General features: G+C 50.8%; 42 protein-coding genes (1 of these 42 running past the window's edge). 17 read left to right on the top strand and 25 right to left on the bottom strand.

What is annotated here, in order from left to right:
• The 8 genes from H3001_RS04265 to H3001_RS04230 form a co-directional block, all read right to left on the bottom strand.
• On the bottom strand, positions 1-494 hold the 5' portion of the coding sequence (locus tag H3001_RS04265; RefSeq protein ID WP_178243762.1) for an acyltransferase family protein. It extends 649 nt beyond the left edge of the window; the window shows 494 of its 1,143 coding nt (coding positions 1-494); it begins with the start codon at positions 492-494; its stop codon lies beyond the left edge, outside the window.
• Between the two features lie 105 nt (positions 495-599).
• Complete coding sequence (locus H3001_RS04260) at positions 600-1,163, bottom strand: Crp/Fnr family transcriptional regulator (RefSeq protein WP_178243865.1); 564 nt, start codon at positions 1,161-1,163, stop codon at positions 600-602.
• Between the two features lie 104 nt (positions 1,164-1,267).
• Positions 1,268-2,440: an iron-containing alcohol dehydrogenase gene (locus H3001_RS04255; protein ID WP_178243765.1), complete on the bottom strand. Its 1,173-nt coding sequence runs from the start codon at positions 2,438-2,440 to the stop codon at positions 1,268-1,270.
• A gap of 98 nt (positions 2,441-2,538) precedes the next feature.
• Positions 2,539-3,597, bottom strand: coding sequence for an ABC transporter permease (locus H3001_RS04250; RefSeq protein ID WP_178243866.1), 1,059 nt, complete (start codon positions 3,595-3,597; stop codon positions 2,539-2,541).
• Between the two features lie 21 nt (positions 3,598-3,618).
• Positions 3,619-4,734, bottom strand: coding sequence for an ABC transporter permease (locus tag H3001_RS04245; protein ID WP_178243767.1), 1,116 nt, complete (start codon positions 4,732-4,734; stop codon positions 3,619-3,621).
• A gap of 133 nt (positions 4,735-4,867) precedes the next feature.
• The gene (locus H3001_RS04240; protein WP_181214164.1) at positions 4,868-6,325 is read right to left on the bottom strand and encodes an ATP-binding cassette domain-containing protein; all 1,458 of its coding nucleotides are present in this window, start codon (positions 6,323-6,325) and stop codon (positions 4,868-4,870) included.
• A 27-nt stretch (positions 6,326-6,352) separates the two neighbouring features.
• Positions 6,353-7,240: an HlyD family secretion protein gene (locus H3001_RS04235; RefSeq protein WP_181214163.1), complete on the bottom strand. Its 888-nt coding sequence runs from the start codon at positions 7,238-7,240 to the stop codon at positions 6,353-6,355.
• A gap of 11 nt (positions 7,241-7,251) precedes the next feature.
• The gene (locus H3001_RS04230) at positions 7,252-8,505 is read right to left on the bottom strand and encodes a TolC family protein (RefSeq protein ID WP_181214162.1); all 1,254 of its coding nucleotides are present in this window, start codon (positions 8,503-8,505) and stop codon (positions 7,252-7,254) included.
• 411 nt (positions 8,506-8,916) lie between these two features.
• Between H3001_RS04230 and H3001_RS04225 the strand changes: the two genes are divergently transcribed.
• The 5 genes from H3001_RS04225 to H3001_RS04205 all read left to right on the top strand — a co-directional run bounded on the left by H3001_RS04225 (position 8,917) and on the right by H3001_RS04205 (position 14,768).
• Positions 8,917-10,563 carry a fimbrillin family protein gene (locus H3001_RS04225; RefSeq protein WP_181214161.1) on the top strand — a complete coding sequence of 549 codons (1,647 nt, stop codon included), beginning with the start codon at positions 8,917-8,919 and terminating at the stop codon, positions 10,561-10,563.
• A 117-nt stretch (positions 10,564-10,680) separates the two neighbouring features.
• Positions 10,681-11,763 (top strand): linear amide C-N hydrolase, encoded by a 1,083-nt coding sequence (locus tag H3001_RS04220; protein WP_181214160.1) that lies wholly within the window; start codon positions 10,681-10,683, stop codon positions 11,761-11,763.
• Positions 11,764-11,871: 108 nt separating this feature from the next.
• Positions 11,872-12,342 carry a thioredoxin gene (gene trxA / locus H3001_RS04215; protein WP_181214159.1) on the top strand — a complete coding sequence of 157 codons (471 nt, stop codon included), beginning with the start codon at positions 11,872-11,874 and terminating at the stop codon, positions 12,340-12,342.
• A gap of 154 nt (positions 12,343-12,496) precedes the next feature.
• Positions 12,497-13,696, top strand: coding sequence for a THUMP-like domain-containing protein (locus H3001_RS04210; RefSeq protein WP_181214158.1), 1,200 nt, complete (start codon positions 12,497-12,499; stop codon positions 13,694-13,696).
• Between the two features lie 277 nt (positions 13,697-13,973).
• On the top strand, positions 13,974-14,768 hold the full coding sequence (locus H3001_RS04205) for a hypothetical protein (RefSeq protein WP_178243785.1): 795 nt from the start codon (positions 13,974-13,976) through the stop codon (positions 14,766-14,768).
• An 86-nt stretch (positions 14,769-14,854) separates the two neighbouring features.
• Here the strand turns inward: H3001_RS04205 and H3001_RS04200 are convergent, their stop codons facing one another.
• From H3001_RS04200 to H3001_RS04175, 6 genes are all read right to left on the bottom strand, one after another.
• On the bottom strand, positions 14,855-16,432 hold the full coding sequence (locus H3001_RS04200) for a sulfatase family protein (RefSeq protein WP_178243787.1): 1,578 nt from the start codon (positions 16,430-16,432) through the stop codon (positions 14,855-14,857).
• A gap of 181 nt (positions 16,433-16,613) precedes the next feature.
• On the bottom strand, positions 16,614-17,660 hold the full coding sequence (locus tag H3001_RS04195) for an alpha-L-fucosidase (protein ID WP_181214157.1): 1,047 nt from the start codon (positions 17,658-17,660) through the stop codon (positions 16,614-16,616).
• A gap of 189 nt (positions 17,661-17,849) precedes the next feature.
• Positions 17,850-20,192 (bottom strand): FtsX-like permease family protein, encoded by a 2,343-nt coding sequence (locus H3001_RS04190; protein ID WP_246368467.1) that lies wholly within the window; start codon positions 20,190-20,192, stop codon positions 17,850-17,852.
• A 35-nt stretch (positions 20,193-20,227) separates the two neighbouring features.
• On the bottom strand, positions 20,228-20,842 hold the full coding sequence (locus tag H3001_RS04185; RefSeq protein WP_181214156.1) for a GIN domain-containing protein: 615 nt from the start codon (positions 20,840-20,842) through the stop codon (positions 20,228-20,230).
• A gap of 42 nt (positions 20,843-20,884) precedes the next feature.
• Entirely contained in the window at positions 20,885-22,135 is a 1,251-nt protein-coding gene (locus H3001_RS04180; RefSeq protein WP_181214155.1) for an efflux RND transporter periplasmic adaptor subunit, read from the bottom strand.
• Between the two features lie 19 nt (positions 22,136-22,154).
• Positions 22,155-23,522, bottom strand: a complete 1,368-nt coding sequence (locus tag H3001_RS04175) for a TolC family protein (protein WP_181214154.1) — start codon at positions 23,520-23,522, stop codon at positions 22,155-22,157.
• A gap of 200 nt (positions 23,523-23,722) precedes the next feature.
• Here H3001_RS04175 and H3001_RS04170 point away from each other — a divergent pair, with 200 nt between their 5' ends.
• Both H3001_RS04170 and H3001_RS04165 read left to right on the top strand, forming a co-directional pair.
• The gene (locus tag H3001_RS04170; RefSeq protein ID WP_178243797.1) at positions 23,723-25,093 is read left to right on the top strand and encodes a sigma-54-dependent transcriptional regulator; all 1,371 of its coding nucleotides are present in this window, start codon (positions 23,723-23,725) and stop codon (positions 25,091-25,093) included.
• Positions 25,083-26,387, top strand: a complete 1,305-nt coding sequence (locus H3001_RS04165; RefSeq protein ID WP_181214153.1) for a sensor histidine kinase — start codon at positions 25,083-25,085, stop codon at positions 26,385-26,387. The genes H3001_RS04170 and H3001_RS04165 overlap by 11 nt, the downstream gene beginning before the upstream one ends.
• 124 nt (positions 26,388-26,511) lie before the next feature.
• On the opposite strand, the gene H3001_RS04160 is transcribed toward H3001_RS04165, so the two are convergent.
• The 3 genes from H3001_RS04160 to H3001_RS04150 all read right to left on the bottom strand — a co-directional run bounded on the left by H3001_RS04160 (position 26,512) and on the right by H3001_RS04150 (position 32,053).
• Positions 26,512-28,893: an FtsX-like permease family protein gene (locus H3001_RS04160; protein WP_181214152.1), complete on the bottom strand. Its 2,382-nt coding sequence runs from the start codon at positions 28,891-28,893 to the stop codon at positions 26,512-26,514.
• An 81-nt stretch (positions 28,894-28,974) separates the two neighbouring features.
• Positions 28,975-29,652 carry an ABC transporter ATP-binding protein gene (locus tag H3001_RS04155; RefSeq protein ID WP_181214151.1) on the bottom strand — a complete coding sequence of 226 codons (678 nt, stop codon included), beginning with the start codon at positions 29,650-29,652 and terminating at the stop codon, positions 28,975-28,977.
• A gap of 43 nt (positions 29,653-29,695) precedes the next feature.
• Complete coding sequence (locus tag H3001_RS04150) at positions 29,696-32,053, bottom strand: ABC transporter permease (protein ID WP_181214150.1); 2,358 nt, start codon at positions 32,051-32,053, stop codon at positions 29,696-29,698.
• 622 nt (positions 32,054-32,675) lie between these two features.
• Here H3001_RS04150 and H3001_RS04145 point away from each other — a divergent pair.
• Both H3001_RS04145 and H3001_RS04140 read left to right on the top strand, forming a co-directional pair.
• Positions 32,676-34,949 (top strand): alpha-N-acetylglucosaminidase, encoded by a 2,274-nt coding sequence (locus H3001_RS04145; protein ID WP_181214149.1) that lies wholly within the window; start codon positions 32,676-32,678, stop codon positions 34,947-34,949.
• 239 nt (positions 34,950-35,188) lie between these two features.
• Entirely contained in the window at positions 35,189-38,008 is a 2,820-nt protein-coding gene (locus H3001_RS04140; RefSeq protein WP_181214148.1) for a M16 family metallopeptidase, read from the top strand.
• A 109-nt stretch (positions 38,009-38,117) separates the two neighbouring features.
• On the opposite strand, the gene H3001_RS04135 is transcribed toward H3001_RS04140, so the two are convergent.
• The 3 genes from H3001_RS04135 to H3001_RS04125 all read right to left on the bottom strand — a co-directional run bounded on the left by H3001_RS04135 (position 38,118) and on the right by H3001_RS04125 (position 42,618).
• Positions 38,118-38,534, bottom strand: a complete 417-nt coding sequence (locus H3001_RS04135) for a hypothetical protein (protein WP_181214147.1) — start codon at positions 38,532-38,534, stop codon at positions 38,118-38,120.
• Between the two features lie 148 nt (positions 38,535-38,682).
• On the bottom strand, positions 38,683-39,909 hold the full coding sequence (locus tag H3001_RS04130) for a hypothetical protein (RefSeq protein ID WP_394367790.1): 1,227 nt from the start codon (positions 39,907-39,909) through the stop codon (positions 38,683-38,685).
• Positions 39,910-39,945: 36 nt separating this feature from the next.
• A complete protein-coding gene (locus tag H3001_RS04125; protein WP_181214145.1) occupies positions 39,946-42,618 on the bottom strand; it encodes a TonB-dependent receptor in 2,673 nt (890 codons plus the stop codon).
• A 358-nt stretch (positions 42,619-42,976) separates the two neighbouring features.
• On the opposite strand from H3001_RS04125, the gene rimP reads away from it, so the two are divergent.
• The 8 genes from rimP to H3001_RS04085 all read left to right on the top strand — a co-directional run bounded on the left by rimP (position 42,977) and on the right by H3001_RS04085 (position 53,241).
• Positions 42,977-43,444, top strand: a complete 468-nt coding sequence (gene rimP, locus H3001_RS04120; protein WP_178243818.1) for a ribosome assembly cofactor RimP — start codon at positions 42,977-42,979, stop codon at positions 43,442-43,444.
• Position 43,445: 1 nt separating this feature from the next.
• Positions 43,446-44,705, top strand: coding sequence for a transcription termination factor NusA (gene nusA, locus H3001_RS04115; protein ID WP_178243820.1), 1,260 nt, complete (start codon positions 43,446-43,448; stop codon positions 44,703-44,705).
• A 160-nt stretch (positions 44,706-44,865) separates the two neighbouring features.
• Positions 44,866-47,808, top strand: coding sequence for a translation initiation factor IF-2 (infB, locus tag H3001_RS04110; RefSeq protein ID WP_178243822.1), 2,943 nt, complete (start codon positions 44,866-44,868; stop codon positions 47,806-47,808).
• Between the two features lie 125 nt (positions 47,809-47,933).
• Positions 47,934-48,467, top strand: a complete 534-nt coding sequence (locus H3001_RS04105; RefSeq protein WP_178243824.1) for a CvpA family protein — start codon at positions 47,934-47,936, stop codon at positions 48,465-48,467.
• Entirely contained in the window at positions 48,440-49,891 is a 1,452-nt protein-coding gene (sufB, locus tag H3001_RS04100; protein WP_181214144.1) for a Fe-S cluster assembly protein SufB, read from the top strand. The genes H3001_RS04105 and sufB overlap by 28 nt, the downstream gene beginning before the upstream one ends.
• Before the next feature lie 21 nt (positions 49,892-49,912).
• Positions 49,913-50,665: a Fe-S cluster assembly ATPase SufC gene (sufC, locus tag H3001_RS04095; protein ID WP_178243828.1), complete on the top strand. Its 753-nt coding sequence runs from the start codon at positions 49,913-49,915 to the stop codon at positions 50,663-50,665.
• A 2-nt stretch (positions 50,666-50,667) separates the two neighbouring features.
• A complete protein-coding gene (sufD, locus tag H3001_RS04090) occupies positions 50,668-52,011 on the top strand; it encodes a Fe-S cluster assembly protein SufD (RefSeq protein WP_178243829.1) in 1,344 nt (447 codons plus the stop codon).
• 15 nt (positions 52,012-52,026) lie between these two features.
• Complete coding sequence (locus H3001_RS04085) at positions 52,027-53,241, top strand: aminotransferase class V-fold PLP-dependent enzyme (RefSeq protein WP_181214143.1); 1,215 nt, start codon at positions 52,027-52,029, stop codon at positions 53,239-53,241.
• A 136-nt stretch (positions 53,242-53,377) separates the two neighbouring features.
• Here H3001_RS04085 and H3001_RS04080 read toward each other — a convergent pair whose 3' ends face one another.
• The 5 genes from H3001_RS04080 to H3001_RS04060 form a co-directional block, all read right to left on the bottom strand.
• Positions 53,378-55,291, bottom strand: coding sequence for a heparinase II/III family protein (locus tag H3001_RS04080; protein ID WP_181214142.1), 1,914 nt, complete (start codon positions 55,289-55,291; stop codon positions 53,378-53,380).
• A 222-nt stretch (positions 55,292-55,513) separates the two neighbouring features.
• Positions 55,514-55,825, bottom strand: coding sequence for a DUF4491 family protein (locus tag H3001_RS04075; protein WP_178243834.1), 312 nt, complete (start codon positions 55,823-55,825; stop codon positions 55,514-55,516).
• 3 nt (positions 55,826-55,828) lie between these two features.
• A complete protein-coding gene (locus H3001_RS04070) occupies positions 55,829-56,287 on the bottom strand; it encodes an Lrp/AsnC family transcriptional regulator (protein WP_178243836.1) in 459 nt (152 codons plus the stop codon).
• 117 nt (positions 56,288-56,404) lie between these two features.
• Positions 56,405-56,815 (bottom strand): hypothetical protein, encoded by a 411-nt coding sequence (locus H3001_RS04065; protein ID WP_178243838.1) that lies wholly within the window; start codon positions 56,813-56,815, stop codon positions 56,405-56,407.
• A gap of 277 nt (positions 56,816-57,092) precedes the next feature.
• Positions 57,093-57,521 (bottom strand): DUF6078 family protein, encoded by a 429-nt coding sequence (locus H3001_RS04060; RefSeq protein ID WP_181214141.1) that lies wholly within the window; start codon positions 57,519-57,521, stop codon positions 57,093-57,095.
• Between the last annotated feature and the right edge of the window lie 150 nt (positions 57,522-57,671).

Below are 57,671 nucleotides of genomic sequence, written 5' to 3'. Positions count from 1 at the left end.
ATGAACAGCGACCAGTAGGGGCCGTTGAGGGGGAAGAGTTCACCGTTGCCCCGGATTTCAATCCGGTTTCCGGGAGCAGCCGGAATCATGAACAGCGTACACAGTCCTGCGAGCAATACCCAACTGAGGGAGATGGGGGTACCGTCCCACTGTGTGCTTCCCTGTATCAGGAAAGAAAGAATACCGAACACGATTCCGATAAAAACCATCGGATGGAGACGGATGAGGCGGCGCTTGAAAAATTCGGCGGTACTCATTCTTCCCCACCGGTCGTCGTATGCATATCCGATGACGAAGCCGGAAAGGATGAAGAAAAACTGTACGGCAAGGTATCCGTGGTTGCACCGCTGGTCGAGGGGACTGGTGGCAAATGCTTCAAAGAAATGGTAAATCAGCACCATCAGGGCGGCGACTCCCCGCAGGCCGTCGAGAATGGCGTAATGGGGTTTGGTATCGGCAAAGGCGGCCGATGACGTGAGTGTGGTATGAGACATAGGTTGTAAGTTTAAAATGAATGAATCAGTTTTGGCGCAAAACTATAAAAACTTTCGCCGTAAAAACTTGTCCTATGTCAAATTCGCAGGAGGACCTTCCGGAAATCAGTCGGCGGCACGGATGCGGCTCAGGGTAGAGAGTGTGATGCCCAGGTAAGAGGCGATATAGCTCAGGTTGGCGCGCTGGCAGACATCGGGAAACTGTTCCCGGAAGGCTTCATAGCGGGCCTTGGCGGGGAGGGTGAGCCGTTCCTTGTGGCTGCGGTGCAGTCTCCGGTATTCGTTCTGGTGGATGATTCTTCCCCAGTTGCATATTTCAAGATTGGTCTCGAACAGGTGGATCAGGTCGGTAAGGGCAATCCGGTAGACTTCGACTTCTTCCAGGGTCTCTACATATTCTTCGCTTTTTTTCCCGTAATACAGTTCGTCCATGCTGAATACAATTCCTCCCTCGCAGGAAAAGGAGGTCGTGATTTCCTCTCCGTCTACCAGCCAGAAGGAGCGTGTGATGCCTTTTTCCAGGAAGTATGCGTATTTGCAGTATCTTCCGGCCTGGATCAGCTGGTATCGCTTGGGAAAATGACAGCAGGTAAGATGGCTTTTCAGGATAGCGAGGGTCTGCTCCGAAATGGGGCATAAGGAAGTCATGTGGCTGATGATGTGATTCATTGTGTGTGTGGTCTCCATGCTGCAAATGTAAGGAAAATTATGGAAAACGGAAAGCCCCGGGCTTCAGGAGAAGGACCGGGGCTTGATGAGGATTATAACCTAATTTATTTGAATGATTTCTGGTAGATAGCCAGTGCTTCTTCGTCGGTCAGCGGACGCGGGTCGAGGGTGAACAGTCCACCCATGGTTTCTCTGGCGTTCTGTACCATCTGAGGCAGGTCTTCGGCCTTGATGCCCCATTCGCTGAGGTGAAGGTCTTCTACGTGACATTCCTTCTGCATCTTTGCAAGGGCATCGATGAAGTCGCTCGGACGGTTGCTCTTCTTCTGGGTCATGACTTCCGCCATCTTCATGTAGCGTTTCATACAGTCGTTGCGGAAAGTCTCAAAGTAGGCAAGACTGATGGAAATCAGCCCGGCGCCGTGGGGCAATGCCGGATAATAGGCACTCATGGCATGTTCCAGTGAATGTTCGGAAGTACAGCTGGAAGTCGATTCTACCAGTCCCGCAAGCGTGCTGGCCCATGCTACCTTGGCTCTGGCCTTCAGGTTCTTTCCGTCGTTGACAGCTACCGGAAGGTATTTGGCCAGCAGACGGATGGCTTCGAGTGCATAAAGGTCGCTGATAGGGGTGGCACAGTTGGCAATGAAACCTTCTGCCGCATGGAAGAAGGCATCAAATCCCTGATAGGCTGTCAGGTGAGGAGGGATGGATACCATCAGTTCCGGATCGATGATGGAAAGTGCCGGGAAGGTATGGATATTTCCAAAACCGATTTTCTCCTGTTTTTCCTCGTGGGTAATCACTGCCCACGGGTCGGCTTCGGTACCTGTTCCGGCAGTGGTAGGAATGGCAACCACCGGCAGTGCCTTGCTGATGGGGCGTCCCTTTCCGCTTCCTCCGGTTACGTAATTCCAGAAGTCACCTTCGTTGCAGGCCATTACGGCAATTGCCTTGGCCGAATCGATGGAGCTTCCTCCTCCCAGTCCGATTATGAAGTCGCATCCTTGTTCCCTGCAGATGGCTGCAGCCTCCATGACATGTGCCTTGATAGGGTTGGGTAATATCTTGTCATATACAATAGCCGCTACGTCGTTTTCGACCAGTAACCCGATTACTTTATCTAGGTAGCCATATTTTTTCATAGAGGTTCCAGCAGAAATGACAATCATAGCTTTCTTTCCCGGTAAAGTCTCGGTGGCTAATTTCTTGATTTCTCCACATCCGAACAGGATTCGTGTCGGGATGTGTAAATTGAAAACTGGATTTGCGTTCATAATATTTACGTTTTAAAGTTCGTGTTTTTCAAATATACGAATAAAACAATAGGATTGTGTTCCGGAAATGTTAAATATTATATAATAATAAGTGCCCTTTATTTTTGTTTCCGGTAGCTGAGTATGGCCCATCCGTAGAGTACGACTGCGAAAAAGCTTAATACAGAGATGGGGAGAAGGATATCGGACAGGCTGCTTCCTTTCAGGTAGACCATGCGCATGATTTCCATAAAATAGCGGAGCGGATTGATATAGGTAAGGTATTGTGCCCAGTCGGGCATGCTGCTGATGGGAGTAAAGAGTCCGCTCATGAGCACGAACGTGAGCAGGCAGAACCACATGACCAGCATGGCCTGCTGCATGTTCGAGGAATAGTTGGAGATGACGAGTCCCATTCCGGACATGACCAGTCCGAACACCAGTGCGGCCAGGTAGATGGTAAGGAGGCTTCCGGCGGGAGTGATGCCGTAAATGAGCCAGGAAAGAAGGATGCAGAGATTGAGCACGACGAATCCCACGCTCCAGTAAGGAAGTATCTTGGCCAGTATGAAGGTAAAACGGCTCACGGGAGTGACATTGATCTGTTCGATGGTGCCGGTTTCTTTTTCGCTGACGACATTCAGGGCCGGAAGGAAGGCACAGAACATGAGCAGCAGCATGGTCATCAGGGCCGGAATCATGAATAGTTTATAGTTCAGGTGCGGGTTGAACAGATACTGCAGGGTGACGGGCTGAGGCTGCCCGTTCAGAATCTGCTGGATGTACGAGTTGCCCAGTCCTCCTTTCATTCCGTTTACGGCATTGAGGGTGACCTGTACGGAGGGCTTCTGACCGCAAACCTGTGCTTTCTCGAAGCCCTGAGGGATTTCGAGCAGTATGTCTGTCCGGCTTCTTCTCATGCTTTCCATTCCCTGGGAGTAGGAGGCGAAGATACCGGTCAGTTCAAAATAGCGGGAAGCATCGAAACGCTGTATGAGTTGCCGGGAGACCGTACTGTGGTCGTTGTCGATGATGGCAAGTCTCATATTCTCGATTTCCAGTGTGGCCGCCCAGGGCATGACCAGCATGATGATGCACGGGAAAGCCAGGATGAGGCGGGGCAGGAAACTGTTGCGCCGCATTTGTTTGAATTCTTTTTCTATCAGGTAACGTAATATCATGGCGGAGGTTGCTTGAGGTTATTCCAGTCGGTCGTTGAATTTTCGGGTAGTCAGTGCAATGAGGGCGATGCCCATGAGAATAAGGATGGAGATTTCCTGCCACAGGTAGCTGATGGGGACTCCTTCAATCATCAGACGGCGTACGATGTCGACGTACCACCGGGCCGGAATCAGGCAGGAGAGGCCTTGCAGCAGGAGGGGCATGCTTTCAATCGGAAAGATGATGCCGCACAGCAGGATGGTAGGCAGCATGAGTACCATGGCCGAAATCAGCAGGGCAGCAATCTGTGTGTGCGTCAGGCAGGAGATAAACAGTCCGAGTGCCAGGGAGACGAAGATGAACAGTAGGGATACGGCAATCAGGGCAGTCAGACTGCCGGCAATCGGCACGTCGAGCACGTAGACGGACAATATCAGGATGGTGGCCAGGTTGACCAGGGAGAGAATCAGGTAAGGCACGCTCTTGGCAAGTATGATGCCCAGGGGCGGCATGGGAGAAACCAGCAGCACTTCCATCGTACCGGTTTCTTTTTCTCTGACGATGGAAACGGAGGTCATCATGGCACAAAGCAGCATCAGGATCAGGCCCATGACACCGGGAACAAACTGGTAGGCACTTTTCATCTGCGGGTTGTACAGCAGTTTGCTGTATAGGGTGACCGGAGGCGTAGCCTGAAGGGTGGTCGGACTGCCGGCGGTTTTCAGGCTTCCGATGGCTTGCAGGAGGATGGCAGTGGCATAACTGCTGCGGCTGACGGCCTGATTGGGGTCGGTTGCATCGGCAATCACCTGGACCGGGTACGACCGGAAGTCTGCCTGATGGAGATTGTCCGAGAAACAGACAGCCAGTTCGATGCGGTTCTTCTTCATCAGTTCCTGTATCTCCCGGGGAGAATGTACGACGTACTCTACAGAGAAATATTCACTGGCATCCAGGCGTTCTACCATCTTCTGGCAATCGGGAAAGGAAGAAGAGATGAGCACGGCCGTCTTCACATCGCGAACCTCGGTGGAGATGGCGAAGCCGAACAGGATAATCTGTACAACGGGCATACCAATCAGGATCAGCATCGTACGCCGGTCGCGCAGGATGTGATAGAATTCTTTCCGGATAAATGCAATAAACTGTTTCATGATGCGGTCATATAATCTGTTGGGTTTCTGAATGGCCTGCGGAAGGCGGTTTCAGTCGAATATCTTTTTCTTCTCTGTGGTACTACTGATGTGGAAGGCAGTATTCCGAATTGTCCTTCATGGGAATGCCTTTTTAGGTTTGCCGGGTCGATTCCCTTGCCAGCCTGCGGAATACCTCGTCCATGTTCCGGGCACCGAATTGCTGCTTCAGGGCCTCTGGAGTGTCCAGTGCCCGGATTTGTCCGTCCACCATCATGGATATCCGGTCGCAGTATTCCGCCTCGTCCATGTAGTGTGTGGTGACGAAGACGGTGATGCCCTGGTCGGCTGCCTGATAGATGAGTTCCCAGAACTGTTTCCGGGTTGCCGGATCCACGCCTCCGGTCGGCTCATCCAGGAAAACCAGTTGCGGCCGGTGGAAGATGGCTACTGAAAATGCCAGTCGCTGCTTCCATCCCAGAGGCAGGTCGTGCACCCTCGTCTTTTGTTCCTTCTCCAGTCCGATACGCTTCAACATCGCTTCCGTTCTCGGGGCAATCTCTTTTTCAGGAATCCCGTAGATGCCTCCGAAGAGCCGTACGTTTTCGGCTACGGTCAGGTCTTCGTACAGTGAGAACTTCTGACTCATGTATCCGATGTTCCGTTTGATCTGTTCGCTTTGTGTCCGGACATCGTATCCCATTACCGTGGCCGTCCCCTCGGTGGGCAGACTCAGTCCGCAGAGTATTCTCATGGCAGTGGTCTTTCCGGCTCCGTTGGCACCCAGAAAACCGAAGATTTCTCCCCGGTTGACCTGGAAGGAGATGTGGTCGACAGCCGTAAAGTCGCCGAAACGCTTGACCAGCCGGTCGACCTGGATAATGGGGGCGGATTTCCCCGAAGAAGGGTTGCGCTCCAGACCGGAGGGGCATAGGATGTCGCTGAACTGTTTCAGGATGACTTCCGGGCGGTCGATGCCCCGTATGCGCCCCTCATACAGGAAAGCGGTACGGTCGCACCGCAGTGCCTCGTCCATGAAAGGAGTGGAGACGATAATGGTGATTCCTTCCCGGGCCAGTGTCTTCAGTATGTCCCAGAATTCCTGTCGGGAAACGGGATCCACTCCCGTAGTGGGTTCATCCAGCAGAAGCAGTTTGGGCGCATGTACCAGGGCACAGCACAAAGCCAGTTTCTGTTTCATCCCTCCCGAAAGCGCCCCGGCTCTCCGGTCCCGGAACGGAGCGATTTGCTCGTAGATGGCCCGTATCTGTTCGTAATGTGCCTCGACCGTTGTCTGAAACAAGGTCGCGTAGAAATGCAGGTTTTCTTCCACCGTCAAGTCCTGGTAAAGCGAAAAGCGTCCGGGCATGTATCCGATGTGCCGGCGGATGTGGCGGTACTCTTTTTTCAGGTCGAAGCCCAGCACCTTCCCGTCTCCGGTATCAGGGAGCAGTAAGGTGGCCAGGATGCGGAACAGCGTACTTTTTCCTGCTCCGTCCGGACCGATGAGCCCGAAGATTTCTCCCGGAGAAACCTGAAAGGCAATTTCCTGTAATGCCGTTACCTTTCCGTAATGCTTGCTTATCCCTTGGATGTGAAGTATGTCTTCCATTGCTTTGTGGCTGTAAGTTCAGACGATTCAGAATTTGACTTTGCCGTACATGCCCAGCTTGATGGTTCCGTCGTTGGTCAGGGCGATTTTTACGGCATATACCAGGTTGGCCCGTTCGTCATCGGTCAGGATGGTCTTGGGGGTGAATTCGGCCTGGTCGGCTATCCAGGATACGACTCCCGGAAACTCTGCCAGTTGCTTGTCCCCGAAATCGGCGTACACCTTGACGGTCTTGCCCAACTGGATTTCCGAGAGCTGCAGGGAGGTGACATAAGCCCGCAGGTACAGGTGCTCGGTATCGGCGATTTTGAACAACGGTTTTCCTACACTGGCCAGTTCCCCGGCTTCGGCATACTTGGCCAGTACCGTTCCGTCAATCGGGGCCGTGATGTGGCATTTTTTCAGCAGGTCATCGGTCTGTGTGATTTGAATGGCAATGGAGGATTCCTGGGCTGTCAGACTGCTGGTCGTATGACTCAGGGAAGAAAGCTGGGCTTCCAGTTGTTTGTGTAAGACACTCAGCTGGTTGTCCCAGTCGTCCAACTGCTTCTGGTTGGCTGCCTGGGCCTCCAGCAGTCTTTCCACCCGGTTCCGTTCCCGTTCGGCCGTAGCAATCTGCGCCTGGGTGGCAGCAATCTGTTTGCTGATATCCGGCCGCTGATGCCCTACCGACTTCATGCTGGCCTCCAGCTGGCATTTCTTGAGAAAAAGCTGGAGGGTATCGATGACTCCCACTTCCTCCCGGGCTTCCAGCCGGCTTCCTTCTTCCACGTCCAGTGAGAGAATCTTGCCGTTTCCTTCGGCCGAGACGATGATTTCCGTAGCTTCAAATACCCCGGTGGCGTCAAACTCTTTTTCCGTATGGCAGGCAGTCAGTACCGCAATTCCTGCCAATAACCCTATCCTGATGTTCATAAGGCGATAAATTAATTGGTCAGTTGTTTCATGTTGAATTGTTCCATGAGCAGTTCCATCTCATGTTGTGCCTTCGTCTGCCGTGCCAGACTCTCGGCCGTAAGTTCCCGCAGCATTTCGGTGACGCTCAGTGTGCCGTTGGCCACCTTGACTTCCGCTGCCTTGCGGATGCGGGTGCGCAGCCGGATGATTTCGTCGTCCTCCTGCAGCTGCATCCGTAGTGTCCGGATGCGCTCCTGCTGGCCGATCAGCTGGAGGCGTGTATGAAAGAGGAACAGTTCCCGCTCGGTATCTACCATCTTCCGGCGGGTCTCCAGGTTCCGTTTGTCGTCTTTCAGTGTGTAGAGTGAGCCGAAGTTCCACGTAAACCGGATACCGGCCATGCCATACGTCCTGAACTTATCCTTGAACAGGTCGAGTCCCGGATTGCCGTAGGCAGCCTGGGCAAACAGACCGAACTGTGGCATGTAATTGCTTTTCAACCGTTTCTTCTGAACCTCTATCTGCTGTTCCTGCGCCCTGTACCACTCGAGTTCCGGTCGCCGGATGATGGCGGCATCCCATCCGTCATCTGCGGTGGGCCGTTCCAGTACCGTATCTTCGCCCAGTTCCTTTCCCGTAAGCAGGGAAAGCATCCGAAGATAGGCCCTTCGGTTGGACTGCAACTGTTGGCGCTGCTGTCCGACCTGCAGTATTTCTGCCTGTACCGCATCGGCATCCGTCTCGTTGGCCAGCCCGTTCTGCTGATAAGTACCGATGTCACGAAGGTTCCGTTCCAGATCCTTCCGGAGCAGGTCGTTTTGCCTGAGCTGTTCCTCCAGCAACAGGATGCCGAAGAAAACCTGGTTCACCCGGTCGTTCAGGGCATACATGCTGACGTCGAGCTGCCGTTCCTTTTCTTCCGTTTCGGCCCGTACCTGCTGTTTCTGATAGTGAGTCTGCCCTCCGTCCCAGAGGGTCTGTCTGACTTCAGCCAAGACCTGATACTGGTTTTTCGGAAGTCCTTTCATGCCGGTACCCGGAATTTCAAACGGGAAGGTCGTGGCCTCGCTTTGCCAGGAGACCTTTCCGCTGAGACTGATTTGAGGTAAGTTTCTTTTCCGGACATTCTGCAGTGAATATTCCTCGGCGAGCTGAATCAGCTGGTACTGCCTGGCCTGCGGATAACTGTCATGGGCTGCTTCCTGGCATTCCTTCAACGTCAGTTGTGCGCATATGCCAGTGTGCAAGAGAAGCAATATCACAAATAAAAAAAATCGTATCATAGTAAGACTGTGGTTGGTTGCTTATACAAAACGATGGAAGCCGGGGAGAGGCACTGGAAATCCGGTTTTCGGATGCGGTCTTGCCGGGGCCATCCTATCTTATCCAAAGATATAGAAAATTCAGGAAAAACGGTTGCCTTCATCTCATCAGTAATTCCGTTCCGATGTATAATTTTTTGTAAATCATCTCCCGGATGGGGCTTGGGGTCTCCCGGTTGCGTAAAACCTGCATATATATGAGAAAGGATGCAGACTTTTTATCGGCCCGGGAGAAGGCTTGCCGGAAAAGACCTGAGATGCGCAGGAAACGGAGGGAGCGGATAAAATCGGCGGATGTTCATTTTCTTTATGCTTCCGTGAAAAACAAATCCGGTTATTTTATTGTTTTTCATATAACAAGCGTTGAATGAAATGAGAAAAAAAGGATGGATAGCTGTGATGGCTGCAGGACTGGTGGGACTGATGGCTTGTCAGAAGGAAGAAAGTGCTGCCCTTGCCGAACGCACGGAAGGAGCAGCCGTAGAGTGGAACATAGTGTGGGAGAATACCGGAAACAGTCGTATTTCCCTGGATGAGGCCGGGAACGGCCGTTTTACGGAAGGAGACAGCCTGTCGGTACTGGCTTTTGCCGGAACCGGAATGCGGAAAGTCAGCAGGTTGTGGCTGGAGCAAAACCGCTGGAACAGTCCGCTTACCTGGGAAGACTTACAGGCAGGGACGGTACGGTTTACTGCTTTTTATCCGGCTGCATCCGGAAAGATGAGTCGGGAAAGCTGGATGCATACGGTACCTTCGGACCAGGCTCCCAAGGACAGTCTGGAAGCGGCCGACCTGTTGTGGGCTACTGCAGAGGCAGGGTATAAGGAAAGAGTCGACCTGCATTTCAGTCACGCGATGTCGCGCCTCCGTATCGTCATCAGCGAAGGAGACGGCTATTCGGAACAGGAACTGAATGAGATGAGACTGACGGTCCGTGGGGTCCGTTCCGTACAGGTGAATCCGGGGAACGGAGAATGGACCGTGGCCGCTCAGGCTCCCGAATCGATTGTGCCTTACCGGATGAATTCCCGTACTTTTTATGTGATTCTGCCTGCCCAGCCGGTCGACCCGATCCGTTCCGGCTGCATCCGTATCGAACTGGGCGGACGGTCCAGTCTGCTTTCATTGCCCGAGGAAATCGACGGACGTCCTTTCCGGACACTGGAACAGGGAAAGGAAACGGTGCTTCGTCTCCGGATTCAGAAGAAAGAAGAATCCTGGGCCGGACGGAAACTGTGGTTCGACGGAATCACTGCACCGGAGGAAAGCCGGTGGACCGGGGAGAACCGTGAACGGTTGCCCTGGTGGGAGGGATGCGGCTGGTACGACTGCAATAAGATACAGCCGAAACTGGGTGGAACTGACTCGCGGTTGTGTTGGGCTGCCTCTGCCTCAAACCTGATTCACTGGTGGATGGACAACTGTGCCCGGCAAATCCGTGAATGGGGTCATTATACCGGTCCGTCGGAGATTCCTTCCATGACGGAAAGCAGTGTGTTCCGCCTGTTCAAGGAATCCTTCCCCAATCAGGGTAATGACGTGCTGAAGGGACTGAACTGGTTCTTCAACGGTGTGTTCTCAAAGAACATATTCGATACCGATACTCCGGACCCGCGTGCCGGTTTCTTCCGGGGATTGCTGGGTACCCGTTCGCTGGGAACCTATGACATGCTGGTTACCAAAGAGCGTTTTCAGACATTGGTGAAGGATGCCCTGCTGCATCATAAGGCGGTAGGGGTGGCATTCAACCTCTCCGGCTACGGTGACCATGCCGTGAATATCTGGGGAGCCGAGTTCGATGAGGCGGGAGAAATCAATGCCATCTACATGGTGGACAACAATGACGGTCCGCCCTGGAAGGGAGAAGGAATGTTGTACCGTAAGGAAGTACGTTATCTGCCGATGAACGAACAGCCGACTCTTTATCCGTATATATCGAACAGTGCCGGTACGTTCACTTATCGTCTGATCGGACTCTATACGCTTTCGCTGGGCGACGATGCCTTGTGGAAGCAATGATAAATTCGGGTGAGAAACATAAAAAGACTGACAGACAGTCGGTTTTTCACAGAAAAAAATTATTTTTGTTGTGTGGGTCTGCAATCACTGAAGACCCGTTTTTAAAATGTAGAAGATATGAAAAATAAGATGCTGACTTTAGCTTTGACGGCGATTGCAACCGTCTTTCAGTGTTCACAGGCCTCGGCCTGCACGGGTATTACGCTTGCCTCAAAAGACAGTACACAGATTCTGGCACGTACCATCGAATGGGGTGGCAGTGACTTGAACAGCCGCTATGTGATTGTGCCTCGCGGATACACCCAGCAGTCGTATGTACCGGGCGGTACCGACGGAATGAAGTTTACGGCCCGTTACGGTTACGTGGGGCTGGCAGTGGAGCAGAAGGAATTTGTGGCCGAAGGACTGAACGAGGCCGGACTGTCTGCGGGACTGTTTTATTTCCTCAACTACGGCAGGTACGAAGCGTTTCAGCCGGCACTGAAGGCTGAAAGCATTGCCGACCTGCAGTTGGTTTCGTGGATATTGGGAAGCTGCCGTACGGTCGATGAAGTGATGGAAGCCGTAAAGAAAGTCCATGTGATAGCCATCGACCCCCGTGCCTCTACCGTTCACTGGCGTTTTGCCGATTTGTCCGGCCGTCAGATTGTCCTGGAAATTGTAGACGGAATGCTTCAGTTCCATGAAAACAAGTTGGGCGTGCTGACCAATTCTCCGGGATTCGAATGGCAGCTGACCAACCTGAACAATTACGTCAATCTGTATTCCGGAAGCGCCCCCGGACAACAGCTTGGAGCCCTTTCCCTGCGCTCTTTCGGGGCCGGCAGCGGTTTCCTGGGTTTGCCGGGAGACGTAACCCCTCCTTCGCGCTTCGTCCGTGCAGCCTTTTATCAGGCAACGGCTCCCGTACAGCCCGATGCATTTGCTACGGTGCTCCAGGGCTTCCAGATTCTGAACAACTTCGACATTCCGGTAGGGATTGAGTTTGCCCAGGGCCAGGTGCCGGCAGATATCCCCAGTGCGACCCAGTGGACTTCGGCTACGGACATGAAGAACCGCAAGATCTATTTCCGTACGATGTACGACAGTGCCATCCGCTGCATCGACCTGAACCGGATTAATTTTGGAAAAGTAAAATATTCGGATACCCTTCTCGACACCGTCAAGCAGCAGCCGGTACGCGAGATTACCGTCAAATAAGCGTTTTTTTAATTCTTTTTTATAAAGAATCGGGTTTTTGTCTTGAACCATTTCTTTCTTTTGTTTGTTAATTAAATAGAGAAGACAATCATTCAAATAGCAACCGATATGAAAAAGATATTATTCTTGATGCTGACAATGCTGGTAGTTACGACCGCCTGCGGTGGCAATGCTTCCGGAACAAAAGGCGGTTCGGCTACTGAAAAGAAGGAGAAGAAGGCTGCCGTACATCTGGATAAAGCTGCGTTTATGTCGAAGATATACAACTATGAGGCCAACCCCGACGTATGGAAGTTTGAGGGCGAAAGACCGGCCATCGTAGATTTCTATGCTTCCTGGTGCGGACCCTGCCGGATGGTGGCTCCCATCATCGAAGAACTGGCTGCCGAGTATCAGGGAAAGATTGATGTATACAAAGTTGATACGGATGCGGAGAGGGAACTGGCTGCCGCCTTTGGCATACGGAGCATTCCGACCCTGCTGTTCATCCCGTTGAAGGGTAAGCCTCAGGTAGTGAACGGGGCCATGCCCAAATCGGAATTCAAGAAGATGATAGATGACTATTTATTGAAAAAGTAATTTTTTTAGATTTGTTATATTGAGAGGTTTTTTTAGAAAGGATCTTGTAATCGCCGTGAGGCGCTTCAAGGTCCTTTTTTTATTGCCTGTACTATGGGTTTATTTTATAACTTTGTCCCTGTTATTGTGGAATGTTTGTTAGAACGGAAAAAATATGAAAGAATTGTCTCCCGAAACCTTAGCGTTTATTGACAGTCACCGTGGTGACGACGTACGGACACTGGCGTTGCAGGCAAAGAAATATCCGGCAGTGGATATGGCCGAGGCGGTGGTGCAGATTGCCGGTTATCAGATTGCTGAAAAGAAGGTGCCGCTTTGGGCACAGACCGCAGGAATCCGTTATCCGCAGCATCTCTCCATGGAGCAGTGTTCTTCGGAAGTGACGGCCCGTTACAAGGCTTCCCTGGTAAGCGGGGATACCCTGACCGACCTGACGGCGGGGTGGGGGGTGGACTGTTCTTTCCTGGCCCGCAATTTCCGTTGTGCCGACTATGTAGAGCGGCAGGAAACGCTCTGCCGGATTGCCGCCCATAACTTCCCGTTGCTGGGCCTGCCTCACGTACGCATCCATTGCGCCGATGCAGTGGAGTACCTTCAGTCGATGGAACCGGTCGACTGCCTGTTCCTTGACCCTGCCCGCCGTGACAGTCATGGAGGAAAAACAGTGGCCATTGCCGAATGCGAACCCGATGTCTGCCGCCTGGAGCCCCTGCTGGTTGAGAAAGGGAAAACGGTCATGATCAAACTCTCTCCCATGCTCGATATGGCTTCGGCATTGCGCGATCTGCAATACGTCCGCCGCATCCATGTCGTGTCGGTGAATAACGAGTGCAAAGAGTTGATAATCCTCCTTCGTAAGGCTCCTGATGAAGAGGAAGCAGCTGCAGGTGAGTTGATTATAACTTGTGAACAGGTTGTTAATAACTCCGTACACCAGCATTTCCAGTTCACATTTTCCGAAGAAAAGTCAGCCGGATGCCTTCTGGCTGAGTCCGTAGGCAACTATCTGTATGAGCCGGGGACAGCCCTGTTGAAAGCCGGTCCTTACCGCCTGCTGGCCACGCGCTACGGAGTGGAAAAACTTCATCCGAACAGTCACCTTTATACCTCTTCCGGACTGGTTGATTTCCCGGGACGCCGCTTCCGGGTGACTGCCGTTTCCGGGTTTGGCAAGAAAGACTTGAAAGTCCTGCTGGAGGGAGTGGAAAAGGCGAACCTCACTGTCCGCAACTTCCCGTCCAGCGTGGCCGAACTGCGGAAGAAACTCAAGCTGAAGGAGGGGGGAGATACTTATCTGTTTGCTACTACCCTTGCCAGTGGTGAAAAGGTACTGATACGCGGTGAGAAGGTCTGACGGACTTTCTTGTGCAATAAGTAAAGAAACTGCTTTTCTTATATATTGAGTGTGTTTTTTTTAGTTGAAAAATCTCTGACCCCGCCTGCCAGGTTCTTCGACTTCCGTACGGAGGTTGTACGACCCGGCAGGCGGGGGGTTATCACCCGCATACGGAGGTTGGAGAACGAAAGAAATCATTCCGGATTTTATTTACTGATATTCAGGAAAAGGAATTGGCAGTCAGGAAGATTATTCGTAAATTTGTTATTTCGGTAATTTTAAATTGCAGACGTTTATGATCAAGACAACCCCTACTTATATCAAAGGAGACAACCTGTCTTTCAAGGAATATTTCAAGCATGTTTTTGCAGGTGAGCACCTGTTGTACACTTCCCGCTGGAAATGGTGGAAACTCACCACCCTGTACACCGGTATTCCTGTACTGGCCAGCGGAATAGTGATACTTGTATCTTTTCTGTATCATGTCTGGAAGAGTGGAGAGGAAATGGACTGGGTGCTGATGAGCGGCTCTGTCTGGATTCCCTTTATCGTTTTTATGCCCTTCATCTGGCTGGTTTCCTATTACTACTCTTTTGTGCTTTCCGGAAAGATTACCCGGAAACTGCAGGATTTCATAGGCCGTTACTTCCCCGGTGTCACCGAAGTGTACTGCTATCGTTTCTCCAACTATATGCTTTTCCGGAACGACGTGCAGTTTGAGATTGCCTATACAATGGTGCCGGAAATGAGCCTGAAGGGAAAGACCCTTCACACCTACGAATGTTTTGTTGCGGGAGTATATTTTGCTCCTATGCCCGGTACCGAACGGAAATGGATGGATGCCGAAAAACGGCTGACGGCTGCGTTCTGGACAGAGTGGGAGGTATACTGCCGTGATAAAGAGAGTTGCCAGAACCTAATACCTTATAACGGACTGCTGACGGCAGTGTTCAAGTGCAGGGAGTTGCCCTCCCCGGACGGGGTGGCCCGGTCGTTGGACCAGATGGAGTATCTCCTGAAGAAGTTCGAGTTCTATCCGCTGGCGCGTGAATTTCAGGGGACAAGCACTGTCCGCCGCAGAGATGCATAAAAAGACGGACGACCCCGGCAGTCTGCAGAGCCTGAACTCTGCCTGCCGGAGCCGTCCGTTATTATCAGATATCCGTCTTTGAAATCTTATTTCTTCAGTTTTTCCTCTATCGGATCGTGGTACTGTGTCTGCAGTCTTACCAGTTCCGCCTTGAGTTCCTCGGTGATTTTCTCGTAACCCGCCTTACCATACAGGTTGTTCATTTCCTTCGGATCCTCCTGCAGGTCGTACAGTTCCCACGCATCGATGTCGTTATAGAAATGAATCAGTTTGTAGCGTTCTGTACGTACTCCGTAATGACGTTTCACCATGTGTTCGGCCGGATACTCATAGAAATGATAGTACAGCGACTTGCGCCAGTCGGCTGGTTTCTCGCCCTTAAGCAGCGGCAGCAGTGAAACTCCCTGTATGTCTTCCGGAATCTCTGCACCGGCCAGTTCCAGGAACGTAGGAGCATAGTCGATGTTCTGTACCATCTGCGGAATATCTCCCTTGGCCTTCTGTGCCATATTGTCCGGCAGACGCATGATCAGCGGGGTACGCATGGATTCCTCGTACATGAAACGCTTGTCGAACCATCCGTGTTCACCCATATAGAATCCCTGGTCGGAAGTATAGACAATCAGGGTATTTTTCAGCATGTCATGTTCTTTCAGGTAGTCGAGCACCCTTCCTACATTATCGTCAAACGATTTCAGCACCTTCGCATAATCGCGCATGTAACGCTGGTACTTCCATTCGGCCAGTTCCTTTCCCTGCGGGTTCTTCTTGTAGAACTCATCGATGATAGGCTGATAGAAGGCATCGTATACTTTACGGTCTTCCGGATCCAGACGGCCGATCAGCTTTTCGTACGTAGCTTTCAGCCGTGACTCACCTTTCGGATCGTACATTTTGGTATCATACATGATGTCCATGTCCTTCAGGATACTCATCTCCTGAGTCTTGGCCGCTTCCCTGCCCTCATAGTCATCGTAGAAGTTGTCGGGCATGGTAAAGGTCTTGTCCTCATACAGCGACAGGTACTTCAGTTCCGGCAGCCAGTCGCGGTGGCAGGCCTTGTGATGGATGAAAAGACAGAAAGGCTTGTTCTTGTCGCGCTGGTTCTCCAGCCAGTTGATACTCTTGTCGGTAATGAGGTTGGTCAGATATCCCTTTTCGGTCACCGTATCATTGTTCATTTCGATGAAAGACGGATTGTAGTAATCCCCCTGTCCGGGCAGGACCTCCCAGTAGTCGAATCCGGTAGGCAGACTTTCCAGGTGCCATTTTCCGATGATGGCTGTCTGGTATCCTGCCTGCTGCAGCAGCTTCGGCATGGTCTGTTGCGAACCGTCGAATACACAGGTCGTATTGTCATAGAATCCGTTGGCATGGCTGTGCTTGCCCGTGAGCATGCAGGCACGGCTCGGACCACTCAGCGAGTTGGCTACAAAACTGTTGGTGAATTTTACTCCTTCCGCTGCAATACGGTCCAGGTTGGGCGTCTCCACATAGCGGTTGTCGTAGCAACTCATCATCTGCGCCGTATGGTCATCGGTCATGATATAGACAATATTGAAACGTTCGTCCTGTTTCTGAGGTTCGGAACACGAAGTAAGAGCCAGCGATGAAACTCCTACTGATGAAAAGCAAAATAGTTTAATTACTGTGTTGGATTTCATGGTATTTGAATTAATTATTGTTTATTGCCGGACTGCTGTCTGTAATGGTCGTAGGACCTTGTGCGGCAGTCCTCGACAAAGGTAGATATTTTAGTCGAGAATTCCTCTTTCTATATATCTGAAAAAATAGAAAGGACCCTGCTTTTTCAGATATATAGAAAGAGGGTTGTTATGTAATGTGTTACAAATACTTCTTTATCCGTTTATACAGTGCTTTCAGAATGTTGACATCCTGGTCTCTCAGTTTGCCGTCCCTGTTGGGAGGACAGTTCAGGATCAGGATATTGTCGTTCTTGGTACTTTGGCAGAAAAGTTTTTCGAGTTCATCGACCGACTTGAACTCGTTGTCGGTGGTATTGTAAAACCAGCGCTTGCTGATACAGACGGTCGATTCCCAGGGCATATAATACTGCCGTCCGTTGTGGACGAATATTTTCGGATCGTTGTCCGTTGGAAGATAGGGGGCACCCAAGCGGAAGTCACTGGGGAAATACCGTATCGGATATCCCTCTTTCTGCTCTTGCGGAATCACCGGGTGCTTATCCGCATTCTCCGGGGCACCGATGGTCCAGTTTACTCCCACCTGGCATTCCGGCATCCTCTGCTTGATGGTCTGGTAGATGTCCATCACGGGCCAGCGGTAGTTCTGCTTTACCCATCCTTCGTCGAACCAGAATTCCACTACCTTCGTATAGTCGTTTACGATATCCATCAGTTCCGTAAGCTGGTTCAGCATATACTGGTTGTATGCCTCGTCTTTCTTCCAGTCTTCTACATCGGCATTGGCCTTTCTGTCCCACAACGAATAATACAGTCCCAGTCCGATGTCGTATTTCCGGCAAGCCCTGGCAACGGCCTCGATGACGTTTGTCGGATTGCCGGAGCTGGCCACGTCGTATTCCGTGTAACGGCTGTCCCACAGGCAGAAGCCGTCATGGTGTTTGGCAATCAGTATCACGTATTTCATTCCTGCCTCTTTGGCGGTACGTATCCACTGTTCCGCATCGATGGCAGAAGGTGCATACGAAGAGGCCGGCTTGCTTCCGTCGGTCCATTCTTCGTCATGAAACGTATTGATGCCAAAGTGGATGAACATTCCGTATTTCCGTGCAATCTGTTCCTGTTGTGCCCGACTGGGCTGTACGGACGGTTGGGGTAAGATAAGCTCTTGGGCAAAGGAACTCCCGAAGGCTCCCAGGAATCCGCATGTGAGTAAAAAGTTTTTCATGTGTAAAGATTTATTTAAAATAATTGAAGATATTGCCTATGTGATTGTACGGAGGTAAAGGTACGCAATTTTTCCTTATTCCAGAAAAAAAGGAACAGTTCTTCCGAATCATATAATGACAAGGAAAGAACTGTTCCGTGAAAGCATCTATTTAGTAAAACAAAAGAGTACGTGTCAAAGACGGACCGCTTATTCCGTCTTGATGCTGTGAACCGGATTCTCACAGGCATTTTTCCAGCTCTGTACCGTTACCGTCACCAGGGTAATCAGTGTTACCGTCAGGAACGAGGCCAGGAATATCCAGCCGCATATCGGTGTTTTCTCTGAGAAACTTTGCAGCCATTCGTGTCCTATCCACCATCCGAAAGGCGCTGCTACAAGGAAGCATCCCGTAAGAATCAGCAGGTAGTTCCTGTTGAACATGTACAGGATTTCCCGGGTAGAACTGCCCATGATTTTCCGGATGCCGATTTCCTTGCGGCGGTATTCACTTTCGAACAGGGTCAGTCCGAAGACGCCGATTATGCAGATGACGATGGCCAGCAGGGAAAACAGGAAAAACTGCCGGACAAACCGGAGTTCGTTGCGGTAGGTATTGTCCAGAATCTTGTCGATGAACCGGAAATTGAAGTCGTGTCCGGGACTGAACTTTTTCATTGCCTCTTGCAGGGTACGGATGATTTCCACTTTATCCTGTCCCCGGGCAATACGGACATTGAGGAAGTTGTCTCCCGGCCATCCTTCATGGTCTTTTCCATAGAGGAAGAAAGCCATGGGGCGGGTGGTGTCATCGCTGTGGAACGTACTGAACCGGATGTTTTCGCAGAATCCCACCACCGTGTAGTCTCCGGGATTGATGGGCTCATTCACCTTGAGCCAGGGATATTTGGTACGGGCTGCCTCGTTGAAAATATACACATCTCCGTCACCCTGTCTGAAGTTCCGTCCTTCCGTAATGCGGATGCCCATGACCTCCAGGTAGCGGGAGTCAACCGGCAGTACGTCGAAGAAGATATTCCTGTCACCGCTTCCTCGTCCCCAGCTCATGTAATCGTCTCCCGAACTCAGGACAAACTGGGAAAAGGCCACTCCTTCCACTCCCGGAATCCGGGTCAGTTCGCTGACAATGGCTTCCTTCTGCCGTTTGCTTTCCGTGTTCATATTGCCGATGAGGATGGCCTCCTTGTCGTATCCGTATTCGGAAGTCCGTATGTAGTTGCTCTGCTGATACATGATTCCTACTCCGATGATCAGTATGAAGGAAATCAGAAACTGAAAGCAGACCAGTCCCGTTCGCAGCAACTTTCCTTTAGGGGAGAGTCCGAACGAACCTTTCAGAGCCAGGGCAGTGGGGAAGGAGGTCACGTACCAGGCCGGATAAATGCCTGCCAGTATGCCTATCAGCAGGCTGATGCCTAAGGTAATTCCCACCAGACGAGGATGCTTGGACAGGCTCAGAGTGGCAGAAACCAGTTCCTGCAGGCCGGTATCCTTGAGCAGACAGAGGAAGCACATGGCCAGTACGAAGCCACAGAGACTGATCAGCACCGATTCGGCCAGCAGGCCGGCACGGAGTGAACCGGTAGTGGCTCCCAGTACCTTCTGCGTATTGATGCTCTTGATGCGCATGGGTGTTTCCGCCAGTGAGAAATTCATGTAGTTGATACCGGCGATTCCCACAATCAGGAAGGCGATGCAGCACAGAAGGTAGACCGTAGTGCGACTGCTTGCCCCTTTGTTGCCTACCGGAGAGAAATGACTGTCTGTGATGGAAGTCAGCCGGATTTCAGGCAGTCCCTCGATGGTTTCCCCAGAGGCTGCAAGAAACTGGGAGAGTTCTTCCTTGATATCTGATTCTACCTGTCGGACATGAGCGGCATCGTCCAGGGAAAGAAAACAAAAGTAGTTCCAGTTTTTCCAATTGTCTTTATTCTCCTGAGGATTAAGGGTAATCAGAATACAGTCGCCTATCAGCGAGTTTTCAGGAAAATCCCGGTAAACTCCTCCCACAGTCCATTCATCCTGCTTGTTGAAAAACAACTGTTTACCTACCGCATCCCTGGTCTGGAAGAGCCGCAGTGCCATCGATTCCGGTATCAGCAGTGTATGCGGCTTCTCGATGGCCGCTTCCGAACCGGCAATTATCTGTGGATGAAAGAGGCGGATGAAATTGCCGAACCCGAACCGTACCTTTTCGTGGAACCGGTGCTCATTCACTGTCAGGTCGTAGCTGGATACGTAGGTCGGCTGTATGGAGATATCCCGGATGTGTGTAGAACTGTTTCCTATCAGTTCCGCCAGCGGACGCGCCATCCACAGTTGCCAGTCATACTCCTCTCCCGGATTTATCTCTACCCGGAAAATCTTTTCATGGCCCTTGATGCCCTTATTGAAATTAGCGTCATAGTCTACCTGGGCCATCAGAATGAAAAAGGAGACAAAGGCGAGGCCCAGTCCGAGAAGGTTCATCAGACTGGTGGTCGGGAAGCGCCGGAACGTATGCGAGAAATTACGGAACAGTGTTTTCATCATCTTTAAAACCGTTAGAGGTATGTGTGAACAGTAAATTATTTACCTACTTTCAAGTTGCGGGTGTTGAATACCCCGATGCCGTCCTTGCGGATGTCCGCCTGGTCGGCAGAACCGCTCAGCGTCACTTTTCCCACTCCGTCGATGTTGGCCTTGAGCTGACGGCAGTTTACTTGTATATCTGCCTTTCCTACTCCGTCAAAATCGAGCTGAAGGAGATTGCACTGCAGGTTGCCGATTTCCACTTTTCCCACTCCGTCAATATTGAAGGCAATGTCTTCCGCCTTGAGCACATTCTTGCATTCAAAGGAGCCTACTCCGTCAAAATCCACTTGCTTCAAATCGGGAGCAGTGATATAAATATCCAGTTTGATGTTTCCTTTCAGGCTCTTGTCTTTCTTTGTGTCGATGCAGAGCGTACCGTTTTTCACTTCGTTGGTCAGCTGTTTGACCAGCTCCGGCTTTCCTTCCAGCCGCAGGGAATAATGGTCTGCCTGAGTGAAATGGATGCTTCCCACACTTTCGATGGCGATGGAATGGAAGGGAGCGACCTCACGGTTTTCGTTGACGATATCCTTCGTACTGCCTGCAATGCAGGAAGTAGATAAAAACAGGTTGGCCAGCAAGGCCAGTGTACACATAATCTTTTTCATAATGGTATAATATAAAATGGTTGATCATTCTTGGTGATTTGTTTAATTCAGAATCAGCACTTCATTGTCCTTGTAGCTCTCGTATCCCGAGACAATGACCTGCTCACCCGGCTCCAGTCCCTCGAGTACCTCATAATACTGCGGGTTCTGCCGTCCGATGCGGATGGGACGTCGGTAAGCCTTCTTGCCCTCCTTGTCGACTACGAAAATCCAGTTGCCTCCGGTTACCTGGAAGAAGGTTCCCTTGGGAATCAGTACACTTTCGGTCGGTTCTCCCAACTGCAGGTCGATGTAGTAGGTCTGTCCGCTCCGGATATTCTCCGGCCGTTCTCCCTCGAACACCAGGTCAGTACGGAAACGTCCTTCACGCACCTCGGGGTAGACCTTGCGTACCTTCAGTTGAAAACGGTTGCCCTGCCGTTCAAAACTGCCGGGAAGTCCGCCGGTCACCCGGTCGATGTAATGCTCGTCGACCATTGCCTCAATCTTGAAATCCGAGAGATCATTGATCTGCCCCACCATCTGTCCGGCAGTAATGTTCTGTCCCAGTTCGGCATCCAGCAGCCCCAGTTCCCCGTCGATGGTAGCCCGTACCTCCAGCTTGTTTTTCCGCTCCCGTATGAGCAGCACATTCTTTCTCATGTTCTGGAGATTGTCCTCCATCTGGTCCATCTGGATGCTCCGGTAAATGGAGTCCTGTATCAGCCGTTCGTTGATGAGGCTGTGTTTTTTCCGGGATACTTCGTAGTCTTCCTTAGCCTGCAGGTATTCCTCCCGGCTGACCAGCCGTTCCTGATACAGCCGTTCGTACTGGGAGAAAGTACGCTGCTTGCGCCGGATGTCCATGTCCAGTTGCACCTTCTCCGTCTCGTTGTTCAATTTATCCTGCTGCATGGTCACCTGCGTATTGCGGAGCAGGTTCTGCTTTTCCGCCAGTTCCGATTCCGCATTCAGTATCTGCAAGTCCAGGTTCGAGTTGCTCAGGCGGAGAATCACATCCCCCTTTTTGACGTGTGTGCCTTCTTCTACCACTTTCTCCTGCACGATACCTCCTTCTTCCGGACTGAGCTGTACCACCGAGATGGGCTGTACCTGTCCGTTCAGGCGGATATAATCGTTGAACTCCCCGTAAGTCACCTGGGCGATATTGACCGACTCCCGGTCGACCCTCAGGGTAGCCGCATGATTCCCGAATACAATCATGCCCAGCAGCAACAGGATGATGCCTCCGCCAATGAGGTAGGGCAGGTGTTTCTTCTGTATTCCTTTTTTCTTTTCCAACTGTATATCCATGATTCCAATGATTTATTCGTTACTTGATTCCTGCTTTTCTCCGGATGATTTCCTTTCCTTTGTAATAATCTACCAGCCGGCATTTCATTACGTAGGTCAGTTTGCTTTGCAGCAGGGTTATCTGACTTTGCTGTAGGGTGCTTGCACTGTTCTGTACGTCGAGGGAAGTCATCAGTCCTTCTTCAAACTTCCGTCGGGTCACGTGGTAGGCAAGCGAGTCGGCCCGGACTTTCTTTTCCATCTGTATGCTTTCCTTCAGGTAGCCTTCCCGGTCCTGCACTGCCTGCTGTATCAGTTTCTGTAGTGCTTCTTTCTGTGCTTCGTACTGTTCCTGCGCAATCCGGTAATCGTTGCGTGCCTGTCTCAGACCGGCGACTCCCGACAACCGGTTGAAAATCGGAATACTCATGCTGATGCCCACATACGATCCCATGTTGTTGTCGAACTGGCTCCGGAAACCGGGATATCCCGAGCGGTGCAGTTCCTTGTAGTACGAGGTAGAGACTCCTCCGAACAGACTGATGGAAGGCACAAGGTTGCCCCAGGTCATCTTCCGCTGCAGGCGGGCACTCTGCTGTCTCAGGGCTGCCTGCCGGAGGGTCGGATTGCCGTAGAGTGCCACACGGAAGATCTCATCCGCATTTTCCGGGGTACACTCCATCTGCTCGCAGACCGCATCGGTCAGCAGGCGGGTATCCAGTACCAGCGTATCGGCAGCCGGATAATTCATGGTCTGTTTGAGTGTCAGCAATGCTGTCCGGAACAGGTTCCGCTGACGGGTCAGCTCATATACGTCCGTAGCCTGCTGCGCCTCCATCTGTGCCACATCAGCCCTTCCCTTGAGTCCCAGTTGTTCCTGATACGAAGTCTTGTACAGCAGGGAGTCACTTTCCGCCAGTTTCTTTTCGGCCAGTAAAGAAGCCCCGTAATAATAAACCGCATCGATGTATGCCTGGAAGGTTTCCAGGGCCGTCTGGTCGTATGCCTCCTGTTGGGCGGCCTTGCCCAGGAGCAGATTGGCCTTTGCCTGGCGTACCTGATTGATCAGGCTGCCTCCGCGGAATATCGATACAGAGGCTTCCACCGAATAACCGTTGTTGAATGTCGACTTCGAAAGATAGGTATTGGTTTCCGGGTCGACCGAACGTCCGAAATTATATTGTGCGCCGATGCTGCCGCTGATGCCCGGGAGGAACTGTCCGATGGCTTTCATGCGGCTGGCCCGGTAGTTGTCCGTTTCCAGTGCCCGCTGTCTGACCGTGCGGTTGTGCGCCACGGCATACTCCATGCAGCGGTCGATATCCCAGATCTCCTGTGCCTGTACGCTGCAAAGACTGCAGCAGGCCAGCCAGAGAATCACATGTCCGATTTGAAACGTCTTTTTCATTTTTGCTTATTTTCTTCGCCGGAGATAAATCAAAATCCGTGCCATAAATGTAAGTTGCTTTGATACAGCGACTTGTTAAATATCGTTTCCGCAGAGATGACAAAAAATTAGACAGCAAGTGTCTAATTTTTTGTCACTCCCAATCCGCCTTCCTTTTTTATCTTTCCTTATCTTTGCTTCGTGCAAAAAATCTGATGAAAATGACAAAACAAGGAACCCTGCTGGTTGTAGACGACAACCGTAACATTCTGACTTCGCTTCAATACCTTTTGGGCGATTATTTCTTCCGCGTACTGACGCTCAGTTCTCCGGTGACACTTCCTACCCTCCTGGCCAAGGAGAAAATCGATGTGGTGCTGCTTGATATGAACTTCTCGTCGGGTATCAACAGCGGAAACGAAGGACTGTTCTGGTTGCGCGAGATCAAACGCCTTTCTCCCCGTACCGGAGTGGTACTTTTCACTGCGTATGCCGATATCAATCTTGCCGTGACGGGCATCAAGGAAGGGGCCTCTGATTTTGTGGTGAAGCCCTGGGACAACACCCGTCTGGTACAGACCTTGCAGGAAACCTATCAGAAAGTCTGTGGCGACAGAAAAGACCCGAAGGCTTCCCGAAAGGCCCCTGCCGTTCAGGAGTCTACCATGTTCTGGGGCAATTCTGCTGCCATACGTCCGCTGCGCATGCTGGTCGAGAAAGTGAGTACCACCGATGCCAATATCCTGATTACCGGGGAGAACGGTACCGGAAAGGACATGCTGGCCCGCGAAATCCACCGCTTGTCGAATCGGCATTCCGGACCGATGGTCTCCGTGGATATGGGGGCTGTGACGGAGTCGCTTTTCGAAAGTGAACTGTTCGGACACGTGAAGGGTTCGTTTACGGATGCCCATACTGACCGTGCCGGACGGTTTGAGGCTGCCGACGGAGGTACCTTGTTCCTGGATGAGATAGCCAACCTGCCGTATCACCTGCAGGCCAAATTGCTTACCGTGATTCAGAAACGGGCCTATGTGAAGGTGGGAAGCAATACTCCCTGTCCGACCAATATCCGGCTGATCTGTGCCACCAACCGCAACCTGGAGGAGATGGTCCGTAACGGGGAATTCCGCGAAGACCTGCTTTATCGCATCAACACCATTCACCTTCACCTTCCGGCCTTGCGGGAACGGAAAGAAGACATCCTTCCGCTGGCCAAGCGTTTCCTGGAGCAGTATACCCGTCAGTATGGCAGCGGGGAGAAGACCTTCTCTCCCGAGGCGGCGAGACGCCTGCTGGAACATCCCTGGTCGGGCAATATCCGCGAACTGCAGCATGCGGTGGAGAAGGCGGTCATCCTGTCCGACGGTGAGACGATTCAGGCAGATACCCTGCAGCTGAATGCTTCGCTTGCTCCGGCTGCAGCGCCGGTACAGGAAGCGGCTACCGAATTTCATACCCTGGATGAGATGGAGCGGAGCATGGTGAAACGCGCCATCGAACAGTGTGAGGGAAATCTTTCTCAGGCTGCTGCCCAGTTGGGCATTACGCGGCAGACATTGTATAACAAGATGAAACGCTATGGACTCTAGATGGATTTATTCACTGACCTTCCGTCTGCTGGCCCTGGTGATAGGTACCGTACTGGTTACCTTGGGGGTGGTGCAGGACAACTGGAAGGAGATGGCAGCAGGCTTGCTGTTGTGCGGAGGTGCCTTCCTGCTCTACCGGCAGGCACAGAAGCAGCTGCGTGAGAAGAGCTGGCTGATGCTGGAGGCCATCCGCAACCGTGATTATTCGTTCCGCCTTCCGGCTTATGGACATTCGGGCGGGGAACGGATCCTGCAGGATACCCTGAACCAGTTCGGCGATCTGATGGGAGAGCAGAAGCACCTGATGGAGCAGCGCGAACGTTTTTATGAACAGATTCTTTCCAGCGTGACTTCGGGCATTGTGGTACTGGATGAGGAGGGCAAGGTGATACAGACCAACCCAGTGGCGGCTTCTCTCCTGGGTTTGCCGGTATTGGCTACCCTGCAGCAGCTGGAGCGGTACGGGGAGGAGATTCCCCGTCAGTTGCGGAACCTGCGCACGGGGGAGCGCTGCCACATCCGCCTGTCTACTCCCAAAGGGGAGGTGCAGCTGCTGGTGCGGGCTTCCATCATGCAACTGGGAAGTGGACAGGTGCGTATCCTGACGTTGAACGATATTCGCAGTGAACTGGATGCGAAGGAATTGGATTCATGGGTAAAACTGACCCGGGTACTGACGCACGAGATCATGAATTCCATTGCTCCGATTTCCTCGTTGAGCGAGACTTTCCTGAAGCGTCCGGATGTACTGGGCACTCCTTTGTACGAGGGCATCCGGGCCATTCACGATACTTCTGCCGGTCTGATTTCCTTTGTCGACAGCTACCGGAAGTTCTCCGCCTTGCAGAAGCCTTCTCCCGAACCTTTTTACCTGCTCGACTTGCTGCAGCAGGTAGAGCGGCTGGGACTGGTTCCTCCGTCCGTCAGTCTGACGTTACAGATAGAGCCCTCCGACCTGATGATTTATGCCGACCCGAACCTGATCCGGCAGGTGCTGATCAACCTGACCCGGAATGCCGTGCAGGCCATTGGAGAGGCGGAAGGACGGATTCACGTCCGTGCGTACAGTTCGAAGGAAGACCATGTCTTTGTGCATTTCAGCAACAACGGTCCGGCCATTCCTGACAACGTGGCCGAGCAGATATTCGTTCCCTTCTTCACTACCCGCAGCGACGGCAACGGCATCGGTCTTTCGCTGTCGCGCCAGATCATGAAACTTTCGGGAGGAAGCATCAGTCTCCTGCAGGCCGGTACCGGAGGATGGAACACCACCTTCGTCCTGGAATTTGAATAACGAAGCACGCCGGTGGAATCACTTGGAAAACTCCTTGATTCCACCGGCGTGTGTATTACTCTGAATCCCTTTCAGCCTTCTCTGTCCATGTTATTTTCCGTCTGCCAGACGGATGCCGTCTAGGCTATTCCGTCCGCAGATTGATGGTAGGATTGGTCTGTGCCGCCTTTCTTATCAGTCCTGCAGCCTGTGCCAGGATACAGCCCAGTACGGCCAGCATGCATCCGCCGAACAGCCCTGCCGTCAGGTCGATTTTCGTGGCAAACAGTTCCAGCATCTGCCGGCTCAGCAGGTAAGCCACCATGCCTCCTGTCAGTATTGCCGGCAAGGCCGTCTTCAGCAGGTCGCCGAGGAAGAGCCGTTCCACGTTGCCGATGCCTGCACCGTGTATCATGCGGATGGCAATTTCCGAGCGGCGGCGGTTGACCTCATCCCTTACATAGGCCGTCAGTCCGATGAGTGCGATGAGCAGGATACAGATGCCGGCAAAGAGGACGCTGTTCCGTATGTGCAGGACCCCATTGTAGAGGTTCTCCATGTCCATGTTCAGACTGTATACCTTCTTGTCCTGACTGGGCATGGTCTCCGTAATCACCCGCTGTATCTCTTCCATTTGCCGGCTGCCCGTTTCTTTCAGTCGTATATACAGCTGGTGGTTGGGCTCATTCCCGTAAAACATGACCGTAGGACGGGAATCATACTTTTCAGCTACCTGCGATCCCAGCTGGATGTTCTCATACACCCCGCATATTCTGGCCTGTCCCTGGTGATCCGTAATACAGAAGGTCTTTCCGATGGGAGAATCCTTCCAGATACCCAGTTGCTTCATCTTCTCCACAAAACTGCGGCTCACCATCACCTCCTGTGTCAGGCTGTCTCTCAGATGAGGGGTGAACGTGCGTCCCTCAATGACCGGAATCTCGAACGTCCGGTGATAATCCAGTCCCACCAGGTACATATCCGCCACGTTGAACAGTTGCCTGTCTTCTCCCTCCATGAACACATTATTGCCGCTGCAGGTCAGGAACATCTCCTGATATCCCCAGGTCACCCCACTGACATTCGGCAGTTTTTTCAGTTCCTGCACACACCGTTCCCGTTCCACCGGTTTCGTTCCGGGCAGTGAGACATACACTACGTTCCGGTATTCGAAACCGGTCTGGAAATGCGTCAGGTTATGATATTGCAGACCGATGACGGTCAGCAGGCACACAAACAGCGAGGTCAGCAGGAACTGCACGAAGAGCAGTCCCAGTTTCCACAACCGTTTATGTTCCGTATACCGGCGGTAGGCATAAGTCACCGGAATACGGGTATAGAAATATCCCGGCAGGAGACCGCATGCCGCAGCCACGGCCAGGGTTACTCCCAGGCATACCACCAGAGTCGCAGGAGGAAAGAGGGACGACAGACTGTGGCCGATCTGCTCCTGCAGAAAGTCCTGCAGGCCGAACACAATCAATACCGCCAGTATCAGACTCAGGAAGCAGTGCAGTCCCGACTCTGCGAAAATCATCCGGTAAATCTCCTTGTTGCCGGCCCCGTAGCAACGGTAGGTCGCAATGCTCTTGGCCCGGTTGACCAGTGAGGAAACCACCAGCAGGATGTAGTTCAGTACCGCCACCATCAGCATGATGATGCCGAATCCCAGGAAGACCAGGTTCATGATGCGGTTATAATCGGAGGCCGTAAAGAGTTCCTCCACCGGCTGGAAACTGTATTTCAGGGTACCGCCTGCCTGGCGTATACTTTCGGTAATTCCGTGCACATCCATCATATGCTCAACCCCCGGGGCCAGCACTTTCGGGTCGGTGCCCGGAGCCAGCCGTATGTATCCGGCATAACGGTCATTTCCCACCCAGTTGTTCCTGCCGTCCCAGCTTACCTGTCCGATGGTAGGCATGGCCACCAGCACGTCCATCTTCGGAAGGTGCGTATTCTCCGGAAAGGCCTCGAAGACCCCTGCCACGGTCAGCTGGAACTGCGGAAATTCTTTCCAGTAAAGGGTCTTCCCAACTATCTCGCCTCCCAGTTTCTCACTCATTTCCGAAGAAATATAAGCCTGATTCGCCTTCTCCAGTCCCGTATGCGGATCTTCTCCCACCAGCAGGTCGCGCGGGAATACATCGAAGAAAGCACTGTCGCAGAAAAACGCATTACCCTGTATCATCCGCTGGTCTTCCGTCACCAGCTTCATCTCGTAGTTGAGTTCCGTATACCGTGTAGCCGCCTCTACCTCCGGGCAATACGTCTTGATACCGGGAGCAATGGCCCCCGATACACTTGAATAATTTCTTTGCTTGTGCTCGCTGAGGTCGGTCGAACTCGCATAAGCACTCTGTATCTGATACGTATCCTCCAGCCGGGGAATAAAATTGTCGTACGACCGTTCGAAGATAACTTCCGCCAGCATGACCAGTCCGATGGCCAGTCCCACGCCCAGGCAGATAATCTTGATCGGATTCCCTTCCCCCTTCCGGAAAAGATTCTGAAAAGCCCGTTTCATATCCTGTATGCTGTTATCTGTTCATTCATTAATACTGTGATCAGTCATCCGTTTGTACCTTTCTGTCAGCTGGCCGATGACCTACATCTCATCGATAGAAGACACAATCTGTCCGTCGAACAGGTGGACGGTTCTTCCTGCAAATCCTGCATCGCGCTGACTGTGCGTCACCATGACAATGGTCGTTCCCTCCTTGTTCAGTTCGGTAAGCAGTTCCATGACCTCCTGTCCGTTCTTCGAATCCAGGTTTCCGGTAGGCTCATCCGCCAGAATAATCTTCGGATTCGATACCACTGCCCTGGCAATGGCCACACGCTGCTGCTGTCCGCCCGAAAGCTGCTGCGGATAATGTTTGGCCCGGTGACTGATGTTCATGCGCGACAGGATTTCGTTCACCCTGCGCTTGCGCTCGTCGGCAGGGATGTTCAGGTAAGTCAGCGGCAGTTCCACGTTCTCAAATACATTCAGCTCGTCAATCAGGTTGAAACTCTGGAACACAAAACCGATGTTTCCTTTCCGGACGCGGGTACGGCCTTTCTCTTTCAGATGCCCTACCTCCTTTCCGTCCAGGTAATAATTGCCCGATGACGGATTATCCAGCAGTCCCAGGATGTTCAACAAGGTCGACTTGCCGCAGCCCGAGGGGCCCATGATGGCCACAAACTCTTTTTCGCCGACTTCCAGACTTACATTATTCAGTGCAATGGTTTCCACTTCCGTAGTGCGGAAGGATTTGCTGAGATTTTCAATCTTGATCATAATGGTATATGTTTAATGATATTAATTTATTTGTGGTGAGGAATTATTCGGTTTTCAGATGGTCGACCGGGTTTTCTCTTACCGCCTGCCGGCTGATGAGCCAGATGGAGGCCAATGACAGAAGAGCCACGGTCAGGAAGGCTACCGGTAGGATCCATCCTTCCATACCGTTCCGGAAATTCACGGCCCGGTCAATCAGCCGGACACCGATACTGATCAGCGGCAGTGCCATGACGAGTGCCATGCCCAGGGAGACCAGTACGAACTTCATCAGCCGCATCATCTCCTTTTGCTGGGTCGAGCCGAACACCTTCCGTACGGCCATGTCACGCTTCCGCTGACTGATGAAATACAGGCTCATGGCAGTCAGTCCCGACAGAGAGATGATGAACGCTGCCGCCGTAAATCCGAAGAGCAGCTGCTGCATCCCGATCATGTCGCGGTACGTCTCTTTTACCTCGTCGGCATACCAGGACGAATCGAAGGGAATGCCTTCTGTGATGCGGGCATACAACCGGTCCAGTTCTTTCCGGCAGGCTTCCGGATCATTTCCCTGTACGTCTACCAGTATGTTCCAGGGGCGGATGCTGTCGGCCGGCATTTCCGAGATGAGGTGCGGACTTTGAATGTCCAGTATCGAACCGAATTTCAGGTCGCCGAAATAGCCGTTGACCGGGAAGGCATCGTCCTGCGTACGGATTTCCGTCACCTCTTCCGGCTTCAGTGCCAGTTCCCGGAAAGTGCTTTCCGAAAACAGGTATGTCTCTCCGTGCCCCGTTGCCCGTTCCTTCCGCTGTACCGGAATCCGGAAAATATGCGTAAACACTGTATCGGTACGGAACACCTGGAAACTGATGTTCTTCAAATCATCCTGTCCGGTATAGGCCTGCATGGAGTTATTGTTGCCCCGGCTGTTGGGGGTTCCCTGCGTGAAACACACGTATTTTACGAACGGCCGTTTCAGTGCCTCGCTTCTGAAAAGCCTCATCTGCTGCAGGGTCCCTGTGCGCGGATAGTCCAGTACCTGTCCGTAGCTATACCCCAGAGGCTCATGCAAGACACAGTATACTTTCCTGCCCAGATAGATGCTGCAGCACAGCATGGCCAGCGTCAGTCCCGTTTGCAGTACGTACAGGGCCCTCAGGTAAACAGACTTGGTCTTCCTGCGCAGGTTGCCCTTCACAATGTCTATCGGCTTGTAGCGTACCAGCAGGGAGGCCGGTACAAAGCCGGCCAGAAAGGCGACTGCCACTGCTACTGCCAGGTAACTGCCCAGGGTAAGCGGTCCGAGGTCGCCATACAGGTCGGTCCGTGTATGGAAAATCTTATCGACCTGCGGCTCGATGGCCAGTGCAATCAGGAAGGCCAGTCCGAGCGCCGCCGCCACCATCAGCAAGGCTTCGCCCATCATCCGCCAGAAGATGGCAGTCTGCGACGATTCCAGTAGCCGGCGGGTAGCCATTTCCTTGGCACGGAAACTGATCTGTGCCACGCTCATGCTGAGGTAGTTGAAGATAGCCATCAGCAGAATCAGCAGGCCGGAGACTCCGAATATCACCACCTTGGTCAGACTGTACTGTTCCATATTCGGGGCCAGTATCTCTGAGAAATACAGTTCGCGCATCGGTATCCATAAAGCCTTTTCCATGTAGTTGAACTGGTACAGCCAGAAAAAACTCTTCTGGAAATCCAGCAGGTCTTTGTTCTTTGCGTTCGGGTCGCATCCCTTGGCGAAGCGTGCAAAGATCATGGTGCCTCCCGCATTGTTCATCTGCGGATTGTTCCGGCTGCTGCCATAGTTGATGTAATCTACCATATCGAAGGGGACGAAGCCGTCGGTCTCTGCACTGAACAGCGAACGGTCCATATCCTCCACAATGCCGGTTACGGTGTAGACCGGCTGTTTGCCGCCCGAAAGCTGCAAGGTCTTTCCCACCGGATCTTCGTTTCCGAACAACCTGCGGGCCCCCGATTCGGTCAGTACTATGCTGTAGCGGTCGGCCAGCACCTGGTCGGGGTTGCCGTGGAGCAGGCGGAACGAGAAGAAACGGAAGAAATTTTCCTTTACCGCATGAAGTCTGACCCTCGTCTTTTTATCCTGGTACGTGGCATATATCAGGTTGTCCATCCCCTCGGTATTCACTCCGCACCAGTCCTCTATGTCGGGATACCGCGAAGCCAGCCGTTCTCCCACCAGGTAGTGGGAGGCCGCGTAATGTTCGTTCGACAAGACATAGATACGTTCCACATCCTTCAGTTTCCGGTCGGCCGTCAGCTGGCGGGTAACCATATTCGCTATCAGCAGTACAAAGACAAATGCCGTGGTCAGTCCGAACAGGTTGACGAAAGCAAAAGAAGGGTTGCGTCTCAAAAAGATGAAATAGGTATGTAATCCTTTCATGATTCTTACAAAATAAAGTGTTCCTCTTTCCCGGAGACAAAGAGCGTGCCAAGAGATTATCTACTTTATTATCAGTTGGTTTTAGATATTCTCTCTTTGGCCGAATGTCTAATATTTAGACACCGGATGTATGATTTTTAGACAAACGGCAACGGGGCGGTATAGAAAGAAAATACGGTGGTCTCCGCACGTTTCTGGAAAAGTCTTTTCCTGGGGAAGGAAACCCCCAAAGACCGGTACGGCAAGGTTGATGAATAAAGAACAGTAGTTGACTGAGCGTCGTGAATCCTTGAATCAGCAGCGTGAATGGATTAATCAACGGCGCAAATTAATCAAATCATGCTGCTGATTCTGTTTATGAAGAAGGAGCAGATAAAAAACACTGTCCGGCCTTACGCTTATCCATGAAGGCCGGTTGCTGTATAAAAGAAAGGAAGTAGCCCTTTGGGCTGCAGTTCAGTAAAGATAAAAGAGGAGACGAACGTTTTTTTCAGGGAATTGCCTATTTTTGCGTGCCACCCTGATTACGTAGAGAAACACCATATTGCCGGTTCCTGACAGGCAGGCGCTGGGCAGGGGCATCTTGTATGACACATCAGATGAAAACAGATAAATGATTACTATGAGAACAAAAATTTGGCTTTGTATGTTATGGGGTATCCTGTGGATGACAGGATGTAAGCAGGTGACTCCTGAGATTGAGGCCGCTTACGCATTGATTGAGCGGGTAACACCCGGGTATGGAAAACAGTTTGTGCTGGAACTGATTCCTCCTGAGCATGGAATGGATGTCTATGAAATCGTGCCGCAGGACGGGCGGATTGTGCTGCGTGGCAACAATCCGGTGGCGCTGGCTACGGCTTACAACCAGTATCTGAAATATACTTGCCGGGTGCACGTGTCCTGGTTGGGCAACCGACTGGACCTGCCGGAGCGCCTGCCGCTGCCGGAGAAGGCGGTGAGGAATACCATCAACGGCAAATACCGCGTTTACATGAATTACTGTACCCTGAGTTATTCTGCCCCCTGGTGGGACTGGGAGCGGTGGCAGCGTGAAATCGACTACATGGCCATGAACTCCATCAATATGCCGCTGTCGGTGGTCGGACTGGAGGCGGTATGGTACAATACGTTGCTGAAGCATCGTTTTACAGACGAGGAGGCCCGTGCGTTCCTGGCTGCTCCCGGACACATGGCCTGGCAGTGGATGCAGAACCTGCAAAGCTATGGCGGTCCGCTTCCGAAGTCGTGGATTGATGCACATGCCCGCTTGGGAAAGCAAATCATGGAGCGCCAGCTGGAACTGGGCATGCAGCCCATCCAGCAGGGCTTTTCGGGATATGTGCCCCGTGAACTGAAAGACAAGTATCCGGAGGCGAAAATCCGTCTTCAGCCTTCCTGGTGCGGGTTTACCGGGGCTGCACAACTGGACCCGACTGATTCGCTGTTTCAGGTACTGGGCCGCGACTTTCTGGAAGAAGAGAAAAGACTGTATGGGGCTCATGGGGTGTATGCGGCCGATCCCTTCCACGAGAGCCAGCCGCCGGTAGATACTCCCGAATACCTGGGAGCCGTGGGCAAGTCCATCAATACGTTGTTCCGGAATTTTGACCCGGAGGCTGTCTGGGCCATGCAGGCCTGGAGCTTGCGTGAGCCTATCGTGAAGGCGGTTCCCAAAGACGAGCTGCTGATTCTGGACCTGAACGGAGGACGGTGCCAGCAGGACAGTGCCTACTGGGGGTATCCGGCAGTGGCGGGCAACCTACATAATTTTGGGGGAAGAATCAACCTTCATGGTGACTTGCAGCTGCTGGCAGGTAACCAGTATGAGGAGGCGGTGAAAAAGTCGCCGAATATCTGCGGAAGCGGATTGTTCATGGAGGCCATCGAGCAGAATCCGCTGTATTATGAACTGGCTTTTGAGATGCCTTTGCACAAGGGGAAGGTGGACCTGAAGGAGTGGCTGAAGGAATATGCCTTGCGCCGTTACGGACCGCAGAGTGAGCATGCCTGTCAGGGACTGCTTTGTCTGTTGGAAGGGCCTTATCGTCCGGGTACCAACGGTACGGAACGGAGTTCCATCCTGGCGGCCCGTCCGGCACTGGACGTCAAGAAGTCGGGCCCCAATGCGGGTCTCGGCATTCCGTATCCTCCCGAACTGCTGATCAGGGTGCAGTCGTTGCTGATGGCGGACAGTGCGCAACTGAAGGGGTCGGATGCGTACCGGTTTGACGTGATGGATGTGCAGCGGCAGATTATGAGCAACCTGGGTCAGGTGATTCATAAGAAGGCGGTGGAGGCGTACCGGAAGGGGAATCTTGCCGAATTTGAGCGTCACAGCCAGTGCTTCCTGGCCTTGCTGGAGGACGTAGACCGGCTGTTGCATACCCGTCCGGAATTTAATTTCTACAGATGGCTTGCCGATGCCCGTTCGTGGGGAGAGACGGAGGCCGAAAAGGATTTGTTTGAAAGGGATGCGACGGCCCTGGTAACGATCTGGGGCGGCGACGGAGATCCGCTGATTTTCGATTATTCGTGGAGGGAATGGTGCGGTCTTCTGAAAGACTATTATGGAAAACGGTGGGAGAAGTTTTATGCCATGCTGGCCGATTCTTTGCGCAGCGGCCGTCCGTATGTGGAAGAGAACCTGCCTTTGACGCATGGAAGAGAGGCTTTCCGGGCAAATGCTTTTTATTCGGAACTGGGCGACTGGGAACTGGGGTTTGTGGACCGTTGTGGAAAGGCGCAGGTTCCGTGGTGTGAAGGCAATGACTGGGAGGTGACTCAGGAAATGTTTGAAAAGTACCTTCCTTTGGCGGAAACCTATTATGCGGAAGGCATTGTGTCGGGAGTCGTGAAGGAAGAGCGGACGTTTGAGAACCTGGGAGCGCAGTAAGGTCCCGGGATACAGTGGAGATTCCGGGCAAAGGAAAGCCGGGATTCACTGCCCCCGGAGCAGTCGGATAGCTGCTTCGGGGGCAGTTTGTATCTGGGGAATGGTCTGTCTGAATGGGTTATATGAGAAATTTTTTTAGTTAAATAAGAATGTTAACCTTATGATAACATAGAATGTGGTAGGAAGCCTATATATTTGTGCAATCAAAATTTAACGGTATAACCTAAAAAAGTAAAGTTATGAGAAAAGTAATGAGACTGGCGTTTATCGCCATGGCGGGATTTGCCTGCGTGCCGACAGTGGTCAGGGCACAACAGCAGATGCCTCCTGTACCGGTAGACAAGGAAGTGAGAATCGGTAAACTGGACAACGGACTGACTTATTATATCCGTCATAATGAATATCCGAAGAATCAGGTGGACTTCTATATTGCACAGAAAGTGGGAAGTATTCTGGAAGAAGACAACCAGCGCGGACTGGCTCATTTCCTGGAGCACATGTGTTTTAACGGAACCCGTAATTTCCCCGGAAACTCCATGATCAAATGGCTGGAATCGGTGGGTGTGAAGTTCGGCCAGAACCTGAATGCCTATACCAGCATTGATGAAACGGTGTATCGTATTTCCAGCGTACCGACCGAGCGCATCGGTGTGCAGGATTCCTGTCTGATGATTTTGTGCGACTGGGCCGACGGACTGTTGCTCGACGGCAAGGAAATCGATGAGGAACGCTCTGTCATTCACGAGGAATGGAGAAGCCAGACTCCTCCGAGCATGCGAATTGTCGAAAAACTGCTTCCGGAAATCTATCCGGGCAGCCGTTACGCTTATCGTCTGCCTATCGGAACCATGGAAGTGGTGGATAATTTCCCGCACCAGGCATTGCGTGATTATTACGAGAAGTGGTATCGTCCCGACCTGCAGGGTATTGTAGTGGTGGGTGACATCGATGTAGACCGTATCGAAGGGAAAATCAAGGAGATGTTCTCCAAGATTGAGACTCCGGTGAATCCGGCCGAAAGAGTCTATTATCCGGTGGCCGACAATGAGAAGCCGATTGTGGCTTTCGGGGCCGACAAGGAACAGAGCAACTACGTGGCACAGCTGATGTTCAAGTACGATGCACTGCCCGATTCACTGAAGGGTACGATGGCCGACGTGACTACCGAATACCTGCTCGACATGGCAGAGATGATGCTGCAGATGCGGTTGAACGAACTGGGACAGAAGGCTGACGCTCCGTTTGCCGTAGCCGCTGCCAGTCACCAGGAGTTCCTGATGGCCAAGACCAAGCAGGCCTTCCAGCTGGTGATGGTGCCGAAGGGCAATACTTTCGACGAAGGTCTGAAGGCGGTATACCGTGAGGCCCTGCGTGCCAAGAGAGGTGGATTCACAGCCACGGAATATGCCCGTTGCCGTACGGAGTATCTTTCTCAGTTGGAAAAGGCGTACAACAACCGCAACCAGCAGGAGAACAAGACACTGGCAGAATCGTACGTACGCAACTTTATCGACAAGAAGCCTATCCCTGGAATAGAGACAGAGTACCAGATGATGAGCATGATTGTCAACCAGATTCCGGTGGAGGCCGTCAACCAGGTGTTCTCACAGCTCATCTCGGACAAGAACCTGGTAGTACTGGGACTGATGCCGGAGCGTGAGGGAGAGGCGTGTCCGACCCACGAAGAGGTACTTGCCCTGCTGAGTCAGGTGGAAGCCGAGGACATTGCTCCTTATGTGGATAACGTGAAGAACGAACCGCTGGTCAGTGAACTGCCTGCTGCCGGAAAGGTAGTGAAGGAAAACGTATTGTCTGACTTCGGTGCAAAGGAATGGGTGCTTTCCAACGGTGCCAAGGTGATTGTGAAGAAGACCGACTTCAAGTCGGATGAAATCAGTCTGACGGCAGTTGCCAAGGGAGGTACATCGGTATATGGCAACGACAAGGCTGCCGACCTGCTCTTTATGCCGGCTGTACTCGAACAGCACGGACTGGGTAATTTCACGAATTCCGACCTGGGCAAGCTGTTGGCCGGAAAGCAGGTATCGCTGAACATCGCACTGGATGAATATTCACGCGGCCTGTCAGGGAATACGACTCCCAAGGACCTGAAGACTTACATGGAGATGATTTACATGACCTTTACCGGACTGAATGTGACAGCGGATGAGTTTGCTTCCATGCAGAACCTGTACAAAGGTTTGCTGCAGAATCAGGAAGAGAATCCGAACTTTGTCTTCCAGAAGAAGGTACAGGAATTCCTGTATGCCTCTCCGATGAAACAGGTGTTTGGAGTGAGCGACATCGAAAAGGCCAGCCGTGAAGGTATTCTGGACATTATCCATGAACAGTTGGCCAATGCAGGCGAGTTTACGTTTGTATTCAGCGGCAACTTCGATGAGGCTGAACTGAAAGCACTGGCAGAACAGTACATCGGTTCACTGCCTTCTGTAAAGGGAAAGAAAGCCGAAGTGAAGTACGACAGCGCACTCGAAATCAAGGCCGGCAACGAAGAGAAGGAATTTACCATGAAGATGGAAGTACCGCAGGGTAGTGCGGCTGTCATCGTCAGCGGAAAGATGCCTTATTCATTCAAGAACCGCCTTCTGGCATCCATGTCGGCACAGATTATCTCTACCCGCCTTATCAGTGAGGTGCGTGAAAAGGAAGGAGCGGTGTACAGCATATATACTCAGGGCGCTCAGGACAGAGTAGCCGAGGTATCTGTGGTTTACCAGACCATCTTCCAGGTGAAACCGGAAAAGAAAGACCGTGCCATTGAAATCATCCGCAACGAGTTTGAGAAACTGGCAAAGGAAACACCTGCGGAAGAACTCAACAAGGTGAAGGAATTCATGGTGAAACAGTATGCGGAGAACGAACATACCAACAGTTACTGGTGTGCCATGATTGCCGGCAATGAACTGAAACCGGCTGAAGTGTGCACAGAGGCTGCAAAGGTGATTGAGGCGATTACTCCGAAAGATCTTTCAGCATATGTGAATGAAATCATGCAGCAGAACAACTACAGGGTATTGGTGATGATGCCTGAAAAGTAAGCGGCTGATTGGCTGAACCTATAAAAAAAGCATCCCGGCAAAAGACTGAAACTTGTTCAGTCCCTTTGCCGGGATGCTTTTTTTGTGATGGATGGCGCCGGAAAAGATATCAGTTCCGGGTACTCTCAGTTTCTTCGATATAAATCTTTCCGTTCCGCTTCTCAATCAGTACGGAACTGCCCTTGGGATTGAGGTTGAACGGAGTAATCTCGTCGTTGCGGTTGTCGACCACCAGCAGTGCGTTCTCTTCCGCAAAACGGTTGATCTGCAACTTGACACTGGCAGTGGTCAGGGTGCGGTTCAGCAGCAGACTGTCGTTGACATAGATGGAAAGACTGTCGCCGGCAAAACTGCCTGCCACCTGAATGGTATAGACATCCGGATACACCTGAGGCACTCCGCCTTCTTTCTTCTGACCGCGGAATCCCAGGTAAAGGAAGAGGCAGACAATGAAAAACACTCCGAAGGCCAGGATGCCGTTGCCCACCATAAACTGCTTATTGCTGTTGATGCTTTTTTTGTTCATAATGCTACATGTATCGGTTTACAGATACAAATGTAAGTCAAATTTCGGTGAAGGAAGACCGAACCGTCCAAAAACTGGAGAAAAAAACTCCGGGAACGGCCTTTCGTCCGCCCCCGGAGTAACGATTAAATCAAGTTGTGTGTATAGGTTATAAGGTCCATCCTGCAGTCCAGTCGTTTCCTGCCTGTACTGCTCCTTTGAAGTCGGTTGGAGTGAAGAACTTGTCGGCCGACAAATCCTTGCCTCCGTCTACTGTTCCTACATACAGGTTGCTCCATGAGAACGTCTGGTTGGTCAGGTTGCCCGTTGCCTGTGAGAACATCTCATTGGTATAGAGGCCTTCTCCCGATTCCAGCACTTTGTTGAGGGCTACGTATTCCAGTTTGGAGTCGCCGTTGACCAGTGCGTTCTCAGTCTCGGCAGTCTCTACGGTCAGCGGTTTGTCTTTACCGGTGATGAGGATATTGTACAGTTCCACCTGTGTTCCTGCGCGCAGACGTACCCCCTGCTTGCTTCCGCCGTTTCCGATAAGAGTGGCATTGGCAATGACCGGATGTGCAACCGGTGAAGCCCCGAAGTTGTTGCCGTTGTTGTCGCATTCCATCAGACAGTCGCAGTCATATCCCAGGCTTTCCTTGTTTTCCTGATAAGCTACCAGGAACTGAGCCTTTCCGTTCCATCCTTCTGTCCAGTCGAAAGAGTCGTCGCTACAGCTGGTAACGACCATGTGCTTTACATTGACCGAACCTCCGAAGAACTCAAATCCGTCGTCCGAGCCTTTGTAAGCCTGCAGGTATTCTACTGTCGTACCGTTTCCTACTCCGTAGAAAGAAACGCCGTTGGCTTCATGTTCCTCGTCCAGTGCCTTTCCGGTATATTCCAGGCGGACATAGCGCAGGATACCTGAATTGTCTTCGTCGTTGTTGCCTCCGTACGGTGCGTTACCGATCTCAGAAACCGTATTTCCCGAGTTGTTGGTATGAGCGTATCCGCAGATGTGAAGACCGCCCCAGGCACCTTCCTTCTTCTCGTCGGAAGTCATGATAATGGGGTTTTCGGCCGTTCCCTGTGCATCAATCTTCGCTCCCTGTTCAATCAGCAGGTAAGGAATGTCTTCTTCGTAGTTGGCACTGATGGTGGTTCCTGCCGGGATGGTCAGTGTGGCCCCCTTCTTTACGTGTACCCCACCGGTCAGTTTATATACTTTTCCTGCTTCCAGGGTTCTGTTTTCAGTGATGTTTCCTTGGAGTACATAGCTTCCTTCTTCGGGTCCTGTCGGAGTTGTTCCCTCTTCGTTACTGCAAGCGGTAAAACCAATCATACCGGCAAAAATAACCATAGCTGTTGTTTTCCAGTCTTTTCTCATAATCTTCATTTTTAAGTGTTTGTTTTGTAATTATCCTGTGATCTTTTATAAGTTGTATGTAATACCGATTTCAAAGCTGCTTCCTCGTTTGAAGCGTTCCACTTCCACCGTTTCTCCGGTCTGGGGAACCTCCTGTTTGAAGATGACTGCCTGGTTCAGCAGGTCGCTGACCTGAAGCTTGACCGACAGGTGTTCGTTGAACGTGAAGCCTCCTACCAGGTTCAGGGTATGCAGCGGCTGCTGTTTCACGTCGCCGAGTCCGGAAATACCCACGGAGTGGATGCGCGGTCCCTGCAGGTTGTAGACCAGTGCGGCATTCAACTGGCTGTGTTCGCCGAATCGCGGCGAGTAGGTGATGTCGGCATTGCCCAGATAAGGAGAGGCTCCCTGCAGGGCACGCTGGTTGTTGGTGTATACCCCACCTTCGGGCAGTTTTACGTTGGTGTACATGTAAGAAGCGTTGGCACCGATGCGGAGTTCCCGGGCGATTTCCTTGCGGAATTCTACCTCTACTCCCGCAGCCAGTCCGTCGGTCGCGTTGCGGAATGTCTGTATGGTAGTTCCACCCGACAGTGCCTGAATCTGTTCGATCGGAGCTTCCAGGTATTTGTAATAGGCCGTTACCGAAAGCATGTCTCCATTGTCCTTGAACAGCTCGTAGCGGAGGTCGATGTTATAGTTGTACCCGTTCTGCAGGTCCTTGTTACCTCGGATTTGTGAAGAACCGTACGATTCCTGGTAAAGGAATGGCGCCATTTCGATGAACGACGGACGGGTGATGGTACGTGAGAACGAGAACCGCAGGCTTTGTGCCTTGGCAAAACTGTATTTCAGGTTCATGGCCGGGAACAGGTCGTTGGCATTCAGGTCTCTCCGCTCGGCAATGCTCTGGTCGTTGAAGTAATTCACCCACTGCTTGCTCATCTCGTAGCGTACCCCCAGGTTGATCAGCCAGTTTTCGTTCGGATAGAAGTCGGTCAGCAGGTAGCCCGCATAGATCCGGTTACCGGCATCGTAAGTATCTTTCTTGAGTTTCTGTCTTTCGATGCTGACCAGTCCCTGGTTGATGTTGTCCTGATTGAGGTAATCCGACGGAGTAAAGATATCCGTAATCTCAGGGTCAATCTTGTTCAGGTTGTAGTAAAAGCGGCTGGCCGAATAGTCGCGGGTCTTATCCTTGTAGGTGAATCCGGCCTGTACCTTGCTTCTCTCTCCGAATTTGTATTCTCCGGAAAGGTTGGCAGCCCATTCATCTTCGTCCAGCGTACCGAAATAACGCATGGTTTCCTGGCGGTTCAGTTTGAAGAGTTCCAGACGGTTGTCTTTTTTCTCGAACATGATCTGTCTGCGGTCGGGCTCGTCGCTGCTTGTCTGACTGTAGGAGGCTCCCCAGCTGAGGTTCCATTGGGGACCGAAGAAATGCTTTCCGCTGAGCTGATGATTCTGCAGACTGTAGAAGTGAGTGACACTGTTGCTGCCAATCAGGTTATGGTCCTCGTAATCGTATCCTTCACGTTTCATGTAGGTGTCTACGGCATTGCGTGCGTAGAAGAACGTATAACTCAGCTGGTCTTGCTGGCGGAAGGAATATCCCAGGCTGCCCAGTCCGGCAATTTTCAGTTCGTTGGTATAGCTGTCGTACTGGAAGTCGTTCAGAATGTTTCCCGAAGCCTCCAGGGTACGTACCGAGGCCTCCTTCATGTTCTGCTGTTCGTTGCTGAGACCCAGTGAGGCCAGGATGCTCAGTTTGTTTCCTCCGACAGTAATGTTCTTGCCGAATCCGATGTTACCTCCCAGTTCGGGCAGAGCCGTTCTTTCCGTTACATCGAAGGACGTATCGAACAGCGGTTTTTTGGCCGCATACTTTTCGAAATCGGAAAGGCTCATGTCCAGCAAATTCTGGTCGATCTTCGGAGTTGTGAACAGGCTGCTCCGGTCCATCTGCAGCATCTTCTGTCCCAGAGTGTTGAATTTTCCTCCGGTATTGAGTGATACGCTGAAGAAATCGTCTCCGGTAAGTTCCTTGGTACCGATGTCGATGTGGGCACCGGAATAATCGGCAAAGGCACTGGCTTCATAAACCTTGCTCACCGTGATGTTCTTGACAGTCGAGGTAGGAAACAGGTCCAGAGGAATCAGTTTGTTGTCGGGGTTGGGAGAAGCGATGGGGAGTCCGTTGAGGGTCGTCGTACTGTAGCGGTCGCCCAGTCCGCGGACGATAATCTGTCCGGCAGAAGCGACGGATACTCCGGTGATTTTCTTGACTCCCTCTTCCACGTTGGAGATGCCTTTGGTGCTCATCTCCTTTGCACCGAGGTTTTCGATGGCTACGCTGGAGAGCTGTCTTTCTACCATCAGGCTTTTTTCGTTTTCAAGATTCTTTTTTGCCACGACAGTGACTTCATCCAGTTGCTGGTTGTCGGGCTTCATGGCGACAACCAGTTCCTGATTTCCTTGTATGGTGATGTGTTGTGTCTGATAGGATACGTACTGGATAATGAGGGTACATTCCTTGCGTTTCTGGATGCCTTTTATCTCAAAATGCCCGTCGATGTCGGTAATGGCACCGATGGTGGTTCCGGCTACCTGCACGGTGGCTCCGATAAGCGGCTCCTGGGTAGAATGGTCTATGACCGTACCTTTCAACGTATAGGCCTGGGCGCTGATGCTTGCGGTGATCAGGGAGGCCGTCAGAATCGTTTTGCTGTAATTTATCATGCCTGTTTTGTTTTACGCTGCAAAAGTACGGCGGCGGTGTTACGGGAAAATTGCGTCCGTTTGATATTTCTTATACAGGGATATGACAAAAAGGTTGCGGCGGGTGGGGACCGGAAGCGGGCATCGGAAAACCGGCTTTCAGACAGGGAAAAAAGAAAAAAGTACCGGTGACACCTGTGATGCATCGGGGCGGGCAGAGGGTATTTCCCTGTCGTTAATATCGCTAAAAAAATGAAATATGAAATAATTATGCTAATATTTTGCGCTGCAAGATAATATTTTATATCTTTGTAGCCGAGATGGATGAAAAGGTGGAGGGGCGATTAAGCTCCTTTTTTTGTTCTTATATAATTAATACATGATAGATAAAAACGTTGTAACCCAAATTGTCGAAGAGTGGCTGGAGGGTAAGGATTATTTTCTGGTAGACGTAACCGTAAGCCCGGATGATAAGATTGTAGTCGAAATCGATCATGCCGATGGCGTATGGATTGATGATTGTGTGGAATTGAGCCGCTTCATAGAATCGAAGCTGAACCGTGAAGAAGAGGATTATGAACTGGAGGTGGGATCGGCAGGCATAGGCCAGCCGTTTAAGGTCCTTCAGCAGTATCGGATTCACCTGGGAAAGGATGTGGAAGTCATGGACAAGACCGGTAAGAAATGGGCCGGTGTACTGACTGAAGTAACCGAAAATAATTTTACGATTATTGTCGAAGTAAAAGTTAAGCCGGAAGGAGCAAAGCGTCCTAAGCTGGTGGAACAAAGTGTGACCTTTACATATGATGAGATAAAATACACCAAATACTTAATTAGCTTTAAATAATATGGCGAAGAAAGAAGCAACTGTCAGTTTGATTGACACGTTTTCGGAATTTAAAGATTTGAAGAATATCGACCGTACTACAATGGTGAGCGTCCTTGAAGAATCATTCCGCAGTGTAATTGCGAAAATGTTCGGAACGGATGAGAATTATGACGTAATTGTTAACCCGGATAAGGGGGATTTCGAAATATGGCGCAATCGGGAGGTCGTGGCTGATGAAGAACTGACTAATCCAAACTTGCAGATTTCACTGACAGAAGCGCGTAAGATAGATGCTTCTTATGAGGTGGGTGAGGAAGTGACTGATGAGGTAATTTTCGAAAAGTTCGGCCGTAGAGCCATTCTGAACCTGCGTCAGACGCTGGCATCCAAGATCCTGGAACTCGAAAAGGATAGTCTGTACAACAAGTATATCGACAAGGTAGGTACTGTGGTGGCTGCCGAAGTATACCAGATCTGGAAAAAGGAGATTCTGTTGCTGGATGACGAAGGCAATGAACTGTTGCTTCCGAAGACAGAACAGATTCCGGGCGATTTCTACCGCAAGGGTGAAACCGTACGTGCGGTGGTAGCGCGTGTGGACAACCGCAACAATAATCCTAAGATTATCCTGAGCCGTACTTCTCCGATGTTCCTGCAGCGTCTGTTTGAACAGGAAGTACCTGAAATCAATGACGGACTGATTACGCTGCGCAAGATTGCACGTATCCCGGGTGAGCGTGCCAAGATTGCGGTAGAATCGTATGACGAACGTATTGATCCGGTAGGAGCTTGCGTAGGCGTGAAGGGTTCTCGTATCCACGGTATTGTGCGCGAGTTGCGTAATGAAAACATCGACGTAATCAACTATACTTCGAATATCCAGCTGTTCATCCAGCGTGCACTGAGCCCTGCAAAGGTTTCTTCTATCGTAATGCACGAGGAAGAAAAGAAGGCTGAAGTGTATCTGAAACCGGAGGAAGTGTCTCTGGCTATCGGTAAGGGCGGTATGAACATCAAGTTGGCCAGTATGCTGACTGAGTATACCATCGATGTATACCGTGAACTGGATGAGGCTGCGATGGATGAGGATATCTATCTGGATGAATTCAAGGATGAAATTGACGAGTGGGTTATCAATGCAATCAAGAGTATCGGTATTGATACAGCCAAGGGAGTATTGAACGCTCCGCGTGAAATGCTGATTGAAAAAGCGGATTTGGAAGAGAACACTGTAGATGATGTGTTGAGAATATTGAAAGCAGAGTTCGAGGAAAATTAGTATCTTGTTGCAGAGGTATGGTTGGATGCCTGACAGGCAAACCGTATTGGTGTGTGAGATGATTAAAATTTTTTCAACTTCTGCCTTTGGAAAATGAGAAGATGTATGAGCGGTTGAGAAAGGCAGAGATTACGGACTCTATTAAAAAACTTAGAAATTTATGATTAGACTGAACAAAGTAACAAGAGATTTGAATGTGGGGATTGCTACAGTAGTGGACTTTTTGCAGAAAAAAGGATATGCTATTGAGGCTAATCCTAATGCTAAGATTACGGAAGAACAATATGCTGCACTTGTGAAAGAGTTTAGCAAAGACAAGGATTTGAAAATAGAGTCTGAAAAAATTTTCCAGGAACGGCAGAATAAAGATCGTAACAAGGCCTCTGTTTCCATCGAGGATCTTCAGATGGAGACCAAGCAGCCGGAAGTGGTGGAGACAGTGGTGCCTGATGATATACGTCCCAAATTTAAGCCTGTGGGCAAAATTGACTTGGACGGTTTGAATAGGAAAAAGGCAAAACCGGCTGTGGTGGAGCCTGTAAAAGAAAAAGAGGTGGAAGCAGAGGCTGTGACCGCGCCGGAACCGGTTGCGGCAGAACCTCGTGTGGATGCTCAGCATGACAGAGAGGCTGTGGAAGAAGCTCTGTCGGCACCTGTGGCAGAAAAGCACGAACAGCAACCTCAAATGAGTGTGAAACAAGAACAGATACAGCCGGAACAAAAGGCAGAAGATTTGAAATCAGAGGTGATGGAAGAAAAGAAAGAGACCCAAGAAACACAAACCCAGCAGAATCAGGAAAGTGAAGTTTTTAAAATTCGTCCGACCGAATTTAAGTCTAAAATTAATGTGGTAGGCCAGATTGACCTGGCTGCCCTGAACCAGTCTACGCGTCCTAAGAAGAAATCGAAGGAGGAAAAGCGTAAGGAAAGAGAAGAAAAGGACAAGCAGCGTCAGGAGCAGCGGAAGCAGATGAAGGATGCCATCATCAAGGAAATCCGCAAGAGTGATGACCGGGGTGACAAGGATGCTGCCGGTGAGGGTGGAAAGAAGAAACGCAACCGTATCAATAAGGAAAGGGTAGATATCAGTGCTGCCGGCAATAACGGTGGAGGTAACAATGCTCCACGCGGAGACAAGGGTGGCAAACCGAATAATAAGCACGGTAAGGATCGCCTGAAGAAGCCGGTAGTGAAACCGGAGGTGAGCGATGAGGATGTGGCTAAGCAGGTGAAGGAAACCTTGGCTCGTCTGACCAACAAGGGTAAGAACAAGGCGGCTAAGTACCGTAAGGAAAAACGTGAGTCTATCCAGAACCGTCAGCTGGAACAGGAGGAACTGGAACAGGAAGAAAGCAAGATATTGAAGCTGACCGAGTTCGTTACTGCAAACGAACTGGCAAGCATGATGGATATTTCCGTGACACAGGTTATCTCTACTTGTATGAGTGTCGGTATCATGGTATCTATCAACCAGCGTCTGGATGCAGAAACCATCAATCTGGTAGCCGAAGAGTTTGGTTACAAGACTGAATATGTCAGCGCTGAAGTGGCTCAGGCCATTGAAGAGGAGGCGGATGCAGAAGAGGATCTGCAGCCTCGTGCACCGATTGTGACCGTCATGGGACACGTTGACCATGGTAAGACATCGTTGCTGGACTACATCCGTAAGGCAAATGTAATTGCCGGTGAAGCGGGTGGTATCACTCAGCACATCGGTGCGTATAATGTGAAACTGGAGGATGGACGACGCATTACCTTCCTGGATACTCCGGGACACGAGGCGTTTACTGCCATGCGTGCCCGTGGTGCGAAGGTAACCGATGTGGTAATCATCATTGTGGCTGCCGATGACAATGTGATGCCTCAGACAAAAGAGGCCATCAATCATGCGATGGCAGCGGGTGTACCTATCGTGTTCGCTATCAACAAGGTGGATAAACCGAATGCCAATCCGGACAAGATCAAGGAGGAACTGGCTGCCATGAACTTCCTGGTGGAAGAGTGGGGCGGTAAGTACCAGTCGCAGGATATTTCTGCCAAGAAGGGTACCGGCGTACAGGAGTTGCTGGAAAAGGTATTGCTCGAAGCGGAAATGCTCGACCTGAAGGCCAATCCGAACCGCAAGGCTACCGGATCCATCATCGAATCGTCTTTGGACAAGGGACGTGGTTATGTGGCTACGGTACTGGTATCAAACGGTACATTGCATGTCGGAGATATCGTACTGGCAGGTACTTCATACGGTAAGGTAAAGGCTATGTTCAACGAACGTAACCAGCGCCTGAAAGAAGCAGGTCCGGCTGAACCGGTACTGATCCTGGGATTGAACGGGGCTCCTGCTGCAGGTGATACCTTCCACGTATTCGATACCGACCAGGAAGCACGTGAAATTGCCAACAAGCGTGAGCAGTTGCAGCGTGAACAGGGTCTGCGTACGCAGAAGATGCTTACGCTGGATGAAGTGGGACGCCGTCTGGCTTTGGGAGACTTCCATGAACTGAATGTAATTGTCAAGGGTGACGTGGACGGTTCGGTAGAGGCATTGAGCGACTCACTGATCAAGTTGTCTACCGAGCAGATTCAGGTGAATGTAATCCACAAGGGTGTCGGTCAGATTTCAGAATCGGATGTGTCACTGGCTGCGGCTTCGGATGCCATTATCGTAGGTTTCCAGGTACGTCCTTCCAGCAATGCGGCCAAGCTGGCTGAACAGGAAGGTGTGGATATCCGTAAGTATTCTATCATCTACGATGCCATCGAGGAGGTGAAGTCGGCCATGGAAGGTATGTTGGCTCCGACTTTGAAGGAACAGGTAACTGCTACTATCGAAGTGCGTGAGGTATTTAACATCAGCAAGGTCGGTATGGTAGCCGGAGCGATGGTAAAGACTGGTAAGGTAAAACGTTCCGACAAGGCTCGTCTGATCCGTGACGGTATCGTGGTATTTACCGGTTCTATCAATGCGTTGAAGCGCTTCAAGGATGATGTGAAGGAAGTGGCTACTAACTTTGAGTGCGGTATCAGTCTGACTAACTGCAATGACTTGAAGGTAGGAGACGTGATTGAAACTTATGAGGAAATTGAAGTAAAACAAACCTTGTAACGGGGTTTTAATCGGATAAAAGGTAATGTCATCCTGAGCATGGCGAAGGATCTGTGGATGCGGAAGAGGATGCAGTACAGATCCATTGAGCTTGTTCAGAATGGCATTACTTGTTTTGTAATGATATGACGGAACTTGACTGGATTATTCTGATTGTCGTAGGTCTGGGGGCGATATTGGGCTTCATGAAGGGCCTCATCAAGCAGTTGGCTTCTATCGTGGGACTGATTGCGGGCCTGCTGATTGCCCGGGCCATGTTTGTGGCCGTAGGTGAGAAACTGGCTGCCGAACTGGATACTTCACTGACGTTTGCACAGGTACTGGCTTTTATACTGATTTGGATCATTGTTCCCGTATTGTTTCTGTTGCTGGGAAATGTATTGACAAGGGTGATTGAGGTGGTGCACCTGGGATTTGTCAACCGGATGCTGGGAGCAGGTGTCGGAGCGTTGAAATTTCTGCTGCTGGTGGGCATCGCGATTCATTTTATAGAATATATAGATTCAAAAGATACCTTAATTACACGAACCGTAAAGAAGGCTTCTGTGTTATATTATCCGATAGGGGAGTTTTCCAATGTTTTTTTCCCGACTGTAAAGAATGTTACTAAACAACTAATAGATACTGAAATATGCAAGAGGAACCCAATAAATATGTAAAAGAACTGACGCAGGAGAAGTACAAGTATGGCTTCACTACGGATGTGCATACAGATATTATAGAAAAGGGGCTGAATGAGGACGTGGTACGTCTGATCTCGGCCAAGAAGGGGGAACCGGAATGGCTTCTGGAGTTCCGCCTGAAGGCTTACCGCCACTGGCTGACCATGGAGATGCCTACCTGGGCACATCTGCAGATTCCTGAAATTGATTATCAGGCAATCTCGTATTATGCCGACCCTACCAAGAAGAAGGAAGGACCGAAGAGCATGGAGGAGGTCGATCCGGAGTTATTGAAGACCTTCAACAAGCTGGGTATTCCGTTGGAGGAGCAGATGGCACTGAGTGGAATGGCTGTGGATGCGGTCATGGACTCGGTTTCGGTAAAGACTACCTTCAAGGAAACGCTGATGGAGAAGGGTATCATATTCTGCTCCATGAGTGAGGCTGTACGTGAGCATCCGGACCTGGTGAAGAAATACCTGGGATCGGTAGTCGGCTACAGGGATAATTTCTTCGCTGCGCTGAATTCGGCTGTGTTCAGTGACGGCTCGTTTGTCTATATTCCGAAGGGCGTCCGCTGCCCGATGGAACTGTCCACTTATTTCCGTATCAATGCGGCCAATACCGGTCAGTTTGAGCGTACGCTGATTGTGGCAGACGACGACAGTTATGTTTCTTACCTGGAAGGATGTACGGCACCTATGCGCGACGAGAATCAGTTGCATGCCGCCATTGTGGAGATTGTGGTGCTCGACCGTGCGGAGGTGAAGTATTCTACCGTACAGAACTGGTATCCGGGTGATGCGGAAGGAAAGGGAGGTGTATACAACTTCGTGACCAAGCGTGGAAACTGCAAGGGTGTGAACAGTAAGTTGTCGTGGACACAGGTGGAAACCGGTTCTGCGATAACCTGGAAGTATCCGAGCTGTATCCTGAGCGGTGACAATTCGACTGCCGAATTCTATTCGGTGGCTGTGACCAACAACTACCAGCAGGCAGATACGGGTACCAAGATGATTCACCTGGGCAAGAATACCCGTTCTACGATTGTGAGCAAGGGTATCAGTGCCGGAAAGAGCCAGAACTCTTACCGTGGTCTGGTACGTGTGGCTGAGAAGGCCGACAATGCGCGCAACTATAGCCAGTGTGACTCACTGTTGCTGGGAAGTCAGTGTGGAGCGCATACCTTCCCTTACATGGATATCCACAATGAGACAGCGGTGGTGGAACACGAGGCCACTACCTCCAAGATTTCCGAAGACCAGGTATTCTACTGCAACCAGCGTGGTATTTCTACCGAAGATGCAGTAGGACTGATCGTAAACGGATATGCGAAAGAAGTATTGAATAAACTTCCGATGGAATTTGCCGTAGAGGCACAGAAGTTGCTCTCTATCTCTCTGGAAGGAAGTGTAGGATAAAATAAAGCTTAATCGAAGATTATGTTAGAAATTAAAGATTTACATGCCACCATTAATGGCAAAGAGATATTGAAGGGTATTAACCTGACGGTTAAGGCCGGAGAAGTACATGCAATCATGGGACCGAACGGGTCTGGTAAGAGTACATTGAGTAACGTGCTGGTGGGACATCCTGCTTATGAAGTGACAAAAGGTTCGGTGACTTTCGAAGGCAAGGACCTGCTGGCGTTGAGCGCCGAAGACCGTAGCCATGAGGGCTTGTTCCTGTCTTTCCAGTATCCGGTAGAGATTCCTGGGGTAAGCATGGTGAATTTCATGCGTGCGGCAGTCAACGAACAGCGTAAATACAAGGGACTTCCTGCATTGTCGGCAAGCGAGTTCCTGAAGCTGATGCGCCAGAAGAGAGAGATTGTGGAACTGGACAGCAAACTGGCCAATCGCTCTGTCAACGAGGGCTTCTCGGGTGGAGAGAAAAAACGGAATGAGATTTTCCAGATGGCCATGCTGGAGCCGAAACTGAGCATCCTGGATGAAACCGATTCCGGACTGGATATCGATGCCCTTCGTATCGTAGCCGAAGGAGTGAACAAGCTCAAGACTCCCGAAACCAGTTGCATTGTGATTACTCACTATCAGCGTCTGCTCGATTACATCAAGCCGGATATCGTACATGTCTTGTACAAGGGACGTATTGTAAAGACTGCCGGACCGGAACTGGCTTTGGAACTGGAAGAAAAGGGTTACGATTGGATTAAGAAAGAACTGGGAGAATAATCATGAAAGTAGAACAGCAATATATCGATCTTTTCACGCAGTGCGAGGCGATGATCTGCAAGCACAGTGCCGAGGTGCTGAATGTACCCCGTGCCAGAGCTTTTGCCGATTTCGAACGGCTGGGTTTCCCTACGCGCAAGCAGGAAAAGTATAAGTATACGGATGTGAGCAAGTTCTTTGCTCCCGATTACGGATTGAACCTGAACCGGCTGAACATTCCGGTGAATCCTTATGAGGTGTTCAAGTGTGACGTGCCGAACATGAGTACTTCGCTGTACTTTGTGGTCAATGATGCTTTCGACAAGCACGATCATCCTTCTGCACAGTTGCCTGAAGGAGTGATCTTCGGCAGCCTGAAGGATATGGCTGAGCAGCATCCCGAACTGGTGAAAAAATATTATGGTAAACTGGCGGATACATCAAAGGATGCGGTCACTGCTTTCAATACCATGTTTGCACAGGACGGTGTACTGATGTACATTCCTAAGAATACGATATTGGAACGTCCGATCCAGCTGGTGAATATCTTGCGTGCGGATGTGGACTTTATGGTCAACCGCCGCTTGCTGATTGTCGTGGAAGACGGCGCACAGGCTCGTCTGCTTATCTGCGACCATGCCATGGACGAAGTGAATTTCCTTTCTACTCAGGTCATCGAAGCCTATGTAGGAGAGAATGCAGTCTTCGATCTTTATGAACTGGAGGAAACGCATAACAGTACGGTACGGTTCAGTAACCTCTATGTCGACCAGCAGGCAAACAGTAACGTGCTGCTCAACGGCATGACCTTGCACAACGGTACTACCCGCAACACTACGGAAGTATACCTGTCAGGAAGGGGAGCTGAAGTCAACCTGTGCGGTATGGCCATTGCCGACAGAAACGAACAGGTAGACAACCATACGTTCATTGACCACCGGGTATCCGACTGTACCAGCAATGAGCTTTTCAAGTATGTGCTCGACGATCAGGCCATCGGAGCGTTTGCCGGTAAGGTACTGGTACGCGAAGGAGCCCAGCATACTTCTTCTCAGCAGACGAACCGCAACATCTGTGCTACCCGTGAGGCACGTATGTACACCCAGCCGCAGCTGGAGATTTATGCTGACGATGTCAAGTGTTCACACGGAGCAACCGTAGGTCAACTGGATGAAAATGCACTGTTCTATATGCAGCAGCGTGGTATCAGTCTGAAGGAAGCCCGCCTGTTGCTGATGTTTGCCTTCGTCAACGAAGTCATCGACAATATCCGTATGGACGCTTTGAAAGACCGTCTGCACCTGCTGGTTGAGAAACGTTTCCGCGGTGAGTTGAACAAGTGTCAGGGCTGCGCCATTTGTAAATAAAATAATCGATAGCTTATGTACGACGTAAACAAAATAAGAGAAGATTTTCCGATATTGTCACGTACGGTATACGGCAAGCCGCTGGTATATCTGGATAATGGAGCCACGACACAGAAACCACGCTGTGTGGTCGATGCCATAGTAGAGGAGTATTATTCGGTCAATGCCAACGTACACCGGGGGGTACATTTCCTGTCGCAGCAGGCTACCAATTTGCACGAAGCTTCGCGGGAAACGGTACGTCGCTTCATCAATGCCGGCAGCACCAATGAGATTGTCTTTACCCGGGGCACTACGGAGAGCATCAATCTGGTAGCCTCTTCCTTTGTGGAAAGTCAGATGAAGGAGGGAGATGAGGTCATTGTTTCCGTCATGGAGCATCATAGCAACATCGTCTCCTGGCAGCTTCAGGCCATGCGCAAGGGAATTGTACTGAAAGTGATTCCGATGAACGACCGTGGGGAACTCCTGCTGAATGAATATGAGAAACTTTTCTCTCCGCGTACCCGGCTGGTTTCTGTAGCCCATGTTTCCAATGTGCTGGGAACCATCAATCCGGTGAAGCAGATCATTGAGATGGCTCATGCCCATCAGGTACCGGTATTGATTGACGGTGCCCAGGGTATTCCGCATATGCCGGTCGACGTACAGGACCTGGATGCCGATTTCTACGTGTTCAGCGGACATAAGATATATGGTCCTACTGGAGTCGGTGTGTTATACGGCAAGGAGAACTGGCTGGACAAGCTGCCTCCTTATCAGGGAGGGGGTGAGATGATTCAGAATGTAAGTTTTGAAAAGACCACTTTCAACCAGCTTCCTTTCAAGTTTGAAGCGGGAACGCCGGATTACATTGGTACGACGGCACTGGCCAAGGCTTTGGATTATGTATCAGCCATCGGAATGGACCAGATTGCAGCCTACGAGCATGAACTGACGGTTTATGCCATGCAGCGTCTGAAGGAGATACCGAACATGCGTATCTTCGGTGAGGCTGCCCATAAGGGAGGAGTGATTTCATTCCTGGTAGGTAATATCCACCATTTTGACATGGGTACCTTGCTCGACCGTCTGGGCATAGCTGTCCGCACCGGTCATCATTGTGCAGAACCGCTGATGCGCCGTTTGGGCATCGAGGGTACGGTACGGGCTTCATTCGGTATATACAATACCAAGGAAGAAGCCGATGCACTGGTAGCAGGTATTGAACGGGTAAGCCGAATGTTCTGAAACAGAGATCCTGTTTACATCTCATAAAAAAGACAGCTCCGGAAGTATGAAAAAGAACTTCCGGAGCTGTCTTTTTTTATGTCATCCGCATGGCTGCTGTCTGATGTGCATCACTGTCGCAGCAGCAGGTGCCGCATCAGTAGCTGACGGTAAAGCGGTAATCTCCCTTATCCGCAACCTGCTTGGCGGTAAGTGAGATCCGGTAGATTTCCTTACCCCATACATTCGACAATCTCGGGTCGGTCAGGGCAATGCTTTCCTTCTTTGCCTCAAATGCCTTTCCGTCGAACTTCAGGACGGCTTTCTGTCCGTTTACCTGAATCGTAACCTGACCTTCTTCCAACTGTACCTCTCCCCATGTCAGGAAGTTGACCTGGTTGGGCTGAGAGGCCTCTGTCAGTTCAAATTGGTCGCGGATGTCCAGGCGGTTGCCCTTAACCTGATAAGAACGCTTCCATTCCTTGATTTTCGCTTCTGCCGGATAGGCTCCCGCAATGTCCACGCTGAAGCGCCCGTTGGCGGCATCTAGCACTTTTGCCTTGTATTTGCGTCCGTATTTCTGAGGCACCCCATTGACCAGCGGAAGGTTGTGATAGTTGCTTTGCATGGTCCAGATGGTATATCGTTCCGAACTGAAGGTCTGACGGGTATAGGTTCCCACTCCGGCGTCAATCAGCATCGGAGTATCGTTGACCCACAAAGAGAAGGTACCTGCATCGTTGTGGTTGTGACTCTCGTCGTTATAACCTCCCTTTGCGGCAAAGAAAGCCTTTCCCTTCCGTGCATAGTAAAACTCTGTCTCCGGATACCAGGTATAGTCAGGGCTCTTTCGCGGGTCCTTCATCTGCTGCAGCTCCCGGTCTACCTGGAACGCTTCCAGAATCCGGTACACATCCCGGCTTTTCAGTCCGATTCCCTTACCGGTATTCAGGTAACCCGCAAAGGCCAGCAGTTCCTGGCTCTGGATAGCCTTTCCATAGCGGAAAATCAGGTACGGGTCGCCTCCTCCCTTGGCCGAAGCATCGGCAAAGTTGACCACCCATCCGTTGCCTACGTAACTTCTCGAGATATATTCTCCCATGTTCCGGATCTGAGGATTATCGAAGATATTGATCTTGTCACCCGTAATATCCGACAGCAGTACCAGATAGTCGAGCAGTTTTCCGGAAGCGTGTCCCCAGTACGAAGGCCCCTCTTCGCAGGCACCGTCCTGATGCACGTAATTGATAAACTTGTCTACCGATTCAATGCTTCTCATCACCGCCTTGGCCAGTCGGTCGGTATCGTTTTCCAGCAGCATGAACGTCATCAGCGCATTGCTGTTGCACCACGGGTTCCAGTTGTTGATCATGTCCCCGTCCTTATAGTTGACCGCCATCCACCAGAACGAATCGTCCTCCAGATAAGGCACCATGATCCGTTTGTCGAGTTCATGGTATAACCGGCGTGAAATTTCCGGGTTGATCTTGTCGAACGACTCGTGCATGAAATAATACACCCACGAAAGCATATTACCCAGGTCGCCCGCTGTCAGGTCAATCATATCATAGTCGTATGCCGGGAGTGAACGTCCGTCGGGCTGGCGTACCAGGTGGGCCGACAGTGCCCAGGAAGTCATTTCGCACGAATGGAACACCCCGTTGATCAGCTGGTCCATGAACCGCCCCTTACCTTCCGCCAGTTCGGCAAACAGCAGTTGCACGATGGCCTGGTTGTTGGCATCAAAAGGATTCTCCATCACCTTCCGGTTTCCGCTTCTTTCATATTCCAGGTAGTCACTCGCCTTGACTACCTTCCATTCATAGTTCAGAAATTTCTCACCGTTCTTGATGACCTTCTCCTTATTCTGTCCGAAAAGGTTGTCCCAGCCTGTCCGGTCGGCATAGGCCGGATATTTTACCCATTTCTGACCGGGTACGAGATAAGCACGGAGAGAATCGGCCACAAACTCTTTTTGCAGGATATTCCTTTCAGAATAGGCATAAGTCTGTGTGGGCGCATACAAACATGCACACAAGGCAATTGCCACAAGTTTTTGGGAAATCTTCATATTTAGTCCTTTTAAAATAATTATTGTACAATGTTATAAAATATTTTTGATACATCCGTCATGGCTGGAGAATAAAAACGGAGGCTGTCCGGAAACCGGCGGTGCTTCGTCTGCAAAACAATTTCAGGGATGTCTGCAGAAAGCTTTCAGGAAGAGATAAAAAACAAAAAACGCCAGTTTTCACTGACGTTTTTTATATGATACTGTATCGGTATCCGGAATTTAATATTCATCCTTGCGTTTCGGGTTCATTGGGAACCATCCTTTCTTCACTCTTTCCTTTTGTTCGAATATTTCCTTAATCGTCCAGAAAGACGAGAAAGAGAAAACTCCCAGCAGACTGGAAACCAGGATATCGCTTACCATGACCGAACCGGCTACTCCAGCCAGACCGGCAATCAGGAACCACCACCAGCACCTCGTGCCCCAGTAATATTCGGCCTTGACCACGATAGGGTGGAAAATGCCGATGATCAGGAAGGTGCAGATTCCGATGACCAGACCGCCGATGTGATAAGTGTCAAGCCATTCCATAGACTATTTACGGATAGGGATTTCTTTCTTGATACTTTGCTCAAGCGAAATCAGTGTTTCCGTAGCCACCACTCCCGGAATTTCCTGAATCTTTGAGTTCAGCAAATCCATCAGATGCTCATTGTCAGTAGAATACAGTTTGGTCAGCATGGTGTAAGGACCGGTAGTGAAATGACATTCCACGATTTCAGGAATCTTTTCCAGTTCGGCTACCACACTCTTGTACATTGATCCTTTTTCCAACTTGATACCCACATAAGTACAGGTACTATATCCCAGACTCTTGGGGTTTACATGGTATCCAGAACCGATGATGACGCCTAAGTCGATCAGTCTTTGTACGCGCTGATGAATAGCTGCACGCGATACACCGCAGTCGGCAGCTACATCCTTGAAAGGAATACGTGCGTTCTGGGAGATGATTTCCAGAATCTGCTTGTCGAGATTATCAATCTTTTCCATATGAATTAACGTCTTGTTATTATCATTTTGTAAGCAAATATAGAAAAACTTTTTTTCTAATCGTACATTTTATAAGAAAAAACATGAATTTTAACTCGATTTTCTGCAGAAATCCGTCTATTGGTATATCGTCTCGCTGATTTCCCTGATTTTCTGCCGTCTTTCCAGTGAAAAAGTATTGCTGTGGGTATCCAGGTACTGTAAAAGTTCAAGCGCTTTTTTGAGCAGGCTGTTTCTTTCGGCGTCTGATTTTTTTAATGAGGCATCGAAATAAAACAGTTCGGCCAGTATCTCTATGCGTTGCAGCAATTCCTGAGGAGGAAAGGCCGTCCCCAGATAATGCATGATGAAGGGGACATCCTGTTCGTAGAAGAAGCGTTCCGACTGCTGGAAGTAGCACCGGTACATACTGCCGGTATCCTGTTGCAAGGTCGCCTCTTCCTTTCCTTTTTCCCGTTCCTCCTTCAGTTTCTCCAGTGCCTCGAAAAATTGAAGGATGAGCCGCATGATATAGTCGCGTTCAAGCATAATGTGACAATATATAAGTAAGTATTCAATGCTGCAGTTGTTGGAAACCTGCCTGCCAAAATTAAGAAGATTTTCCGGATTCTCCACAGGAATTCCTCGTGGAAGTAGCACGATGATGAAACTTTTGTTTCCTGGAAGTGAAACTTGAGTTGCATAATTGTGAAACTGGAGTTTCCTCCCCATGATAATCTTGGATTGTTTCCCCAGACCGAATGTCCGACTCCTTTATTTATCTTCGTTCGTATTTATCTTCGTTCGTTTCTATTTCCACCAGCGTTTATCTCCATTCGTAATTATCCTCATAACTGTCGAATCTCAGCTGATGGGTAAGTCCCTGAGTCCGGAACACTGTTTCAATGTACTGCTGTTCCTTCGGCGGAATCGGATAAGTTCCCCTCCGGTAGCGGTAATATAACTCTTTTCCGTATCTGCGGAGCAGGATTTGCCGGATGTCTCTCACTTTGGCAAAAGGTACTTCGTCAAAGATCCGGGTGAATCCGCGGGCATACCGTACCTGGCGGTCGGGGGCAAAATACCGGCAGTCCGTGCCTGTGCATTTCGGGTTGATGATACTGAGATATTCCATGTCGGACGGCAGATGGGAGGTAAGCAAATGACGGATGCATTTTTCGGAATGCGTACAAGACGGATAGAGGCAGAGTGCATATCCGTGTGGTACTGCAGTAAAGTCATAGTTTTTATCCATAAGATAATCAATAGTTTAAGGTTGTTATGTAGGTCGGCGGCATTGCTGCCGCTTTCCCCATTAAGAACTGTACGTGCGACTTTCACCGCATACAGCTCCGATAATTCTAAATTTAATTCTCATAAAATTAAATCGGCTCATAATCATCTT

It is taken from the genome of Phocaeicola faecicola (assembly GCF_013618865.1).
Taxonomy (GTDB): Bacteria; Bacteroidota; Bacteroidia; order Bacteroidales; family Bacteroidaceae; genus Phocaeicola; species Phocaeicola faecicola.
This window is presented reverse-complemented; position numbering and strand designations above follow the sequence as displayed.

What these genes read in the sequence shown, in the direction of transcription:
- H3001_RS04160 (WP_181214152.1), bottom strand. Translation starts at nt 28,893, where the DNA reads ATGAAACGGGCTTTTCAGAATCTTTTCCGGAAGGGGGAAGGGAATCCG.
- H3001_RS04190 (WP_246368467.1), bottom strand. Translation starts at nt 20,192, where the DNA reads ATGATGAAAACACTGTTCCGTAATTTCTCGCATACGTTCCGGCGCTTC.
- H3001_RS04145 (WP_181214149.1), top strand. Translation starts at nt 32,676, where the DNA reads ATGAGAACAAAAATTTGGCTTTGTATGTTATGGGGTATCCTGTGGATG.
- H3001_RS04260 (WP_178243865.1), bottom strand. Translation starts at nt 1,163, where the DNA reads ATGAATCACATCATCAGCCACATGACTTCCTTATGCCCCATTTCGGAG.
- H3001_RS04210 (WP_181214158.1), top strand. Translation starts at nt 12,497, where the DNA reads ATGAAAGAATTGTCTCCCGAAACCTTAGCGTTTATTGACAGTCACCGT.
- H3001_RS04185 (WP_181214156.1), bottom strand. Translation starts at nt 20,842, where the DNA reads ATGAAAAAGATTATGTGTACACTGGCCTTGCTGGCCAACCTGTTTTTA.
- sufB (WP_181214144.1), top strand. Translation starts at nt 48,440, where the DNA reads ATGCAAGAGGAACCCAATAAATATGTAAAAGAACTGACGCAGGAGAAG.
- H3001_RS04240 (WP_181214164.1), bottom strand. Translation starts at nt 6,325, where the DNA reads ATGGAAGACATACTTCACATCCAAGGGATAAGCAAGCATTACGGAAAG.
- H3001_RS04080 (WP_181214142.1), bottom strand. Translation starts at nt 55,291, where the DNA reads ATGAAGATTTCCCAAAAACTTGTGGCAATTGCCTTGTGTGCATGTTTG.
- H3001_RS04060 (WP_181214141.1), bottom strand. Translation starts at nt 57,521, where the DNA reads ATGGATAAAAACTATGACTTTACTGCAGTACCACACGGATATGCACTC.
- H3001_RS04220 (WP_181214160.1), top strand. Translation starts at nt 10,681, where the DNA reads ATGAAAAATAAGATGCTGACTTTAGCTTTGACGGCGATTGCAACCGTC.
- H3001_RS04085 (WP_181214143.1), top strand. Translation starts at nt 52,027, where the DNA reads ATGTACGACGTAAACAAAATAAGAGAAGATTTTCCGATATTGTCACGT.
- H3001_RS04155 (WP_181214151.1), bottom strand. Translation starts at nt 29,652, where the DNA reads ATGATCAAGATTGAAAATCTCAGCAAATCCTTCCGCACTACGGAAGTG.
- H3001_RS04105 (WP_178243824.1), top strand. Translation starts at nt 47,934, where the DNA reads ATGACGGAACTTGACTGGATTATTCTGATTGTCGTAGGTCTGGGGGCG.
- infB (WP_178243822.1), top strand. Translation starts at nt 44,866, where the DNA reads ATGATTAGACTGAACAAAGTAACAAGAGATTTGAATGTGGGGATTGCT.
- H3001_RS04180 (WP_181214155.1), bottom strand. Translation starts at nt 22,135, where the DNA reads ATGGATATACAGTTGGAAAAGAAAAAAGGAATACAGAAGAAACACCTG.
- H3001_RS04245 (WP_178243767.1), bottom strand. Translation starts at nt 4,734, where the DNA reads ATGAAACAGTTTATTGCATTTATCCGGAAAGAATTCTATCACATCCTG.
- H3001_RS04175 (WP_181214154.1), bottom strand. Translation starts at nt 23,522, where the DNA reads ATGAAAAAGACGTTTCAAATCGGACATGTGATTCTCTGGCTGGCCTGC.
- H3001_RS04130 (WP_394367790.1), bottom strand. Translation starts at nt 39,909, where the DNA reads ATGAAGATTATGAGAAAAGACTGGAAAACAACAGCTATGGTTATTTTT.
- H3001_RS04225 (WP_181214161.1), top strand. Translation starts at nt 8,917, where the DNA reads ATGAGAAAAAAAGGATGGATAGCTGTGATGGCTGCAGGACTGGTGGGA.
- H3001_RS04140 (WP_181214148.1), top strand. Translation starts at nt 35,189, where the DNA reads ATGAGAAAAGTAATGAGACTGGCGTTTATCGCCATGGCGGGATTTGCC.
- H3001_RS04125 (WP_181214145.1), bottom strand. Translation starts at nt 42,618, where the DNA reads ATGATAAATTACAGCAAAACGATTCTGACGGCCTCCCTGATCACCGCA.
- H3001_RS04165 (WP_181214153.1), top strand. Translation starts at nt 25,083, where the DNA reads ATGGACTCTAGATGGATTTATTCACTGACCTTCCGTCTGCTGGCCCTG.
- H3001_RS04205 (WP_178243785.1), top strand. Translation starts at nt 13,974, where the DNA reads ATGATCAAGACAACCCCTACTTATATCAAAGGAGACAACCTGTCTTTC.
- H3001_RS04135 (WP_181214147.1), bottom strand. Translation starts at nt 38,534, where the DNA reads ATGAACAAAAAAAGCATCAACAGCAATAAGCAGTTTATGGTGGGCAAC.
- H3001_RS04170 (WP_178243797.1), top strand. Translation starts at nt 23,723, where the DNA reads ATGACAAAACAAGGAACCCTGCTGGTTGTAGACGACAACCGTAACATT.
- H3001_RS04235 (WP_181214163.1), bottom strand. Translation starts at nt 7,240, where the DNA reads ATGAACATCAGGATAGGGTTATTGGCAGGAATTGCGGTACTGACTGCC.
- rimP (WP_178243818.1), top strand. Translation starts at nt 42,977, where the DNA reads ATGATAGATAAAAACGTTGTAACCCAAATTGTCGAAGAGTGGCTGGAG.
- trxA (WP_181214159.1), top strand. Translation starts at nt 11,872, where the DNA reads ATGAAAAAGATATTATTCTTGATGCTGACAATGCTGGTAGTTACGACC.
- nusA (WP_178243820.1), top strand. Translation starts at nt 43,446, where the DNA reads ATGGCGAAGAAAGAAGCAACTGTCAGTTTGATTGACACGTTTTCGGAA.
- H3001_RS04255 (WP_178243765.1), bottom strand. Translation starts at nt 2,440, where the DNA reads ATGAACGCAAATCCAGTTTTCAATTTACACATCCCGACACGAATCCTG.
- H3001_RS04230 (WP_181214162.1), bottom strand. Translation starts at nt 8,505, where the DNA reads ATGATACGATTTTTTTTATTTGTGATATTGCTTCTCTTGCACACTGGC.
- sufC (WP_178243828.1), top strand. Translation starts at nt 49,913, where the DNA reads ATGTTAGAAATTAAAGATTTACATGCCACCATTAATGGCAAAGAGATA.
- H3001_RS04150 (WP_181214150.1), bottom strand. Translation starts at nt 32,053, where the DNA reads ATGAAAGGATTACATACCTATTTCATCTTTTTGAGACGCAACCCTTCT.
- H3001_RS04070 (WP_178243836.1), bottom strand. Translation starts at nt 56,287, where the DNA reads ATGGAAAAGATTGATAATCTCGACAAGCAGATTCTGGAAATCATCTCC.
- H3001_RS04075 (WP_178243834.1), bottom strand. Translation starts at nt 55,825, where the DNA reads ATGGAATGGCTTGACACTTATCACATCGGCGGTCTGGTCATCGGAATC.
- H3001_RS04065 (WP_178243838.1), bottom strand. Translation starts at nt 56,815, where the DNA reads ATGCTTGAACGCGACTATATCATGCGGCTCATCCTTCAATTTTTCGAG.
- sufD (WP_178243829.1), top strand. Translation starts at nt 50,668, where the DNA reads ATGAAAGTAGAACAGCAATATATCGATCTTTTCACGCAGTGCGAGGCG.
- H3001_RS04195 (WP_181214157.1), bottom strand. Translation starts at nt 17,660, where the DNA reads ATGAAAAACTTTTTACTCACATGCGGATTCCTGGGAGCCTTCGGGAGT.
- H3001_RS04200 (WP_178243787.1), bottom strand. Translation starts at nt 16,432, where the DNA reads ATGAAATCCAACACAGTAATTAAACTATTTTGCTTTTCATCAGTAGGA.